44 protein-coding genes, 3 tRNA genes and 1 pseudogene (1 of these 48 cut by a window edge) are annotated in these 57,671 nt (G+C 50.9%); 18 read left to right on the forward strand and 30 right to left on the reverse strand.

Going from position 1 to position 57,671, the window contains the following annotated elements:
* Positions 1-103: 103 nt before the first annotated feature.
* Positions 104-1,993: a signal peptide peptidase SppA gene (gene sppA / locus BZG20_RS02850; protein ID WP_077578063.1), complete on the reverse strand. Its 1,890-nt coding sequence runs from the start codon at positions 1,991-1,993 to the stop codon at positions 104-106.
* Between the two features lie 215 nt (positions 1,994-2,208).
* Between sppA and BZG20_RS02855 the strand changes: the two genes are divergently transcribed.
* The 3 genes from BZG20_RS02855 (at position 2,209) to BZG20_RS02865 (ending at position 6,983) form a co-directional block, all read left to right on the forward strand.
* The gene (locus tag BZG20_RS02855; RefSeq protein ID WP_077578064.1) at positions 2,209-4,221 is read left to right on the forward strand and encodes an NADPH-dependent 2,4-dienoyl-CoA reductase; all 2,013 of its coding nucleotides are present in this window, start codon (positions 2,209-2,211) and stop codon (positions 4,219-4,221) included.
* A gap of 95 nt (positions 4,222-4,316) precedes the next feature.
* Positions 4,317-4,865, forward strand: coding sequence for an NAD(P)H nitroreductase (locus BZG20_RS02860; RefSeq protein WP_046075294.1), 549 nt, complete (start codon positions 4,317-4,319; stop codon positions 4,863-4,865).
* A 114-nt stretch (positions 4,866-4,979) separates the two neighbouring features.
* Positions 4,980-6,983: a DNA topoisomerase III gene (locus BZG20_RS02865; protein WP_077578065.1), complete on the forward strand. Its 2,004-nt coding sequence runs from the start codon at positions 4,980-4,982 to the stop codon at positions 6,981-6,983.
* Positions 6,984-7,063: 80 nt separating this feature from the next.
* Here the strand turns inward: BZG20_RS02865 and BZG20_RS02870 are convergent, their stop codons facing one another.
* Positions 7,064-7,822, reverse strand: a complete 759-nt coding sequence (locus BZG20_RS02870; RefSeq protein WP_077578066.1) for a sulfite exporter TauE/SafE family protein — start codon at positions 7,820-7,822, stop codon at positions 7,064-7,066.
* A gap of 221 nt (positions 7,823-8,043) precedes the next feature.
* On the opposite strand from BZG20_RS02870, the gene BZG20_RS02875 reads away from it, so the two are divergent.
* The gene (locus tag BZG20_RS02875; protein WP_077578067.1) at positions 8,044-10,989 is read left to right on the forward strand and encodes an EAL domain-containing protein; all 2,946 of its coding nucleotides are present in this window, start codon (positions 8,044-8,046) and stop codon (positions 10,987-10,989) included.
* Between the two features lie 157 nt (positions 10,990-11,146).
* Positions 11,147-13,216, forward strand: a complete 2,070-nt coding sequence (locus tag BZG20_RS02880) for an alpha-amylase (protein ID WP_077578068.1) — start codon at positions 11,147-11,149, stop codon at positions 13,214-13,216.
* Between the two features lie 93 nt (positions 13,217-13,309).
* Here BZG20_RS02880 and BZG20_RS02885 read toward each other — a convergent pair.
* The 3 genes from BZG20_RS02885 to BZG20_RS02895 all read right to left on the reverse strand — a co-directional run bounded on the left by BZG20_RS02885 (position 13,310) and on the right by BZG20_RS02895 (position 15,659).
* Positions 13,310-13,386, reverse strand: a tRNA-Pro gene (locus BZG20_RS02885).
* Positions 13,387-13,521: 135 nt separating this feature from the next.
* A complete protein-coding gene (locus BZG20_RS02890; RefSeq protein ID WP_077578069.1) occupies positions 13,522-15,399 on the reverse strand; it encodes a DUF3413 domain-containing protein in 1,878 nt (625 codons plus the stop codon).
* Positions 15,400-15,440: 41 nt separating this feature from the next.
* Positions 15,441-15,659 (reverse strand): YejL family protein, encoded by a 219-nt coding sequence (locus tag BZG20_RS02895; protein WP_046075299.1) that lies wholly within the window; start codon positions 15,657-15,659, stop codon positions 15,441-15,443.
* Positions 15,660-15,736: 77 nt separating this feature from the next.
* Between BZG20_RS02895 and yejK the strand changes: the two genes are divergently transcribed.
* A complete protein-coding gene (gene yejK / locus BZG20_RS02900) occupies positions 15,737-16,756 on the forward strand; it encodes a nucleoid-associated protein YejK (RefSeq protein ID WP_077578070.1) in 1,020 nt (339 codons plus the stop codon).
* A 127-nt stretch (positions 16,757-16,883) separates the two neighbouring features.
* On the opposite strand, the gene nhaC is transcribed toward yejK, so the two are convergent.
* Positions 16,884-18,323: a Na+/H+ antiporter NhaC gene (gene nhaC, locus BZG20_RS02905; protein WP_046075301.1), complete on the reverse strand. Its 1,440-nt coding sequence runs from the start codon at positions 18,321-18,323 to the stop codon at positions 16,884-16,886.
* Positions 18,324-18,858: 535 nt separating this feature from the next.
* On the opposite strand from nhaC, the gene asd reads away from it, so the two are divergent.
* Complete coding sequence (asd, locus tag BZG20_RS02910; protein WP_102505349.1) at positions 18,859-19,980, forward strand: aspartate-semialdehyde dehydrogenase; 1,122 nt, start codon at positions 18,859-18,861, stop codon at positions 19,978-19,980.
* 150 nt (positions 19,981-20,130) lie between these two features.
* Here the strand turns inward: asd and sodB are convergent, their stop codons facing one another.
* On the reverse strand, positions 20,131-20,715 hold the full coding sequence (sodB, locus tag BZG20_RS02915; protein ID WP_046075303.1) for a superoxide dismutase [Fe]: 585 nt from the start codon (positions 20,713-20,715) through the stop codon (positions 20,131-20,133).
* A 283-nt stretch (positions 20,716-20,998) separates the two neighbouring features.
* Here sodB and grxD point away from each other — a divergent pair, with 283 nt between their 5' ends.
* A complete protein-coding gene (gene grxD, locus BZG20_RS02920; protein ID WP_046075304.1) occupies positions 20,999-21,337 on the forward strand; it encodes a Grx4 family monothiol glutaredoxin in 339 nt (112 codons plus the stop codon).
* 105 nt (positions 21,338-21,442) lie between these two features.
* Here grxD and BZG20_RS02925 read toward each other — a convergent pair whose 3' ends face one another.
* The 3 genes from BZG20_RS02925 to rnt form a co-directional block, all read right to left on the reverse strand.
* On the reverse strand, positions 21,443-22,765 hold the full coding sequence (locus BZG20_RS02925) for a Na+/H+ antiporter family protein (RefSeq protein WP_046075305.1): 1,323 nt from the start codon (positions 22,763-22,765) through the stop codon (positions 21,443-21,445).
* Positions 22,766-23,126: 361 nt separating this feature from the next.
* On the reverse strand, positions 23,127-24,416 hold the full coding sequence (locus BZG20_RS02930; RefSeq protein WP_077578071.1) for an outer membrane protein transport protein: 1,290 nt from the start codon (positions 24,414-24,416) through the stop codon (positions 23,127-23,129).
* Positions 24,417-24,916: 500 nt separating this feature from the next.
* Entirely contained in the window at positions 24,917-25,585 is a 669-nt protein-coding gene (gene rnt / locus BZG20_RS02935) for a ribonuclease T (protein ID WP_046075307.1), read from the reverse strand.
* Positions 25,586-25,794: 209 nt separating this feature from the next.
* Between rnt and BZG20_RS02940 the strand changes: the two genes are divergently transcribed.
* Positions 25,795-26,700, forward strand: coding sequence for an OmpA family protein (locus BZG20_RS02940; RefSeq protein WP_241829511.1), 906 nt, complete (start codon positions 25,795-25,797; stop codon positions 26,698-26,700).
* Positions 26,701-26,812: 112 nt separating this feature from the next.
* On the opposite strand, the gene gloA is transcribed toward BZG20_RS02940, so the two are convergent.
* From gloA to BZG20_RS02990, 10 genes are all read right to left on the reverse strand, one after another.
* A complete protein-coding gene (gene gloA / locus BZG20_RS02945) occupies positions 26,813-27,229 on the reverse strand; it encodes a lactoylglutathione lyase (protein WP_046075308.1) in 417 nt (138 codons plus the stop codon).
* Between the two features lie 44 nt (positions 27,230-27,273).
* On the reverse strand, positions 27,274-27,915 hold the full coding sequence (gene nth, locus BZG20_RS02950; RefSeq protein WP_046075309.1) for an endonuclease III: 642 nt from the start codon (positions 27,913-27,915) through the stop codon (positions 27,274-27,276).
* A 17-nt stretch (positions 27,916-27,932) separates the two neighbouring features.
* Positions 27,933-28,631, reverse strand: coding sequence for an electron transport complex subunit E (locus BZG20_RS02955; protein WP_046075310.1), 699 nt, complete (start codon positions 28,629-28,631; stop codon positions 27,933-27,935).
* Positions 28,628-29,266 (reverse strand): electron transport complex subunit RsxG, encoded by a 639-nt coding sequence (rsxG, locus tag BZG20_RS02960; RefSeq protein WP_077578072.1) that lies wholly within the window; start codon positions 29,264-29,266, stop codon positions 28,628-28,630. The genes BZG20_RS02955 and rsxG overlap by 4 nt, the downstream gene beginning before the upstream one ends.
* A complete protein-coding gene (rsxD, locus tag BZG20_RS02965; protein WP_046075312.1) occupies positions 29,263-30,342 on the reverse strand; it encodes an electron transport complex subunit RsxD in 1,080 nt (359 codons plus the stop codon). Before rsxD ends, rsxG begins: the two co-directional genes overlap by 4 nt.
* Before the next feature lie 5 nt (positions 30,343-30,347).
* Positions 30,348-32,798: an electron transport complex subunit RsxC gene (gene rsxC, locus BZG20_RS02970; RefSeq protein ID WP_077578073.1), complete on the reverse strand. Its 2,451-nt coding sequence runs from the start codon at positions 32,796-32,798 to the stop codon at positions 30,348-30,350.
* Positions 32,798-33,373 (reverse strand): electron transport complex subunit RsxB, encoded by a 576-nt coding sequence (gene rsxB, locus BZG20_RS02975; protein ID WP_046075314.1) that lies wholly within the window; start codon positions 33,371-33,373, stop codon positions 32,798-32,800. Before rsxB ends, rsxC begins: the two co-directional genes overlap by 1 nt.
* Positions 33,370-33,954 carry an electron transport complex subunit RsxA gene (rsxA, locus tag BZG20_RS02980; RefSeq protein WP_046075315.1) on the reverse strand — a complete coding sequence of 195 codons (585 nt, stop codon included), beginning with the start codon at positions 33,952-33,954 and terminating at the stop codon, positions 33,370-33,372. The genes rsxB and rsxA overlap by 4 nt, the downstream gene beginning before the upstream one ends.
* A 452-nt stretch (positions 33,955-34,406) precedes the next feature.
* Positions 34,407-34,482, reverse strand: a tRNA-Asn gene (locus BZG20_RS02985).
* 141 nt (positions 34,483-34,623) lie between these two features.
* A tRNA-Asn gene (locus BZG20_RS02990) sits at positions 34,624-34,699 on the reverse strand.
* 778 nt (positions 34,700-35,477) lie between these two features.
* Between BZG20_RS02990 and uvrB the strand changes: the two genes are divergently transcribed.
* The 3 genes from uvrB (at position 35,478) to BZG20_RS03005 (ending at position 39,633) form a co-directional block, all read left to right on the forward strand.
* Positions 35,478-37,505 (forward strand): excinuclease ABC subunit UvrB, encoded by a 2,028-nt coding sequence (gene uvrB / locus BZG20_RS02995; RefSeq protein WP_046075316.1) that lies wholly within the window; start codon positions 35,478-35,480, stop codon positions 37,503-37,505.
* Between the two features lie 306 nt (positions 37,506-37,811).
* Positions 37,812-39,260 carry a quorum-sensing sigma-54 dependent transcriptional regulator LuxO gene (gene luxO / locus BZG20_RS03000; protein WP_241829512.1) on the forward strand — a complete coding sequence of 483 codons (1,449 nt, stop codon included), beginning with the start codon at positions 37,812-37,814 and terminating at the stop codon, positions 39,258-39,260.
* A gap of 13 nt (positions 39,261-39,273) precedes the next feature.
* Positions 39,274-39,633: an Hpt domain-containing protein gene (locus BZG20_RS03005; RefSeq protein ID WP_046075318.1), complete on the forward strand. Its 360-nt coding sequence runs from the start codon at positions 39,274-39,276 to the stop codon at positions 39,631-39,633.
* Here BZG20_RS03005 and yvcK read toward each other — a convergent pair.
* Positions 39,565-40,497 carry a uridine diphosphate-N-acetylglucosamine-binding protein YvcK gene (yvcK, locus tag BZG20_RS03010; protein ID WP_077578075.1) on the reverse strand — a complete coding sequence of 311 codons (933 nt, stop codon included), beginning with the start codon at positions 40,495-40,497 and terminating at the stop codon, positions 39,565-39,567. The two genes, BZG20_RS03005 and yvcK, sit on opposite strands and share 69 nt — an antisense overlap.
* A gap of 206 nt (positions 40,498-40,703) precedes the next feature.
* Positions 40,704-41,276 (reverse strand): LON peptidase substrate-binding domain-containing protein, encoded by a 573-nt coding sequence (locus BZG20_RS03015; protein ID WP_077578076.1) that lies wholly within the window; start codon positions 41,274-41,276, stop codon positions 40,704-40,706.
* Positions 41,277-42,092: 816 nt separating this feature from the next.
* Between BZG20_RS03015 and BZG20_RS15980 the strand changes: the two genes are divergently transcribed.
* From BZG20_RS15980 to BZG20_RS03035, 5 genes are all read left to right on the forward strand, one after another.
* Entirely contained in the window at positions 42,093-42,257 is a 165-nt protein-coding gene (locus BZG20_RS15980) for a hypothetical protein (RefSeq protein ID WP_158010011.1), read from the forward strand.
* Between the two features lie 689 nt (positions 42,258-42,946).
* Positions 42,947-44,623, forward strand: coding sequence for an ABC transporter substrate-binding protein (locus BZG20_RS03020; protein WP_077578077.1), 1,677 nt, complete (start codon positions 42,947-42,949; stop codon positions 44,621-44,623).
* Between the two features lie 117 nt (positions 44,624-44,740).
* On the forward strand, positions 44,741-45,661 hold the full coding sequence (gene oppB, locus BZG20_RS03025; RefSeq protein ID WP_046075322.1) for an oligopeptide ABC transporter permease OppB: 921 nt from the start codon (positions 44,741-44,743) through the stop codon (positions 45,659-45,661).
* Positions 45,662-45,671: 10 nt separating this feature from the next.
* Positions 45,672-46,583, forward strand: a complete 912-nt coding sequence (gene oppC, locus BZG20_RS03030) for an oligopeptide ABC transporter permease OppC (RefSeq protein ID WP_046075323.1) — start codon at positions 45,672-45,674, stop codon at positions 46,581-46,583.
* Positions 46,584-46,729: 146 nt separating this feature from the next.
* The gene (locus BZG20_RS03035; RefSeq protein ID WP_077578079.1) at positions 46,730-48,841 is read left to right on the forward strand and encodes a methyl-accepting chemotaxis protein; all 2,112 of its coding nucleotides are present in this window, start codon (positions 46,730-46,732) and stop codon (positions 48,839-48,841) included.
* A gap of 16 nt (positions 48,842-48,857) precedes the next feature.
* Here the strand turns inward: BZG20_RS03035 and BZG20_RS03040 are convergent, their stop codons facing one another.
* The 5 genes and pseudogenes from BZG20_RS03040 to BZG20_RS03060 all read right to left on the reverse strand — a co-directional run.
* Positions 48,858-50,006: a cupin domain-containing protein gene (locus BZG20_RS03040; RefSeq protein ID WP_077578080.1), complete on the reverse strand. Its 1,149-nt coding sequence runs from the start codon at positions 50,004-50,006 to the stop codon at positions 48,858-48,860.
* 112 nt (positions 50,007-50,118) lie between these two features.
* Positions 50,119-51,486, reverse strand: a complete 1,368-nt coding sequence (gene purB / locus BZG20_RS03045; protein WP_046075326.1) for an adenylosuccinate lyase — start codon at positions 51,484-51,486, stop codon at positions 50,119-50,121.
* Positions 51,487-51,511: 25 nt separating this feature from the next.
* A complete protein-coding gene (gene hflD, locus BZG20_RS03050) occupies positions 51,512-52,156 on the reverse strand; it encodes a high frequency lysogenization protein HflD (RefSeq protein ID WP_077578081.1) in 645 nt (214 codons plus the stop codon).
* Between the two features lie 13 nt (positions 52,157-52,169).
* On the reverse strand, positions 52,170-53,279 hold the full coding sequence (gene mnmA, locus BZG20_RS03055; RefSeq protein ID WP_069361249.1) for a tRNA 2-thiouridine(34) synthase MnmA: 1,110 nt from the start codon (positions 53,277-53,279) through the stop codon (positions 52,170-52,172).
* A 469-nt stretch (positions 53,280-53,748) separates the two neighbouring features.
* Positions 53,749-54,378 (reverse strand): annotated as a pseudogene (locus BZG20_RS03060) (pseudouridine synthase); the annotation flags it as partial.
* A gap of 139 nt (positions 54,379-54,517) precedes the next feature.
* On the opposite strand from BZG20_RS03060, the gene icd reads away from it, so the two are divergent.
* Positions 54,518-55,768, forward strand: a complete 1,251-nt coding sequence (gene icd / locus BZG20_RS03065) for an NADP-dependent isocitrate dehydrogenase (RefSeq protein WP_046075328.1) — start codon at positions 54,518-54,520, stop codon at positions 55,766-55,768.
* Positions 55,769-55,848: 80 nt separating this feature from the next.
* Here the strand turns inward: icd and pseI are convergent, their stop codons facing one another.
* The 3 genes in view from pseI to pseG are tightly spaced (each overlapping or abutting the next) and all read right to left on the reverse strand, a layout consistent with a single transcriptional unit that may run on beyond the window.
* On the reverse strand, positions 55,849-56,898 hold the full coding sequence (gene pseI / locus BZG20_RS03070; RefSeq protein WP_077578083.1) for a pseudaminic acid synthase: 1,050 nt from the start codon (positions 56,896-56,898) through the stop codon (positions 55,849-55,851).
* Positions 56,882-57,460 (reverse strand): UDP-4-amino-4,6-dideoxy-N-acetyl-beta-L-altrosamine N-acetyltransferase, encoded by a 579-nt coding sequence (gene pseH / locus BZG20_RS03075; protein WP_077578084.1) that lies wholly within the window; start codon positions 57,458-57,460, stop codon positions 56,882-56,884. The genes pseI and pseH overlap by 17 nt, the downstream gene beginning before the upstream one ends.
* On the reverse strand, positions 57,451-57,671 hold the 3' end of the coding sequence (gene pseG / locus BZG20_RS03080; protein ID WP_077578085.1) for a UDP-2,4-diacetamido-2,4,6-trideoxy-beta-L-altropyranose hydrolase. The gene runs 874 nt beyond the window's last position; only the last 221 of its 1,095 coding nucleotides appear in the window; its start codon lies beyond the right edge, outside the window; the stop codon is at positions 57,451-57,453. The genes pseH and pseG overlap by 10 nt, the downstream gene beginning before the upstream one ends.

The raw sequence follows: 57,671 nt of genomic DNA on the forward strand, positions 1-57,671 counted from the left end.
GGCACAGTATACATGTAACGATTACATCGATAACACCGAGCGGCACACAGAATAGAAGAAAAACAGGAAAAAGCCCTGACTGTATGGTCAGGGCTAGTCGATTTTATTGATACTGACAGTTCAAGCAGAATAAGTAACGCCCTTGCGGGTCGTTAAATTTTTCCAACAAGGTCAATGACTGCCACTGTGGTGACGACGCCAGTTGTTGCGCTATCGATGGCATGTTCGCCTGGACCGTCTTGCCAAGCACACTCGCACTTTGTCCGAGCATGTCATTAATAAACTGCTCGAAGGGTGTGAGTGGCTGCTGCATCCAATCGAGCTGGTAGCTCTCAATGCCAGCGAGTTCGGCAGCGGTTGATACCGCATCGTCAAAGTCACCTAACTTATCCACTAGGCCGAGGTTCAATGCGTCTTGTCCCGTCCAGACGCGGCCTTGCGCGACCTGATCGGCTTGTTCCATCGACATGTTACGGTGGTTACTGACAACGGAGAGGAAGCGGTGATAGCCGTGCTCGATGCCGAGTTGCATGATTTCTCCTACCTCATCAGGGAGCGCGCGAGTCAGCCCCACTCCGGCAAACGGGGTGGTGCCCACACCATCCGACTGGATACCCAAATCATCTAGCGTGTTCTCAAAGGTGGTGAATAGGCTAAAAATACCAATTGAACCAGTGATCGTCGTCGGTTGGGCAATGATTTGGTCGGCACTGGCCGATAGCCAATATCCACCGGAGGCGGCGACGCTTGACATGGAAACCACCACGGGTTTGCCTGCCTCACGCAATGCATCCACCTCATTACGAATGACTTCAGAGGCGAAAGCGCTGCCTCCCGGGCTATCAACACGTAGCACCACGGCTTTAACACTGTTGTCTAGGCGCGCATCGCGAAGCAAGGCTGCGGTGGTATCCCCCCCCACCGTACCCGGGCGTTGTTGCCCGTCCATGATGGGGCCGCTGGCGACGACGACGGCAATGTTATTGTTGCCTGGCAAGCTAAACCCATTTTGTATCTTCGGCAGGTAATCGTAATAACCTGTGTATTCAAAGCTGTCTTTGCCATCGCTCCCGAACGTCTCGGCGAGATAGCGACGGATTTGCTGGCGTGTCATTAACTTATCAACGATTCCCACGTCTTTAGATAATGCGGCGAAGTCACCTTCGAAACGGCGTAATCGCGTGAGGAGTTGCTCAGCGCTGGGAGACAGCATATCGGCTTGGATACCGCGGTTCTCAGCGACATCGCGCACATAAGCATCCCACAGCTGAGATAGCCAGGCTTGATTCGCCTCGCGGGCGGGATCAGACATGTTGTTGCGCGTGTAAGGCTCAACAAACGATTTATACGTCCCCACACGGAACACATGGGTAGAGACATCCAATTTATCGAGTAAGTCCTTCCAGTAAAGGTTGTAGCTGCCATAGCCTTGCAGCATCACCATGCCATCAGGTGACATCAACACTTCATCGGCATAGCTGGCCAAATAGTACTGGCTTTGGCTATAGGTGCCGCCGATGGCAATCACGGGTTTGCCACTCTCTTTAAACGTATTGATGGCTTTGGCGATATACCTCAGCTTGGTCAAGCTGGTGGACGGCATGTCGCCTAGGCTGAGTACAATCCCATTGATCTGCTCGTCGGTGGCGGCATGACGTATGGTGTCGACAATGTCAAACAACACATTTTCACTTTCAACCGGCTGGCCGAGCGCGTTGCGCGACAGCGTATCAATTGGGCTAAGCCGTTGACGCTGTTCAACAATCGGGCCATCAATATTCAGCAAAAGCGCGCGTGGCTCGGGATCAGACTGTGCCACCTTCACGGACTCTGCCTCTTTTTTGGGCGTTAGGGGTGTTTCTGAGGTGAGCGCAAAGTAGATGGCAACAATCACGCCTATGAAAAGGACGTTTAACAAAAGCTGCCGCGCGAAACTGAGCGCACGCCACAGCCATTTAAAAAGGGATGCAATAAAGCGGAACAGTTTTTTCATACTTGAGTCCATCGGTGCATGTCGCTGATATCCTAGCTGATCAGAGCCAAGAGCGATAGGTGCTAGCGATTGTCGATATACGCTAATACTGGGTGAAAGTCCTACCTAGATCATAAATCGCGACACCATGTTGCTAACTTGTAAACGAATGTTTGAAATCACGTATCTGTCAGCGCTATAGTCTGGTCAGACCACAAACAATAAGTGAGCAAGCAATGGAACAGCACCCTTATCCCCACATGCTAGCCCCACTCGACCTTGGGTTTACCACCCTAAAAAATCGGGTCCTAATGGGCTCTATGCATACTGGGCTTGAAGAAGCAAACGATGGTTTTAAAAAGCTAGCGGCCTTCTACGCCGAGCGTGCGAAAGGCGATGTAGGGTTGATTGTCACAGGTGGCTTCTCGCCCAATTTTCGCGGTCGCTTGACCCCATTTAGCGCGCAATTTAGCTCCGGACGCGCGGCACGTGCACACCGTGCCATCACTGAAGCGGTCCATGCCAATGGCGGGAAAATTGCGCTTCAGCTTCTGCATGCGGGGCGTTATGCCTTTCATCCTTTCGCGCAAAGTGCGTCAGCCATTCGCGCGCCTATCAGTAAATTCACCCCGTTTGAAATGAGTGAGCGGGCGATTTGGCGCACGATTAAAGCCTTTGGTCGCAGTGCCGCGCTCGCCCGAGAAGCGGGCTATGATGGCGTCGAGATCATGGGATCGGAAGGATACCTCATTAACCAATTTTTCTGTCACCGCGCTAATCGTCGGTATGACCAGTGGGGCGGGGCGGTTGAAAATCGAATGCGCTTTGCCGTTGAAGTGATGCGTGCGGTCCGTCAGGCTGCTGGCGACGACTTTATCGTGATATTCCGCCTATCGATGCTGGACTTGGTCGAGCAAGGCAATACCTTCGAGGATGTGGTTGCCTTAGCCAAAGGCCTTGAACAAGCGGGGGTGACCATTATCAATACGGGGATCGGTTGGCATGAAGCGCGCGTGCCCACCATTGCCACCCAGGTACCACGTGGTGCGTTTAGCTGGGTGACCGAAAAACTTAAAGGTGAAGTGTCGGTGCCCCTGGTCACTTGTAACCGCATTAATACACCGGAGGTCGCCGAATCGATTTTGGCGAGCGGGCAGGCGGACATGGTATCGATGGCTCGGCCATTTTTGGCCGATGCGGAGTTTGTTGCCAAAGCTAAGGCGGGACAGCCGGATGACATCAATACGTGTATTGCTTGTAACCAAGCCTGCTTAGATCACGTGTTCAAAGGAAAACGGGCAAGCTGCCTGGTGAACCCGAAAGCCTGTTACGAAACGGAACTGGTGGCGACGCCTGTTCGACAAGTGAAACGAGTAGCGGTGATTGGGGGAGGCATGGCAGGGATTAGCTGTGCCACCGAAGCGGCTGAGCGGGGTCATGACGTGACCTTATTCGAAAAGTCGGATCGTCTAGGCGGGCAATTTAATTTGGCGATGGCCATTCCAGGAAAAGAAGAGTTTAAAGAAACCATTCGCTATTACCTTCGAAGGCTAGAAAAAGCGGGGGTGACGGTGACACTCAATCAGTCTGTGGATGTCGACGCCTTGCGCGAATTCGACGACATTGTTATCGCAACAGGCGTCAAACCGCGTCGCCCCGCGATTGAAGGTATCGACCATCCAAAAGTGATTGATTACCAAACGTTTATTCGCGAGAAGCCAGCCCTTGGCAGCCATGTTGCCATCATTGGTGCGGGAGGCATTGGGGTCGATGTTGCCACCATGATCACCGAGCCCAGCGATCAAAGCTTGGATGATTGGCTTAAAGAGTGGGGCATTGATAAAACCATAAGCCACGAAGGCGGCTTGTATCCTGGCCATGATACCCATAGCGATAAGCAGGTGTGGGTGCTACAGCGCCGCGAGGGACGTGTTGGCAAAGGGCCGGGCAAAACCACTGGCTGGATCCATCGTAAAACTTTGCAAAAACGGGGTGTGAATCTTGTAGGAGGGGTGACCTATCACAAAATTGATGATGAGGGGCTGCACGTCAGTATCAAAGATGAGGCGCACTTGATTCCTGCCACTGAGATCATCTTGTGTGCAGGGCAAGAGTCCGTTAACCAGCTCGCTGAGCAGTTGGATGAGGCGAAGGTGTCTTACCATTTGATTGGCGGCGCAGAGCATGCGGGCGAATTGGACGCGAAACGCGCGATTCGCCAAGGGATTGAAACGGCGTTGGCACTCTAAATCCATACACATTGCACGATTTTATCTGTTCACGGCTGTGTTAATCTATTGTAACCGAGTTATACATGGCCGTTTAACGGCAAAAAGGATGAATCATGGACGCACTTGAAATGCTCTTACAGCGTCGCTCGATACCGCGTCTTGCCGCGCCTGCACCGAGCGGTGACGTGCTTGAAAACATCATTCAAGCAGGACTGCGCGCCCCTGACCACGGCGCGTTGACGCCATGGCAATTTGTGATCTGTGAAGGTGAGGGGCTCACCCGGCTTTCCACCATTCTTGCCGACGCCGCACAAACCAATGGCGCGGATGAGGCGGCGATTGAGAAAGCGCGTAACGCCCCGTTTCGAGCGCCTATGGTGGTCGCAGTGATTGCCCGTACGCGTCCGCACGATAAAGTTCCTACCATTGAGCAACATATCTCGGCGGGATGTGCCACGCAAGCGATGCAAATGGCCGCTGTCGCGCAGGGCTTTCAAGGGTTTTGGCGCACTGGCGCCTTTGCTTATCATCCTGCTGTGCGCGACGCGCTGTCGGTAGAAGGTGACGATCAGATTGTGGGCTTTTTATACTTAGGGACGCCGGATTGCGCCCCAGCCAATGCCCCAAAGCGCGATGCCAGCAAGTATGTCACTTATCTCTGAGTGCATACCCATCGCGCTCAACTCGAAAAACCTGTGCATATGTACAGGTTTTTTATTGCGCCCTGATCGGCCTTTGCATACCATGCGCTCAGCGACGGTTAAAAAGGCTTTGTCATGGCACGATTGTTTATAGCGGAAAAACCCAGTCTCGGACGCGCAATTGCGGCTGGATTACCCAAACCGCACAAAAATCACAAAGGTTACATCGAGACCGCTCAAGGCGACGTGGTGACCTGGTGTATCGGCCATTTACTGGAGCAGGTTGAGCCGGATGCGTATGACAGCCGCTATAAAAAGTGGGATCTGGCTGATCTGCCTATTGTGCCTGAAAAATGGCAGCTCCGTCCTCGTCAAGCCGCCGCGGTGCAACTGGCTATTGTTAAAAAGCTGATCAAGCAGTTTGACCAACTGGTGCACGCGGGTGATCCCGATCGAGAGGGACAGTTGTTGGTTGATGAAGTGATTGACTACGCCAAGGTCAGTGCCAACAAAAAAGCTAACATTAAGCGCCTTTTAATCAGTGACTTAAACCTTTCTGCGGTGAAGAAAGCCCTCGCGCAACTGCAAGATAACAAAGCCTACATGCCACTGTCCGTATCTGCCTTAGCGCGCTCACGGGCCGACTGGTTGTATGGGATGAATTTGTCTCGCGCTTATACCTTGTTAGGGAAACAGGCCGGCTACCAAGGCGTGTTATCAGTCGGACGTGTGCAAACGCCAGTGTTAGGGCTGGTGGTGCGCCGTGATCAGGCGATAGACAGCTTTGTGCCACACCCATTTTTTCAACTGGATGCGATCATTGCTCATCCAGAGGGAGAGATACGGGCACGTTGGCAGCCCAGTGAGGCATGTGCAAAGTGGCAAGATGAACAGGGACGCGTCCTGTCTCGTCCCTTGGCAGAAAATGTCGCACAACGCATCGCAGGACAAACCGCGACCGTCACTGAAGCGGAGCGTCAACAACGCAAACAGGCCGCGCCGTTACCGTACAATTTGTCGGCATTACAAATTGACGCTTCAAAGCGGTTTGGTTTTAGTGCGCAAAAAGCACTGGATGTGTGCCAACAGCTTTACGAACGCCACAAACTGATCACTTATCCTCGCTCAGACTGTCGTTATTTGCCCAAAGGCCACTTCGCCGAGGCAAATAAGATACTCGGTGCCATTAAGCAAGGCTGTGAGGCGCTTAGCCAGGCATGTGATGAGGCTGATGCTCAGCGTAAAGGTAAGGCATGGAACGACAGTAAAGTAGGCGCTCATCATGCGATTATCCCCACGGCGAAAGTCGCGCCGACAAGCTTGTCAGCCGATGAAGCAAAGATTTATCAGCTCATCGCACGCCAATACGTGATGCAGTTTTACCCTGCTGCCGAATACGCGGAAGGCAAGCTCATATTTGATATCGCAGGCGGCTGTTTTATCGCCAAAGGGAAGGTGCTAACGTTAGCAGGCTGGCGTGCTTTGTTGCCGACTCGACAAACGGCTGACAGTGACGCCGCCCCCTTGCCGCTGATGAATAAAGGCGATCAAGAACGCTGTGAACGCGGTGAGATTAAAGATTGCATGACAGAGCCGCCTGCGGCGTTTACGGAATCGACCCTGCTGCAAGCGATGACAGGCATTGGTCGCTATGTACGAAACAAAGCCCTGAAAGAGATATTGCGTGAGACTGACGGCTTAGGCACCGAAGCAACCCGTGCGGGTATCATTGAGTTATTGGTGAAACGTGGGTTATTAACGCGGCAAGGAAAAACGTTACACGCCAGCGCCAGTGGTAAAGGGCTTATCGCCGCACTGCCAGACAGTGCCACATATCCGGATATGACGGCGGATTGGGAGCGGCAACTGCAAGATATGGCGGATCGTCAGTGTGGATATCATCCTTTTATGCAAGGATTAACGGCACAAGTGACAGGCTTAATTGAAACCGTGAAAACATCGCCACCGCCGGCCTCGTTAAGCGACTTGCCTGCCGCCCCCTCTAAATCTTTCACGCGTAAAGGGCGGCGTGCGTCCGGCTACCGAAAGCGAACAACGAAAGCAAAGCCGGCTGCTAATCAAAAGTCAACGGCGACATCAACGCGTGCCACAAAACGCACACGCAAAGCCACGAGATAGCCTCATGCAGCGGCATATTGCGTAGCCGGTGAGCAAGTGTCGCGCCTGGTCATGCGGCCACCTGACACACAGGCCGGGCGTTAGAACGCATAGGCGGCGATGCAGCCGATCAAGGTCATCACAAATAAGAAGATTTTTAGCACCTTGGGGTTGGCGGAAATGGCAAAGCGTACCGCAACCCGTGCCCCTAGCATGGCGCCCAATGCCAATATTAATCCGGGAACCCAGCGTACCAGGTCATCGGCAATAAAAACCACTAAGGATAACGTCGTAAAAGCGAGCGTACAGGCCAGCTTGAGCGCATTGCCACGCACTAAGTCGTAGTGCAGTGTGCCGCACAGCGCTGCCAGTAGTACAAATCCTACCCCGGCTTGCACGAAGCCGCCATAGAAGCCAGCCAGTAAGAGACCCAACCAAGCCATGGGCGTATCTTTCACGCGTTTTGTCGGTGTTCCCTCTGGGGGGCCAAAGGTCGCAGGTTTAATCAGCATCACCAGCGTCATGGTCAGTAAGGTACCAAGCAACAAGGGTTTCACCCAGCTGGTCGGGAGCCAAGCGGCGGCTAATGCACCGCAAAGGCCACCGAGTAAATTGGGGATCAAAACGGGGATAATGTCTTGTGTCTCTAGCTTATTGTGTTGGCGAAAGCCTGACATGCCAGATACACACTGTAACCAAACCGCTACACGATTGGTGGCGTTAGCGACATCAGCCGGCATGCCCATCACCATCAACGCGGGTAAGGTTAAGTTCGAGCCGCCGCCCGCCAGCGTATTAATAATCCCTGCGATCAGTCCTAAGCTGACCAATAGTACGCCGTACTCGATGGTGATTGCCATGCACACTCCTTGTTTGCCATCGGCGTTGGTGTGGTTACGTTAAGTGAGAGGCGTAACCGCTTGATAGAAAAGCCCCATCAAGCATACTGTTTATGCGCAATGTTGTGAAACCTAATAGTAATACTGGCGAAACTATTCACGCCCTTTATAATCACGTGCTACATCTGAAATTTGGTTATTTTTCGCTCCGCTAGCCGCGCGAAATAAGGTTATATCACGTCATGCAGCAAGCTGTTCCCTCAGCGCTTGATAAAGTTGCACGCCGCTCCGCGCGAGTGGGGTTTGTTTATAATGTGCTTATTTCCATTTTGGTCTTTGCTTTCTCAGTGGCCTCAGTGGAGTTTTGGCTCTACCAACAAGCGCATGACCAAGAAGTGAAAGAGGTGCAACGGGCGCTGCTGGCTTATCGCTCGCGTATTGAGCTGAAAGTGACACAGAATTTGGATTTAAGTCACGGACTTGCTACTTACATCAGCCTTAACCCTGATTTGGACCAAAAGGATTTTTCCCGATTTGCGGGCCAGCTCAAAGACAAAACCCCCTATATTCTTAATTTTGGCGCGGCGCGAAACTGGGTGATCAGCCACGTCTACCCTAACACGTTAGAGTCCTCCTTATTGGGCACTCATTATCATGATATTCCCGAGCAATTAGAGAGTGTTCGCGCGGCTTATGGGTCGAGACAGCCTGTCATTTCGGGCCCTGTTGAGCTCATACAAGGTGGGACGGCGTTGATTGCCAGGCAGTCAATAGTCAACCAAAACACCGGTCTGCCTTGGGGGGTGTTATCCACGGTATTAGATATCGATGGTTTGTTCTCCGCCAGTTTTAAGCAAGGAGAAAACTATCCTGTCCGCGCGGTATTACAGGAAAAACGCGAATCTGACCAGGTATTTACCACGGTTTATGGTGACACGTCGGTACTAAGCCAGTCGCCTGAGACGGTCACGGTCAATTTGCCTTCGGGGGATTGGCGTTTACTGGGGGTGCCGCAATCGGGATGGAAAGGGCTGCATCCTCACCCCACGGTATGGGTTGTCGGTACGATTATTTTGCTTTTTTGGCTGGGTGGCCTGTATGGCCGCTACAACGCGGGGCGTAGTTTTGCCCAATCAATAGGGCGTGTGGTGGATGATAGTTACCGCTTCAGAAGCATTTTTAAACGTCACGACGCGGTGATGATGCTCCTCGATGCGAAAACGGGCGACATTCTTGATGCCAATGACAGCGCGCAGCAGTTTTATGGCTATGACCATGCTGCTCTGACGTCGATGCGGATCAGTGATATCAATACTCAAACCGATACTACCCTTAAAGAAAGCCTTTCTCAGGCGCAACAGCGTGCGAAAAATTGTTTTATCTTCTCGCATCGGCTTAAAAGTGGTGAGGTGCGGCAAGTGGAAGTCCATTCTTCACCGATCACCATTGGCCATGCCAAGCTGCTTTTTTCTGTCATTCATGATGTGTCAGAACGTCTTGAAGTAGAGAGAAAGCTCATGCTGAATGCAAAAATATTTGAGCAGTCCAGTGAAGGGGTGCTGATTACCGATGCGGCGGGAAGGATTGTCACGGTAAATGGCGGATTTAGCGCGATTACTGGGTATAAAGAGGAAGAAGTGCTGGGTGCCACGCCAGCCATTTTGAACTCAGGGCGTCATGATCACGCGTTTTTCAGTGAGATGTGGCAACAAATCGCCGACGAAGGGCGTTGGAAAGGCGAAATATGGAATCGACGTAAAGATGGCGTGGTATATCCCCAATTGCTTTCTATTAGCGTAGTGAAAGACGATAGCGGGGAGGTCGTTAACTATATTGGTGTCTTCTCTGACATCACTAAACTTAAGGACTCGGAGAAAAAGTTGATTGATTTGGCCCATTATGACGCGCTGACTGGGTTACCGAATCGTCTGTTGCTAACATCCCGTGTTCGTCAAGCGATGAACATGCAGTCCGTTCAGCGCAATCAGATAGCCTTGATGTTTCTGGATCTCGACCAGTTTAAATTCGTTAATGACAGCCATGGCCATGCGGTGGGCGACGCACTATTGAAGTTGGTCAGTGAGCGCCTGCATGGTTTGCTTGATGAAGGTGATACCTTGGCACGTTTGGGGGGCGATGAGTTTGTCATTCTTCGTTTGATTCACACTGATGACACCGCGTGTATTCGCTTGTCTGAAAACGTGATCCATGCCATGAACCGTTTGTTTGTCCTCGATGGCGGCATTGATGCGCAAATCGGGGTAAGCATTGGTATTGCGCGATACCCAGACGATACGTCGAGTACGGAAGAGCTCCTCACATTCGCCGATTCGGCCATGTATCACGCCAAAAAATCGGGCCGCAACACCTATGCGTTCTATGATGATGCGTTGACCATTGATGCCAACCACAAGCTACGTTTGGCGGTGGAGTTACGCCAATGTGTGCAAAATGAAGAACTGGAGCTCTTTTACCAGCCGCAAGTGGATCTGGTGACGGGGCAGATTGTGGGTGTCGAGGCATTATTGCGCTGGCATCATCCTGAGCGCGGCTTGCTGTCTCCCATTCATTTTATCGAGGTCGCCGAAGAGCGTTCAATCATTCATGATATCACGCGATGGGTGGTGGAAACCGGCTGTCGCCAACTAAAGGCTTGGCATGATGCGGGGGCGCCGATCTCCATGGCCGTGAATATTTCACCGCGTAACCTCGCGGATGTCACTTTCACCCAAGTGGTAGCCGAAGCCATCGCACGCACCGGCGCCGATCCACGCTTTTTAGAGCTGGAAATCACGGAAAACACCTTGATCGAAAACCAAGCCAATGCGCTGCGTGTTCTCGAACAATTGCGTGAGAAAGGTGTCGGGATAGCGATCGATGATTTTGGGACGGGCTACTCGTCCATGGCGTACCTAAAACGTTATCCGATCTCGAAACTAAAAATTGACCGTCACTTTATCAAAGATATTCAAAGCCAGTCCCCCGACGAAGAAGAAGTCGCGATTGTGTCAGCGATGATAGCGATGGCGGATAGTCTCGGGATCGGCGTGGTGGCAGAAGGAATAGAAACGCTACATCAACAAGCCATATTGCATGAGCTAGGCTGCACCTTTGGGCAAGGTTATTTATATCGTCGTCCAGCCCCTGCTGCCGATATTGGCGAGCTTTTGGGGGTGGATAATGATTAATATCTCACTATGCGGTTGCCGATTACGCGCGCAAGGGATAACTGGCTTGGCTCATCCTTTGATGGTCATTGCTCACAGTTTTAGGGCGCAGAAGCAGGAATGATGTCAATCGCTTGTGGTTTTTTTACCCTAAAAGAAAATCGCAAGGAGCACGATCATGACCCCTGTTTTTACTTGGCAGCGGCTCGCTATCGCGATAGCCGCTTCGCTGTCAATGACAGCCGCAGCCTCTCCCCATATCACGGTGACCACCTCAACCACACAAGCCGATAAGCCACTCAACGCAGACGCACCGGCGGTCTTTGCATTGGGAAAAAACACTTACCAAATCACGGTGGACGGTGTGGATGGCGAGTGCCAAGCGAATACACCCTCGAGCGCCAAGTTTAATACGCCGATACCGCTGGGGTGCGGCACGGCCAGCACCTTTGATCTCACCATTCGTTTTGCCGGTGACTATGGGTTTTATTATCAAGCGGATACGCGCACATTAAGCGTAAAACGTGAGCCGAAAAAAACGGCCTCCACCTTTAAACGGCCTTTGCCGGATGTGCAATGCCAGCAGTATCAAGGCGGACCTGTCACTTTGCAGCTTGGCGATAGCTTTGCTGAAGGTACTCAGCTAAAAGAAACACTCAGTGGCCAAGTGGTGCGTGTAAAGGATCACAGTGTCACGCTGACGCCGGCAGCGAACAGCGGTGGCTTGGTGCTGCTGGCCCCCGTTGACGCGCCTTCTTCTGCGTTTAGTTATCGGAATGCCAATATCTATTTTGTGATGGTAGACAGGTTTAACAATGGCGATCCGAGCAACGATCACAGTTATGGGCGTCATCAAGATGATGCACAGAACATCGGCACTTTTCATGGTGGGGATTTGCAAGGCGTGATTGATAAACTGGATTATATCCAGTCGCTCGGCACAGATGTGATCTGGCTATCCCCGATTGTCGAGCAAGTGCATGGCTTTGTCGGCGGTGGTAGCCAGGGCAGTTTTCCTTTTTATGCCTACCACGGTTATTGGTCACGTGATTTTACTCAAGTGGACAACAACTTTGGTGATGATGCCGTGCTCAAAACCCTCGTGGATGAAGCGCATCAGCGCGGCCTAAAAGTGTTCCTAGACGCTGTGGTCAACCATCCAGGTTATGCCACGCTCGCGGACTTACAGCAAGATGGGATTAACGTCGTCAATGACGCTGAGTTGCCAGAAAAATGGCAAGATTGGCAGCCCGATGAGGGGCAAAGTTGGCATGACTTTCATGAGGCCATTGACTACAAGAGCACCCACTGGCACCAATGGTGGGGCAAAGACTGGGTGCGTGCGGGGTTACCGGGTTATGATCAGCCCGGTAGCAGTGATAAAACCCTGACATTGGCCGGGCTACCAGATTTTAAAACGGAATCCGATCAGCCAGTGACGCCACCGCAATGGCTGCTAAACAATCCAGGTACCCGCGTTGAAGCGCGTGATAACTATACCGTGAGTGATTACTTACTTGAATGGCAAACCCAATGGGTAGAGCGTTTCGGTATTGATGGTTTTCGGGTGGATACGGTCAAGCATGTCGATGGAGAAGTTTGGCGAGCATTGAAATCGCAAGCTTCGGCGGCGTTAGAGACTTGGCGACGTCAGCATGGCAAAACGGGAGAGCCGTTCTGGATGATGGGAGAAGTGTGGGGCCACCGTGCTTATCGTAGTCCTTATTTTGACCAAGGCTTTGATGCGTTGATTAATTTCGACTTGCAAAAGCAGATGGACAAGGGAGCGTACTGTCTGAGTGAAATGCAAGACACTTATCAAGCGTATGCAGACACCATGGCAAAAGAGGCGGATTTCATCCCGGTAAGCTATATGTCTTCCCATGATACTGAGCTCTTTTTCAGTCGCTTTAAAGACGCCAGCATGCAGCGTGGTGCCGCCAACGCATTGTTGCTAGCGCCCGGTGCGGTACAAGTGTTCTATGGTGATGAAGTCGGGCGTGACTTGGGCCCTTACGGGGACGATTTCCATCAAGGCACTCGTTCAGACATGATATGGCAGCGCAACGCGATGCAAGCTGACTTGCTGAACCATTGGCGTAAAGTGGGCCAGTTTAGGCAAGATCATCCGGCGATTGGTGCAGGCAAGCATCAAGCCATCCCCCAAGCGGGTGCCTATGTGTTCTCTCGTCAACTAGGCGAAGATACCGTGGTTGCGGCATTTATCGGGCGACAAGCCGATAAATAGCCTGCACAGTATACATACGTGTACAGAAAAGCCGTGTACGAAAAGGCCGCGTACGAAAAAGCCCACCGTTCGATGAACGGTGGGCTTAAATATTGGTCGGTCTGACTGGATTTGAACCAGCGACCCCTGACACCCCATGACAGTGCGCTACCAGGCTGCGCTACAGACCGACTAAGCGCTATATTACGAATCGGCCTAGTGGGTGTCAATTGCCAAGGGGGATTGTTTTTCGGTTTTTCAACCGTTTGGCTATTAAAGCGTCAACATAGCGTGGCGAAGTGACGTTTTCCTCTGCGCCTTGCCAATCACGACGACGGCTCTTCGGGATAATAAAAGCGTTTCAGTTCATGCATCACTTGCATCAGCAGTGACAACTGCGGTTTCCCCTCTGGCAGCGGGGTGTAGTGCTTATCAAACACCTTATAGTTGCCAAACTTATCCACCACAGTGGTTTTTTGCGGTTGTACCACCACGATATCTCGGCTATCGCCAGCAAGCACCCACTTGCGTGGACGGTTTTTAAGCTCGAACAAGTTGGTTCCACTGCTATACGTCTCCGCCGGAGAGCTGACCGATAGCATTGACTCCATCAATGTAGGGGCCACGTCTAGGTGGCTGCTGTAATGCGCAATTTGCTCCGCATCTTGGTTGGGCCAATGCATAATCATAGGGACTTGTAACTGATATCGGCTGTAGTTTGAGTTTGAGCCCCAGCTGTTGAGTCCGGTTTCGTTAAACTCCATTCCGTGATTAGCGGTGATCATCACCACGGTGTTGTCCAGCTGCCCTGACTGGTCTAGGTGCTCAAGCAAGCGGCCAAGCTGCTCGTCAACGTAATGTGCGGCGTTATTATAACTGTTTTTTAGTACCAAGCTTGTCTGGGTATCGACCCCTGCCATGGCACTGTCAAGCGCCGGCTGAAAAGGCTGTGGGTAGTCCCCACCTTGCTCGTATTCATTCACCGTTGCCAGTTCTAGGTAACCAAACCATGGCTTGTCGGTTTCGCGGTGCACCAGCCAGTTGCGCATCGAGGCAACCGCGTTGGCGTCCGCCTGCCAAGCGGGTTGATCCGATTGGCTGTCGCGTTCAAGCGCTTGGCTGAAAATGCTTTGATAATAAATGGGGTTGGCAAAATGATCGCCACTAAACAATCCCCATTGATAGTCTCGCTGTTTGAGTGTTTCTATCAGTACGGGGCGCAGTCCCTCGGTACGGGCACTTTGCGCATAACTGCCAGGCAAGCCGTAGAAAAAGCCAAACAACCCCGCCATGTCATCATTGCTGCTGCTAAAGTGATTTTTAAACCACAGGTTTTGATTGGCAAACTGGTGGAGGTGAGGCATGGTTACCGGGTTTACCATGTCCGCACGCAGCCCCTCTACCATCACCATCAGTAAGTTTTTCTGATACTTGTTGGCATCCGGGGCGAACGCAAGTGGTTTGAGAGGGTAGCGGATCACTTCGCTGGTTTCCTGCCCACGTTGTTCGCGCAAACGTTGATACTCTTGCCTGTCGAGTAAGCCGTACTTTTCCATAAAGGTTTTCGCGGTCATCGGATAGGAGACCGGGAAGGTAGAGCGCTGTGCGGTGACCGGGCTGTATATGAAGGCATCCGCCCAAATATGGATAAGGTGGCTAGAGATAAAGCAAAGCGCAAAGACGGCAGCCACGGGGATACCGATACGTTTACGCGTCAGTTTACGCAGTTTGCGCCACACCCATTCAGCAATAATCAGCTCTAAGATAAAAATAGCAGGCACGGCAATAAACAAATACTGCCAATGCGCATTCATATCGGTTTTTTCGCCACTTAACAGCAGCTCCCACACCAATGGGTTAAGGTGAAGGTGCAGGGTTTGGTAAGCGTAAATATCAAGCAGCAGCACCATCATCCCAATGGTGGCAACCAGTACGGCAAACAGCCGCATTAACCGCTGGGAGGGGATAAGAAAACTGGCCGGGAAAATAATCAGAATATAAAGCGCAAACACCAGAAAGCCAAAGTGCCCAACCCAGTTGAACACCAAGTAGCTTTGCCCTAATAGCGTTTCAGGCCATCCTGATTGGCTGATGTAGCGCGTGCCCAGCAACATAGCGGCAATGATGTTAAAAAAGCTAAACCAATGCCCCCAACTGATTAGCTGGGATACTTTGTCACGATACGATGTTCCGCTATCAACCATACAAATTTATTCTTCTCTTATTAGCGACTGCTGCTTTTGCATTATTGCTTATCGATGGATGCCATTAATGCCTGGGCAAACTTGTCGGCAAATGCCTGGCGTTGGGCGGCAGGAATATTGTGATTAAGGATGTTAGTGGCGACATTCCCGATCACCATCAGCGATAAATCCGTAGAGGCATCGTGTTGTTCTAACACGTTGACAACATCGCTGATAATACGTTCCACTTGCTCGTCGTCATATTTTGAAGTTACAGGCATAAATTCGTCTTTTCTTCTTAAAACCAAAGCAGCGTATAATAACTCACACTTTAGTCTTACTGAAAATCTTTTCAATCATGACCCTCACGCTTTCTAACGTAATATTGCATCAAATCGTTAAGCAAGATGATGATTCGCTTAACGTTCACCTTCGAGACGGCCCGTTGCCGCTCACCGAGCAGACGGAAAACCTGATGGGAGACATTCATCGGGTTTATCATGCAAAAGCAGGCAAAGGGTTTGCTTTGTTTGACACCGAGAGTGACTTCSAGCAGTGGTTAAAGGCCTATCGCGCCGACACGCTCGACTTTCAAACGTTGTCAGAAAAAGCGGTGGAGCGCTTGCGCGCTGAATTAGCGAAATACCCTTTTGCCGACAACGGTACCCTAGTGATGGCGCACTACCGAGCGCTCGCGACGGACTATCTGTTTATCGGCGTGCTCGAGTCGAAGCACAGTTTACGTGTCACTGATGAACTGGAGGTGAATGCCACCGAGTATCTCGATGTGAGCAAGATGGATATCGCTGCGCGCATTGACTTATCGACGTGGGAGACAGATGCCGAATCAAATCGCTATCTTTCCTTTATCAAAGGCCGCGTGGGGCGCAAAGTCGCTGATTTCTTCCTCGACTTTCTGCAAGCGGAAGTGGGAATGGATAGTAAGCAGCAAAATCAGGTGCTGATGCAAGCGGTAGAAGACTACTGCGACGATGCCCGCCTCGACAAGGAAGAAAAGCATAATACCCGTAAGCAAGTGTTTGATTATTGCAATGATCAGCTCAAAGCCGGTGATGAAGTGGTGGTGAAAGAGCTGGCCGGTGAACTGCCAGCGACGCCTGACGGCACTGACTTTTATCAGTACGCTAACCAGCAAGGGTATGAACTTGAAGCGCAGTTCCCGGCTGATAGAACCACGATGCGAAAGCTCACCAAGTTTGTCGGAGCTGGTGGCGGTTTGTCGGTCAACTTTGACGCCATGCTGTTAGGAGAGCGTGTGTTTTATGATCCAGAGACAGATACGCTGACCATTAAAGGCACGCCGCCGAACTTGCGCGACCAGCTTCAGCGTCGTTTATCGAGCCGAGATGATGACTAGCGTCTAGACCATTGACCATGGCTGGGTCAGTGTGATCTATATGATAAAAAGCGGGACACCTGATGGTGTCCCGCTTTTTCTTTACTTCGCTTAGCGACGCATTGACCACAATATGTGATCTGCGTTTTTATGCGCGCTCGGGCGCGGCGTCTAGGGTCGCTGCGTCGTCAGTGTGCGCGTTCTGTGCTGGCTCGACTTTGTCGACAAACCAACCCATGTAGCTAGTCACGATAGTCACAGCGATACAAACAAAGCTTAGCCACATAAACGGCGCATACGACAAGGTCGCGACACCCAAGATGCTTGCCATGTAGATACCATTGTCACTCCAAGGCACCATCCCAGATGTCAGTGTGCCACCGAACTCGGCGTTACGGGATAAGTTCTTGCGCTGATAACCCAAGCGGTCGTAGTTTTTCGCACAGATTTTGGGGGTTAAGATCAGTGATACATACATCGCTGAGCCAAAAATGTTCCCCATAAAGGCCGTACCAATGGTTGAGGTGGCCAAGCTTCCAGCACTATTGACGCGGCGCTCAAAGAGATTAGCGATGGTATGGAGTACGCCCACTTTTTCCAACAAGCCACCGAAACCGAGACCAAACACAATCACGGCCACAGAACCAAGCATGGATGACATACCGCCGCGATTGAGAATGGCATCAATGAAATCCACCCCTGACGCGACAGAGAAGGGGGCCCAGGCGGTATTAATCGCCGCAACAGGAGCCATGTCTTGCAGCATGACTGCCCACACCACGCCCAGTAACGAGCCAAAGCTGATCACCGGGAAGGATGGAAGGCGCATGGCGAGCAGGGCAAGGACAATGAGGACAGGAATAAATGACATCGGGGTGATGACAAACTGATCTTGCATCGCTTGTTTCACCATTTCTACCTGGCTCATATCCACATTGCCGGCATAGTGCCAGCCAACAAGGGTAAACAGAATGCCGGTAATGATGTAGCTGATAAGCGCAATCGGAAGCATGCCTTTAATATGCTCGACAATTTCCACCCCTGACATCGATGATGCGAGGATCACCGAATCAGACAGCGGAGACATTTTGTCGCCGAAATAACACCCTGACAGCACCGCACCCGCAGTCATTGGCGCTGGAATGCCTAGGCCTTGACCAATGCCCATCATTGCAATCCCCGCGGTACCGGCTGCGCCCCAAGAGGTTCCTGTCGCCAAAGCGGTTAATGAGCAAATCAACATGGTCGCTAAAAGGAAGATAGAAGGGTGGATAGCTTTCAGACCATAATAAATGATGGTGGGGACAATGCCGCCTGCAATCCAGGTACCCACGAGAGCGCCCACGGACAGGAGGATTAACACCGCCCCAAGACCGTTGGAAATACCTTTGGTTGCTGCCGATTCAAGGTCTTTGTATTGGTGGCCTAATTTGAGCCCCAAGCCCATGATCACAAACCAGCCAATAAATAATGCCAGTTGGATGGGTAAATCGAGTTTTGCGGTAAACGAAAACGCGAGCGCCAAAAATGCACCAAGCGCCAGAATGACCTGAACGATGGATGGTAATCGAATTTGATGTGTTGTCATAACTGAACCTTCTTCACGTCGCACTCGGTGACAACCGATAGGGCGAACGTATCAATATCATTATCGGAAGGTGGATCGTCTGTGATTGCGCGACTACTCCCTGCGCCATTTAGCGATGCAACTAGCAACAACCAAACTCACATCACTGTCCGTGTGTCAGTATCCTTTGTTCCATTTGTGAGGCGTCATACTCTAGCTAACAGAACAATGAGATGGGAAACATTTTTGTCGCTTATGTGAGTCGAACGCGAGCGAGGTTAATTGCCATTGTTATATGTTTTTTCCTTGTGTTTTTAAGGTTAATTATCTGTTTTATACTAATGATTTTTATGTGTCTGGAGGCGGTGTTTGTCGGCGTATGTACGTTAAATCAAGGTGGGTACCAGTGATGGAACGGTTAAAAAATGGTGGATAATTGAGCAGAAAAAGGGGCTAACCTGACGACTGTGAAAAGACGTGTTAGTATCAAAAACGTTTTTTCACTGACTGTCGAACTTTAAACGACGGTCACACAACATGGAGTGTGAAAATTATGATGCGAGTAGGTTTAGTTGGCTGGCGTGGCATGGTGGGATCTGTGCTGATGCAGCGTATGGTGGAAGAAAAAGATTTCGACCATATCGAACCTGTGTTTTTTAGTACGTCTCAGGTTGGGATTGACGCTCCGAACTACGGTAAGGATGCGGGCACTCTAAAAGACGCTTACGACATTGAGATGCTAAAAACCCTCGATGCTATTATCACCTGCCAAGGCGGAGATTATACCAACGATGTTTACGCAAAGCTGCGTGAATCAGGTTGGAAAGGCTATTGGATTGATGCGGCGTCATCACTACGAATGGCAGATGATAGTATCATCACCTTGGATCCGATTAACTTCAAACAAATCCAAGCGGGAATTCATAAAGGCACGCGCACCTTTGTTGGTGGTAACTGCACCGTGAGTTTGATGCTGATGGGCTTGGGTGGCCTATACCAAAATGGCCTGGTCGAGTGGATGACCGCCCAGACTTATCAAGCTGCGTCAGGCTCAGGTGCCAAGCACATGCGCGAGCTGATCAGCCAAATGGGCGTGATTAATGATGCTGTCAACACTGATTTGGCCAGCCCTGCCACTTCTATCTTGGACATTGACCGCAAAGTTGCGCAAACCATGCGCTCGAGTGACTTCCCAAGTGACAACTTTGGCGTGCCGCTTGCCGGTTCACTGATCCCTTGGATTGACGTGAAGCGCGAAAATGGTCAGAGCAAGGAAGAGTGGAAAGCCTCGGTTGAAACCAATAAAATCTTGGGGTTAGACAATAACCCAATCCCTATCGACGGTACGTGCGTCCGTGTGGGAGCGATGCGCTGTCATAGCCAGGCATTGACCATTAAGCTGAAAAAAGCAGTGCCAATGGATGAAATTGAAGACATGATTGCATCTCATAACGATTGGGTCAGTGTTGTCCCTAATGAGCGCGATGTGACCATGACGGATCTGAGCCCGGCGAAGGTGACAGGCACCATGTCTGTGCCTGTGGGTCGTTTGCGTAAACTGGCGATGGGTGACGATTTTCTTAATGCCTTTACCGTGGGTGACCAGCTGCTGTGGGGCGCGGCAGAACCTCTACGTCGTACGTTGCGCATTATCTTGTCGGAAAAAGAGCAAGGCTAATGGCCGTGTAATAGCCACATTAAGCCGTCAACGGAGTTGGCGGCTTTTTTGTGTCCGATGTTCTGTATCGCTTAGTCCTAGCGTATCAAGCGTGCATAAAAAAGGAGGCGATAGACGCCCCCTTAACTTCACGCTTTTTCGTAAGCTGACTTAGCCTGCGAAGTTTTTCGCAACAAAGTCCCAGTTGACCAACTTCCAGAAAGCAGCCAGATAGTCTGGACGCACGTTGCGATAGTCGATGTAGTAAGCGTGCTCCCACACGTCCACGGTCAGTAGTGGCGTTTCACCGTCGTGAGTCAGTGGGGTTTCAGCGTTTGATGTGTTGACGATCGCCACTGAACCATCTGCTTTTTTCACCAGCCACGTCCAGCCTGAGCCGAAGTTAGTGACCGCGGCGTTGGTGAACTGAGTTTTAAACTCGTCAAAAGAGCCAAAGGCTTTAGTGATTGCCTCTGCAACGTCACCAGTAGGCTCGCCGCCACCGTTAGGGCTTAGGCAGTGCCAGTAGAAGGTGTGGTTCCACACTTGCGCAGCATTGTTAAATACACCGCCTGAAGAGGTTTTGATGATCTCTTCCAGTGATTTACCTTCAAAGTCAGTGCCTTCAATCAGACCATTAAGCTTCACCACATAGGTGTTGTGGTGCTTGTCATAGTGATAGTCCAGCGTCTCTTTTGAGATATGTGGCTCTAGCGCATCTTTTGCGAAAGGGAGTTCAGGTAGTTGGAATGACATTGCTTATATCTCCGTTTTTATCGTGAGAGTGCTTCCTGTAGTCCATCACCGACCGCTCAAGCGTGTCGTTTGTCATCAATGAGCACATCAACAACTCACCACCTAAGCATCGGGTGTGGCTACTATTTTCGTTTTGCTGAGTGTAGTTTAGCAAGTTTTTACTTTATTAAAAGGATCGCAGTAAAATTTTTATGCCTAATCCCACAAAAGATTTAGGCATTTTTTTCCGGCTTGTTAACCAGTAGAATCAAGGCAAGATTCACAGACAGTGTTCGAGGAAGCAATGGAAACAACGGACAAAATCAAGCAGCAAATCGAAGAAAATGCSATTCTGCTTTACATGAAAGGGTCGCCAAAACTGCCAAGCTGTGGTTTTTCTTCTCAAGCCTCTCAAGCGCTTATGTCGTGTGGCGAGAAGTTTGCTTATGTAGATGTCTTACAAAACCCAGATATCCGCGCAGAGCTGCCTGTATACGCGCAGTGGCCGACCTTCCCTCAGCTTTGGATTGAAGGTGAATTGGTCGGCGGTTGTGACATCATTCTGGAAATGTTCCAAAAAGGTGAGCTACAGCCATTGGTCAAAGAAGCGGCTGAGCGCCGTGATGCGAGTGACAACGAATAACGCGGTTATTGATGTGACAAACATTGAAAAGCCACGTCCTGGACGTGGCTTTTTTGTATTCATCTATGTCTGACATTGTGCGTGACGTTTGTTTAGCGTACCCGCTCAGAGCACCATGGCCGCTAGCCAGCCAAACGCAATTAATGGCAAGTTGTAGTGAATAAAGGTGGGTACCACAGTATCCCAAATATGCTCGTGCTGACCGTCGGCATTCAGCCCCGATGTGGGACCCAAGGTGGAGTCAGATGCCGGTGAGCCCGCGTCGCCCAATGCGGCTGCCGTGCCTACCAAGGCAATCGTCGCCATCGGTGAAAAACCAAATGCCAGTGAGAGGGGGACATAAATAGTGGCAATAATGGGAATGGTTGAGAATGACGAGCCGATCCCCATGGTGACCAAAAGCCCCACCACTAACATCAAAAAGGCTGCAAGCGGCTTGTTCTCACCAATTGACCCCGATAGGGACGCGACCAAGGATTCGACGCCCCCCGTGGCTTTCATGACGGCAGCAAAGCCCGCGGCGGTGATCATAATAAAGCCAATCATCGCCATCATGTGCACCCCTTTGGTAAACACATCCTGGGTGTCTTTCCAGCGGATCACGCCACCAAAGGTAAACACCATAAAACCAGCCAACGAGCCCACAATCATTGAGCCTGCCATTAGTTGCACGCTTAATGCGGCGACAATGGCAATCGCGGCGACCCACAAGTTGCGCGATTGAATGCCTTGGTTTTCCGGCTCAGCGCTCAAGACGTCTTTTTCACTGTATTGGCGCGGCTGACGGTAGCTAATAAAGGTGGCGATCAACAGGCCAACCACCATACCCGCTGCAGGCAATAACATGGCTGTAGGAACCTGGCTCGCGACCACATCTAAGCCATTGTCATTGAGGTTTTTGAGCAAAATGTTGTTCAAAAAGATGCCGCCAAAGCCGACCGGTAACACCATATACGGCATGATTAAGCCAAAGGTGAGTACACAGGCGACCAGACGACGGTCGAGCTTTAAGCGTTGGAACACATGCAATAGTGGGGGGATCACAATAGGGATAAAGGCAATGTGGACCGGAATCGCATTTTGCGACGAAATCGCTAACAGCCCTAAAAGGACTAAAACAACATATTTAAAGGTGGCGGTGTTGGCATCGGTTGGACGCGCGTTTAACTTGCGGATCACCGAGTGCGCAAGCACATCCGTGATCCCAGAACGGCTGATAGCGACGGCAAAGGTGCCGAGCATCGCATAGCTCAGGGCAATGGTGGCACCGCCACCCAGTCCGCCCTCAAAGGCACTAATGGTGTCGGAAATACTAAGACCACCGACCAAGCCGCCAAGGACGGCGCTGAACGTGAGCGCGACAACGACATTTACACGCATAAGCGCCAATGCCAGCATGACGCAGACTGAAATGACTACCGGGTTCATTAAACATTCCTGTTACGAGTGTGGTGACTGCAGCTTCACTGCAGGGATTATCTATGGTTTTGTAATTAGGCTACCCAGTTTGCGCAAAATTTTGTCCGTGTCGAGGGGTAATCGGTTTTTTTTTGGTTACTTTCTTTCAAGCTTGTCAGCGTTGCTGAAAGTCGCGACCAGTAAAGTAGGCAAAAAGGGCGCGGCGGCGCCCCCAGGGATGGGTTCACGGCATGTCTGTGTGCGGGGCTTGGTCGCGTTATTCCATCATAGCGGCCAGCCATCGCTTCTAATGTCATTCAGGTCGGAACATAGACCAAAAAAAGCCGGCCTTAATAGGCCGGCTCCTTGGGTTTAGGTTAAGCAGTCGGGATTAGAACAAGTAGTTCAGCTGCAAACCATAGATGTACGCATCGCCACCGGCTGAGAAGTCAGTGTCGGACGAGGTAGTGCTAGTTAGTGCTTCCGTACCATCAACTTGATCACCGTCTAGGTAAGCGAAACCGAGGTCAACCGACAGATTTTCGTTCGCTGTATAGGTCGTCCCTAAGCTCCACCAATGACGGTCTGAATCCGGAATACTTAGCGTGCGCTTTTCCGCAGGCACAGGGCTTTCATCATAGGCATAGCCCGCACGGAATGCCCAGTGCTCATCCATGGTATAAGTAGCACCCAGCGCATAACGCCAGCTGTTGTCCCAGTCTTCTTCTTTTTGGAAACATACATTGTTATTGGCAGAGCAGCCTGAACCTGTTGCTTTAAGCTCTTTTAGGCTATCCCAACCAGTGTACATGGCACTATAATGCACTGCGATTTGTTGGTTTAACTGATGAAAGCCAGAGAACTCGATGATTTCAGGTAAGTTAAGTTCCAACTCACCATCCACTTTAGTGCCAGGGCCTCCTCCGGTTGGACCACCTGCAAGCGCCGCCAAACCATCTGTAAACTTGCCATCAAGGGTGACATCGGTTTGCGAGCGATAGGTCAAACCAAATCGATTATCTTCATTGACCTCCCAAAGCACGCCGAGATTCCAGCCAAATCCCCAACCATCCCCAGCAAGTTTTGCTGCTTGATCTGTTGGACTTCCGCCAATAGTACCAGCTAGTGCACCTTTCTGACGTTTTAGCTCTGCATCAGCGTAAATGGCACTGATACCCGCACCGATACTCCACTGATCATTAAGCTTGTAGGCAATATTAGGGTTGAAGTTCATGGTTACCAGTTCGGTTGACCCCGCAATTGACCCCGCGTAAAAGTCTTTCGGATAGTCGGTTGATAGACCAAAATTTGAGAAGGCAGAGAAGCCCACCGCTAATTTGTCATCAATCGGCTGAATAATATGAATGTTAGGTACATATTCAGTGGGGGCGATATCTTTTGCGTCCGTTTCCATCGTCGAGCTCGTAGCATCGACATCTGCATGCACATCTGGGTCAATGATGCTTAAGCCGCCCGAGAAAGCGGTGGTGTTAAAGCGGGTTAGGGCAGCGGCGTTGCGTGCGCCCACTGCGGCATTATCTGCGATAGCGGCTTCACCGGCAAAAGCACGCCCCAAACCGGATACCGAGGTTTCTGATACTTGGAAGCCGGCACTGTGTGCTTGCACGGCTAACAAAGATAAACTGGTTGCCACTAGCGATTTCTTAAATAGTGATGACATAACGCGCCTCACTCCTTTGTTAATTAGCTTCTTGTTCTTTGGGGCCGCCGCTTCAGTGCCCATCTTACGTGGGCGTGAGAAGTGGTCGGATGTTCTACAGGTTCAATAGTGGCACCAATTTCACGTTTGTTAAAGGTTGGTTTCAAAACGGGTAACACAATATTTCACCTGGTTGGGCTGACAATGTTTCTATCAGTTGTTTTAAGTAAATACTCTATTTGAGTTATACCTATGCTCAGCCCCTATTTAACGTGATTTTCACACTCGGTTTTTGTCGCTCACTCCTTATGTGCCTGTTTAATAGTGGTTAGTCTGATAACGAAATAAAGACCAAAATAAGATCACAAAAATGTGACCGCAAACAAATTGTTAACAACTATAAGCTGAACTTTTTGTGGTTTGTGAACACGTTTGGCGTCAAGCATGCAGGGTCGGTAGCAACGCAAAGGTTGCGTTGTTGCCGACCTGACTGTGCGTATACGGTCTTTACACCAGCGTGATTAGGTAGAGGGGGACGCTGTGCTCTCCGAGGTGGAAGGCAGGGGCCAACCGCCCAAGCGTTTCCAACGATTGACGATTTCACAGAATAGCTCAGCGGTACGCTCGGTATCATAGAGCGCACTGTGCGCCTCTTTATTATCGAACGGGATTTGCGCCGTTTGGCAAGCTTTCGCCAACACGGTTTGCCCGAGCGCCAGTCCGCTCAGGGCGGCGGTATCAAAGGTGGCGAAAGGGTGGAACGGATTACGTTTTAATTGCGCCCGCTCGGCGGCGGCCATCACAAAGCTGTGATCGAAATTAGCGTTGTGGGCGACCATAATGGTGCGTTGGCATTCCGCTGCTTTTTGTTCTTTACGGATAAGCTTAAAGATTTCCCGCAAGGCCTCGCCTTCATCAACCGCGCCGCGTAGTGGGCTATAAGGGTCACGGATACCGGTGAACTCTAGGGCGGCGGGTTCAAGGTTAGCGCCCTCAAACGGGGTGACATGAAAGTGCAGCTTTTTGTCTGGCGATAACCAGCCTTGCTCGTCCATTTTTAAGGTGACAGCACAAATCTCTAGCAGTGCATCGGTTTGGGCATTGAAGCCGGCTGTCTCAACGTCGACAACGACAGGGAAATAACCACGGAATCGGGCTTTGAGACTATTTGGATCACTTGCTTGGCTCATGCTGATGTCACTTTACGAATAATAAGAAAAGGGTGATTATCGCAAATAGTGGCGTTAAGCTAAAGTCGGCGTGTAACGTGTCGATAACTTTATAACCATTTGTTTTTGTCTAAGCCATGTTTTGGTCACTGCAGCAGCGGTGACTCGCGCAACCTTTCAAGCAGTAAACTGTGCGTGAAGACAGAATCACGCGACGTACGGAGTCTGTAATGGCGTTTTGTCCTGTTGATTTAATGAAATGGCACTTTATCCCAGTGGTGGTGTCATGTGTTGCTCTTCTTTTGCCCAACCAGGCGTCTGCCAACAAGCAATACGTGGCATCGTTGGGGGAGTCAAACTGGACCGTGACAATTGATACGCCCATTGAGTGCCGTCTTGAGCATGACGTGCCAGGGTACGGGCAAGCATCGTTCACATCACGAGCCAGTAAGGACATGAATCTCGATTTCTCACTCGATATGCAGCGGCCCATGGGTGAGACCGCGCAGGTGTCACTGCTTTCCATGCCCGCTGACTGGATGCCCGGAGAGCCGGCTCGCTATATGGACCAACTCCAGTTCTTCAAACAATTTGATGGCTATGTGGGCGGTCAAACGGCTTGGGCGATGCTGAGTGAGCTAGAGGCGGGACGATTCCCCACGTTTAGCTTTAAAGACTGGCAGCGTCAGCAGCGACAGGTGGATGTGGCGTTATCGGCGGTGGCATTTGGTTCGCCATATAATGAATTTAGCCGGTGTCTGAATAAGTTATTGCCGTATGCGTTTGAGGACATTTCCTTTACCGTCTTGCGCTATCAAGAAAACAGCGATGAGTTGACCAAAGCAAGCCGCCAACGATTGACGCAGATAGCCGAGTTTGTTCGTTACAGCGATGATATCGATTTGGTGCTAGTGGCGACCTACTCTGATGCGCGTGGCACCCGTGAAGCCAATCAGCAAATGTCAGAGCGACGAGCGAAGAAATTGCGCGACTACTTTACCTCGCTGGGCTTACCTGAAGATCGGATTACCGTTGAGGCTTATGGCGAACGCCGTCCGATTGCTGACAACGACGACCCAATTGGGCGCAGTAAAAACCGCCGTGTGGTGATTTCGTTAGGAAGAACCTTGTTATAGGCGACAGCCACAGAGGTTATCACAGACAGTGTATGCCTCCGATACAACATAGACAGCACGAAAAAGCCCGGCATCGAATGCCGGGCTTATTTTTGTGACGTGTCTTGCTGTGTTAGCCGTTCAGCCCCGCAGAGGCACTTTTGTTTTGGATAAGCTCCAATTTGTAGCCATCAGGGTCAGTCACGAAGGCGATTTCAGTACTACCGCCTTTGACAGGGCCTGGCTCGCGGGTGATATTGCCGCCCGCTTGACGAATTTGATCGCAGGTCGCGTAAACATCATCCACACCGATCGCGATATGGCCAAAGGCGTTACCGTGATCGTACTCGCTTTCGCCCCAGTTGTAGGTCAGCTCAATCACGGCGCCTTCTGATTCATCGCTATAGCCGACAAACGCCAAGCTATATTTGTACTGCTCGTTTTCATTGGTGCGTAACAAACGCATTCCCATTACTTCGGTATAAAACTTGATAGCACGGTCTAGATCACCGACGCGGATCATGGTGTGTAGAATTCTGCCGTTTGACATGACGTTGCTCCTTTTTGGCTTGCCAGTGCTCGCCGTTGACGGCGTTAGCTATCTGGATAAACTTTTTCTTTGTACTCACATAAATCTTCAATGATGCAACTGCCACAGCGAGGTTTTCGTGCGAGGCAGGTGTAGCGTCCATGCAGAATTAGCCAGTGGTGCACATCGACCTTAAATTCTTTAGGCACCACCTTGATCAGTTTTTCTTCCACGTCATTGACGTTTTTACCCATCGCGAACTTGGTACGATTGGACACGCGAAAAATATGGGTATCCACGGCGATGGTGGGCCAACCAAACGCGGTGTTGAGTACCACATTGGCGGTTTTGCGTCCCACGCCGGGCAAGGCTTCTAGCGCCTCTCTACTTTCCGGTACCTCGCCATGGTGTTGCTCAATCAAGGCGCGGCAGGTTTTAATCACGTTTTCCGCTTTGGAATTGAATAAGCCAATATTTTTGATATATGACTTCACCCCATCCACGCCCAATGCCAGTAGCCCTTCGGGCGTATTGGCCACCGGATACAGCTTATCGGTGGCTTTATTGACACTCACATCGGTCGCTTGCGCAGACAGTAACACCGCGATCAATAACTCGAAAGGGGTGGACCAATTGAGCTCCGTTTGCGGATTCGGGTTGTTATCGCGCAGGCGCTCCAGAATTTGTCGTCGTTTTTCTTTATTCATTTACCCTATCCTGTGGATCATTGATTACCCGTCACCCGTGCGCGCTCAATCACCGGCTTGTCGTCTTTTTCTGTTTTACTGGCAAGGTGTGTATCAATGATGTTCTTCAACGCGATGAGAAAGCCGACCGCGAGAAACGCGCCCGGTGGTAATATGGCTAACAGAAACTTGGTGTCGAATTGAAAAATCTCAATCCTAAGCGCGGCAGCCCAGTCGCCGAGCAAAAGGTCGGCACCATCAAACAAGGTGCCATTGCCGATAATTTCGCGAATAGCCCCTAATACCACCAAGGCTACTGTCATACCGGTGCCCATCCAAAAACCATCACTCACCGACAAGCCGACAGGGTTTTTAGAGGCAAAGGCTTCGGCGCGGCCGATGATGATACAGTTGGTGACAATCAATGGGATAAAAATACCGAGCGATTGATAAAGGCCGTAAGCATACGCATTCATGACCAGTTGCACGCAGGTCACCAGTGAAGCAATCACCATCACGAAAATAGGAATGCGCACTTCTTTGGGTACCCAGTCCCTAATCAGTGACACAATCAAATTGGAGCCGACGAGTACGGCCAAGGTCGCGATCCCTAGGCCAAGTGCATTGGTGACGGTAGCGGATACCGCCAACAGTGGGCACAAACCTAGTAGCTGCACAAACGCTGGGTTATTACTCCATAAGCCATTTTTCATTAGCTCTTTGTGGGCGCTGTTCATGACGCTCCTCCGCAATTAACCGGTTGGTTGATCAGCGCGTCTTGGTGTTGACTCACAAACCAAGCCGCTTTTTTGACGGCGCCGACAACCGCGCGCGGGGTAATGGTGGCGCCGGTAAACTGATCAAACTGCCCGCCGTCTTTTTTGACCGCCCAACGCGCATCGTCTTCGCTGGTGACGGTTTTGCCGCTAAAGCTACGGATCCAATCTGACACCCGCAAGCTCACCTTATCTCCCAGTCCTGGGGTTTCGTTATGCTCGAGAACCCGCACACCCAGCACCTGATGGTTGTTCGCATCCATGCCAATTAATACCTTAATGGCACCATTGTAGCCATTAGGGGCAATAGCTTGAATAGCAACGGCGCTGACCTCACCGCCTAGGGTGGCAACATAAAAAGGCTGGGCGTCATCGGTGCCCAGTGCATCCTTATTTTCGATAAGGCGGCAGCTTTGATGCAGCGGATTATCGTGCCTTTCTTCAGGGATCACCTGATTGAGCGCCTTTGATAATTGAATTTGCTGCTGCTCTTTAATGGTGTCTTCGGTTAGCGCGTGAGTGACCGCCACCAGTGCTGTCGACAAGAGGGCTGCGACCGCGAGAATGCCCCCATGTTTTTTTATAGTATCAATCATGACTTTGACTTCTTCTCCGCACGGTTTGTGGCATGCCCATACGTTCTTGGTTTGGTGTAATAATCAATCAATGGAACGCACAAGTTGGCAATGATCACCGCAAACGCGACACCATCTGGGTAGCCGCCCCAAGTACGTATTAAATACACCAACACCCCAATCAGGCCACCAAACCATAACCGACCACGGTCGGTGGTGGAGGCCGACACCGGATCGGTAGCGATAAAAAACGCCCCGAGCATGGTCGCGCCAGACAACAAATGAATCAGGGGCGACGCGAGTTGATCCGGTGCGACCAAGTGGCCGAGTAATGAACAAGCAAACAAGGCGACGAGTACCGCGACAGGAATATGCCAATTGATAATGCCACGTTGGATAAGCACCAAACCACCGAGTAGGTAAAGCGTGTTTACCCAAGCCCAACCTTTACCGCCTAGCGCTGAGAAAATGGGCTGTTGCAAGGCTTCACTGACGGTTTGACCGCCTGCGAGCGCAGTTTTAATGGTATCCAGAGGCGTCGCCATGGTGGCGCCATCCACGGTCATACGCAATTGGTTGACGCTAAAACCATCTAAGGTATAGCCGCCAAAAATCGCCGCGAGGGTATCGGTAATGGTCAAACTATGGGTGGCGAGACTCTCGGGCGGTAACCAGGTGGTCATTTGCACCGGAAAAGCGATGAGGAGTACCACATAGCCAACCATGGCTGGATTGAAGAGGTTCTGTCCTAATCCGCCATAGATATGCTTGGCAACAATAATAGAAAACGCGGTACCTATAACGATCACCCACCAAGGCGCCATCGGTGGGATCGCGACGGCCAATAAAAACGCCGTGAGTAGGGCGCTATTATCGCGAAGGTAAGCCATCACGGGGCGATGACGTAATCGCATGACCAGTGCTTCGGTTGACCATGCCGTGATTACCGCCAAGGTTAATTGAACCAGCACGCCCCAGCCGAAGAAATACCACTGTGCGGCCAAACCGGGTAGGGCACAGAGAAGCACCGTCAGCATGATATGGCTGGTGGAACGTTTGTTGTGGGCGTGTGGTGAACTTGCAATGAAAAACGCCACGTGGGTTATTCCTTATCTTCTTGTGATTGTTGTGCGGCTTTACGCGCCTTAGCACGCGCGACGGCGGCTGCGACAGCGGCTTTTTTGTCGTTAGCTTCGTCGGTTGCAGGCGCGGTGTCTGCAGCGTCGGATGGCGTATCGGCAGCCGTCTCAGGTTGTGCCTTGGTGTCGCCTTGCTGGGCCGCTTTACGTGCTTTGGCACGGGCAACGGCTGCGGCGACAGCGGCTTTTTTGTCGTTCGCTTCGTCGGTTGCAGGCGCGGTGTCTGCAGCGTCGGATGGCGTATCGGCAGCCGTCTCAGGTTGTGCCTTGGCATCGCTTTGCTGAGCGGCTTTACGTGCTTTAGCGCGGGCAACCGCGGCGGCGACGGCCGCTTTTTTGTCGCCAGCGTCATCCGTTTGTGCCGTCGTGTTTTCTGCGGCGGATGATTGCTTGGCCGCCGGTGTTGGCTCTACCTTGGCATCGCTTTGCTGAGCGGCTTTACGTGCTTTGGCACGGGCAACGGCTGCGGCGACAGCGGCTTTTTTGTCGCCAGCATCATCCGTTTGTGCCTTAGTATCTTCTGCGGCGGATGATTGCTCGGCCGCCGGTGTTGGCTCTGCCTTGGCATCGTTTTGCTGAGCCGCTTTGCGTGCTTTGGCACGGGCAACGGCTGCGGCGACTGCGTCTTTCTTGCCGTCTTGATTCTCGGTGCTGTCGGATGTTGCCTGTGAATCAGCAGATGCTGAAGCTTTTTGCGCCTCTTTGGCCGCCTTACGCTCTCGCGCTTGACGCTTACGCTCTTCGCGCAATTTCATCATTTCACTGTTGTCTGGCTCATCACTGCCGGTTTTTGCCGCTTCGGCTTGTTTCGCTTTGGCCCGTGCGATCGCCGCCGCAACAGCAGGTTTGACATCACTCGATGCCGATTGCGCGGCTTTTTTCGCCTTCACGCGCTCTACCGCAGCGTTAAGCGCATCACCCGAGCCAGTGTTTTGTTGCGCCGCTTGCTTGCGACGCTCGGCCGCTTTGCGATGTTTTTCTTCTCGTTCTTGTTTTTCACGTTCCATTCGCGCTTTTTTGGCTTCAAAACGCTGACGTGCGCGCTCCGCGGCTTCTTTTTCCGCTTCAATTTCACGAATTTCTGCTTTGGCCTGGCGGTAGTATTGCACCAGTGGGATCTCACTCGGACACACATAGGCACAGGCGCCGCATTCAATACAATCGAAGAGATCATAGTCTTGGCACTTGTCGTAGTCCTGATCTTTGGCATACCACTGCAATTGTTGGGGCAACAGGTGAGCGGGACAAACATCGGCACAGGCACTGCAACGAATGCAGGCCATCTCTTGCTTGGCAGGCGCAATTTCCTTGCGCGTTGGCACCAGTACACAGTTAGTGGTTTTAGTCACAGGCACTTGTGTGTGTGGGACGGTAAAGCCCATCATCGGGCCACCAATAATCACCCGAGGCCGTTTTTTCTCAGCCTTGTAACCATGATGCGCCAACAATTCGCCAATTGGCGTGCCAAGTAGTGCCCACCGGTTTTGCTGGGTTTTGAGTGTTTTCCCAGTCAAAGTGACCACACGCTTGATCAGCGGCTCGCCATCTAGCACGGCGCGTTTGACCGCATAAGTGGTCCCGATGTTTTGCATAAGCACACCAATACTGGCGGGAAAGGCTTTGGCTGGGACTTCTTTGCCGGTAATGATTTGAATCAGCTGTTTTTCACCGCCAGATGGATACTTGGTAGGTACTACCTGGATGAGTATGTCCTCATCGACGGCTTTCACCGCTGCTTTAAGCGCAGTGATAGCCTCTGGCTTATTATCTTCAATGCCAATCACGGACAGCTTAGGCTTAACAATGTGATTAAGAATTTGTACCCCTGCGACGATTTCATCTGCGCAATCTTGCATCAGCCGATCGTCGGCGGTGATATAGGGCTCACATTCTGCGGCGTTGATGATAAGTACTTCAGTACGCGCCAAGCCACTTTGCAGTTTTCTTGCGGTTGGAAAGCCAGCGCCTCCCATTCCAGCAATGCCCATAGAGCGGATATGATCGATCAATTGCTCTGGCGGATGGGTTTGATAAGCCGGTAGGGCAGGTTTAGGTCCCCACTCATCTTTTCCATCGGGCTGAATCACCACGCAACGGTCGGACAAGCCTGAAGGATGCGCGATGGTTCTATCTTCGATGGCAATCACGGTGCCCGATGTCGGCGCATGTACCGGCACACATTGTTGAATATCCGTCTCAGTGAGGGCTTGCCCCGCGAATACCCGATCGCCCTGGCTCACGCATAATTTTCCCTTGCTGCCAATATGTTGCTTTAGCGGGATAACCAGCTCGGTAGGGAGTATCTTTTCTAAAATGGCGCCGTGATTCGACTGAGTTTTATGCTCAGGCGGGTGAATGCCGCCATGGAAATCCCAGATCTGGCCATGTTTTATTTGTTCTATAAGGCTGTCCATCAGGCGCGTGCTCTCTGACTCTCAGTGACATCTACAACGGGAATTTGTTCAAGCTTCCATTTCCAGGTTTCAGGGGTGTCCTGAACGGGGATCATTTCAATACAGTCGGTCGGACAGGGGGCAACACATAAATCACACCCAGTACAATCTTGCTCGATCACGGTATGCATCGCTTTGGTACTGCCGACAATCGCATCGACCGGACAGGCCTGAATGCACTTGGTGCAGCCGATGCAATCTTCTTCATGAATGAAGGCAACGGTTTTGATACTTTTTTCTTCATCGTGGGCGAGTTCGGTCGCTTCGACGCCCATCAAATCAGCCAAATTTTCAATCGTTTGCTGGCCACCTGGCGGACACTTGTTAATCTCGTCACCATTGGCAATGGCTTCGGCATAGGGGCGACAGCCAGGGTAACCGCATTGGCCACATTGCGTTTGCGGCAGAATGGCATCAATTTGATCGACAATAGGATCCGCCTCCACCTTAAAGCGAATCGAGGCGAAACCTAGGATTGCACCGAATATGGCGGCGAGCGCGGCAAGCACAACCACCGCTATCACTATTCCACTCATGATAAAGTCACCAGTCCTGTAAAGCCCATAAAGGCGAGCGACATTAATCCTGCGGTAATCATTGCCACTGACGCGCCTTTGAAAGGCGCGGGTACGTCAGCGGCTGCAATGCGCTCGCGCATTGCAGCGAATAAAACGAGAACCAGCGAGAAACCACAGGCCGCCCCAAAACCGTAAATAATCGATTCGATAAAGCTGTGCTGTTGTTTCACATTGAGCAAGGCCACCCCGAGTACCGCACAGTTTGAGGTAATCAAAGGTAGGAATACGCCCAATAGTCGGTGCAGTGTTGGACTGGTCTTATGCACCACCATTTCCGTGAACTGCACCACCACGGCAATCACTAAGATAAAGCTCAGTGTGCGCAGGTATCCGAGATCAAGTGGGATAAGAATATAGGTTTCAACCAGATACGAGCTCACTGATGCCAAGGTCAACACGAAGGTTGTGGCAAGCCCCATCCCAATTGCTGTTTCCAGTTTTTTTGATACGCCCATGAATGGACACAAGCCCAAAAACTCCACCAGTACGAAGTTATTGACCAATACTGTGCCCACCAGTAGCAACAAATACTCAGCCATGCTGTTTAATCATTTAATGTTTTTGTGATCTGCCTATTATCGACCTTTGAGGCGGCTATAACAACCGCCATCAAGCAGGGTTTTTGCTTGGTTCGCTGTAAGCTGTTAGTGACGCTTTACTCGCGCACCTTATTCGAGGGTTAGTGGCAGCATGGCGTGTTCGATCACGGTAAGAGTGTGTGATGAGATCACGGAGAAAGTAGGATAGGTCAAGGAGAAGAGAGACATAAATTTGGCTCCCCAACTGGGCTCATCGGGAACGCCTAGTTGGGGGCGCCCAGCCCAGTGACATATTCCGCATTGCGGAACGATTGGTCTGAAGAACTAAATTTGCCATCGGACATAAATTTGGCTCCCCCAACTGGACTCAACGGGGGCGCCCAGCCCAGTGACATATTCCGCATTGCGGAACGATTAGACTGAAGAACTAAATTTGCCATCGGACATAGAATTGGCTCCCCCAACTGGACTCGAACCAGTGACATACGGATTAACAGTCCGCCGTTCTACCAACTGAACTATGGGGGAATCGTGTCGCTATTGTGTTCTGTGAGGTCTCAAGATAGTGGCTCCCCCTGCGGGATTCGACGGGGACGCCTAGTCCTGCGACATATTCTGCGCAGCAGAAAGGGTGCTCACTTTTGCAATGTCTATCTTATCTCAAGATAGTGGCTCCCCCTGCGGGATTCGAACCTGCGACATACGGATTAACAGTCCGCCGTTCTACCAACTGAACTAAGGGGGAATTGCCTTGAGAACGGGGCGAATGTTAGCGAGCACCTCGAAAGGTGTCAACTGATGAAAAGCAATAAAATCTGTCTTTTCAATCGACTGCTGAAAAGCTAGCCAGCGACGCTGATAAAAGCATCATAGTGGCGAGTGATTGAGCATAGAGGCTATTTTTTTCTTGACTTTTTACACGGCCGGTTATGAAAGGGCTCTCAGCGGTTACCCACAGATTCTGTGGATAACCATGTGCGTGGATCTTGATCAACTGACTATGTGACTGATTTTATACAAGCTTGACGCAGCCATAGTCGGCATGGGAATGACTGTAAGGTATTGATTTTTAGTGTTTGTGATTTTTTTAACGCAATCAGTTTGAAAAAAAAACGATCGTGGATTATGCACAGGTCGCTATTTGTTCAACCCTTGAGTATCGGGGATAAAAAAGTGATAAGAGAGGACATTCAGGAGAAATACGCGCGAAAACGCATGATTTAGAGGCTTTATCTTTATTGCACTCTATGCTCTTTGCACTTGATTTGCTTCGTGCTCGTCTTTGCTTAGAGCTATGTTTTCGCTTAGACAAGCTGGCTGCGATGGCTGCATGCCAAAAGAGGAACGATAGGTTACCTAGACACCTTCATGAGATCAAGCGTCCAAGACGAAAAAGATCGCAATTGGCAGTTTGTCAGTAGTTAACCGCAATCGTTGACTCCGCAGGGCGAGTCAGGACAATAGACTTTTAGCGTTAGCGCCCCAAGCTGGACATCGTGGTCAGCCCCAAACAGGATAGGTTCATGAGTAAAACATTTACGCTGCATTCTGCTTTTAAACCATCAGGTGATCAGCCTGAGGCCATCCACCGTCTGTGTGAAGGGTTAGAGGCCGGTCTTGCCCACCAAACGCTGCTGGGGGTAACAGGGTCGGGAAAAACGTTCACCATGGCCAATGTCATTGCTGAGCTCAATCGCCCTACTATGATATTGGCTCCCAATAAAACATTGGCGGCGCAGCTTTATGGGGAGATGCGCGAGTTTTTCCCTGACAATGCGGTGGAGTACTTCGTTTCTTACTACGATTATTATCAACCAGAGGCATATGTGCCTTCGACAGACACCTTCATAGAAAAAGATGCGTCGATTAATGATCACGTTGAGCAGATGCGTTTGTCGGCGACAAAAGCGTTGATGGAACGCCGTGATGTGGTGATTGTGGCGTCGGTCTCTGCTATTTACGGCTTGGGTGACCCTGATTCGTATTTAAAAATGATGCTTCACATTCGCCGCGGTGACTTTTTAGACCAGCGTACCATTTTGCAACGCCTCGCTGAGTTGCAGTACACCCGCAATGATATGGCCTTTGAGCGCGGAACCTTTCGCGTTCGCGGTGAGGTCATCGATATCTTTCCGGCTGAATCAGACAAAGATGCCATACGGGTGGAGCTGTTTGACGACGAAGTGGAAACCATCAGCGTGTTTGATCCCTTAACGGGGCAGGTGAGTGTCAAAGACATGCCTCGTTGCACCATCTACCCTAAGACGCACTATGTCACCCCACGAGAGCGTATTCTCGAAGCAGTGGAGCAGATAAAAACGGAGCTATCGGCACGTAAAAAAACACTGCTTGAGCATAATAAACTGCTGGAAGAGCAGCGCATCACACAGAGAACGCAGTTTGATATTGAGATGATGAATGAGCTGGGCTATTGCTCGGGTATCGAAAACTACTCGCGTTATTTGAGTGGTCGTGCAGAAGGCGAACCACCACCGACCTTGTTTGATTATTTACCCGCCGATGGACTGTTGATCATCGACGAGTCGCACGTCACCGTGTCGCAAATTGGTGCCATGTACAAAGGCGATCGCTCGCGTAAAGAGACCTTGGTGGACTATGGGTTTCGGCTGCCTTCAGCGTTGGATAACCGACCGCTAAAATTTGATGAGTTTGAGGCACTCGCGCCACAAACCGTGTATGTTTCCGCCACGCCGGGTAACTATGAAGCTGAGAAATCGGGCGCGGATATCATTGATCAAGTGGTGCGTCCAACGGGGCTTATTGATCCTGAAATAGAAGTGCGTCCGGTCGCGACTCAAGTGGATGACTTGCTCTCTGAGGTACGTGCTCGTCGTGAGCGAGACGAGCGCGTGCTGGTGACGACCTTGACCAAGCGTATGGCAGAAGACTTAACCGAATACATGCAAGAGCATGATGTGCGAGTGCGTTACCTTCATTCTGATATTGATACGGTGGAGCGCATGGAAATTATTCGGGATCTCCGTCTTGGTGAGTTTGATGTCTTGGTCGGGATTAACTTGCTTCGTGAAGGGTTAGATATGCCTGAGGTGTCTTTGGTCGCGATTTTGGATGCGGATAAAGAAGGCTTTTTGCGCTCTGAACGTTCATTAATTCAAACCATTGGCCGTGCAGCACGTAACCTTCACGGTAAAGCGATTTTATATGGCGATTCGATCACCAAGTCGATGAAACGCGCCATTGATGAAACGGAGCGACGCCGGGCGAAGCAAATTGCACATAATGAGGCGCATGGTATCACGCCACAGAAACTCAATAAGAAAGTGATGGACGTGATGGAGATAGGCACGGGTAAACGGGGTAAAAGCGCGAAACCAGCAGTCAAATCGTTGCGTGCCGTTGCCGAGCCTGATGCGGACTATGCGTTGAAGTCACCACAACAAATTGATGCTGAAATCAAAAAACTGGAAAGTCAGATGTTTGAGGCAGCGCAGAACCTTGAGTTTGAAACCGCGGCACAATTGCGAGATCAGTTACAAGCGCTGCGCGAGCAGTTTATTGTAAACAGCTAATGGGATGAAAAAGCACCGCGTGAAGTAAAAAAAAGCCAACCTAAATGACAGGTTGGCTACAGTGTTTCAGTGAGTGAAAACTCACAAACAACGTCAGTTGGCTAGGTGACCCCTGAGGGTCACTGGAATAGATGCATTTGGCGTGCCAAAAATAAAAGATAGCCATTACATCGACAAAACGTGTGGTTTTAACGGACTCGCCCAGCTACAATGAGGGCACAATTGCATAATGCAACGCATTTCGCATACGCTCGTGCAACTGAGTGAGTTATCGCTACACGCCGCGATGCGATTCTTGGAGGATACATGCCAGCACTATCACCCAGTAAACGAATATTGATGGTGGAAGATACGGCGTCGGTTGCGGCGTTATATAAATCCTACCTTAACCCCTTAGATGTGGATGTCACCATTGTAGGGACGGGTCAGGATGCGATGGCTTTTTTCGAGCAAGAAGGCGATCAGTTAGCACTGATGATCTTAGATCTACGCCTGCCGGATATGTCGGGCATTGATGTGCTTGCCAAAGTGCGAGCAGTCGCGCCCAACTTACCCGTGATTATTATGACCGCTCATGGCTCGATTGATGCCGCTGTCGATGCCATGCGTCATGGTGCCAATGACTTTTTGATCAAGCCTTGTGAAGCCGATCAGTTGCGTGTCACGGTCAATAAGTCGCTCAAACCCAAGCCGAGTCATCCGGGGAAAGCGACCAAACAGGAAAGTGAATACCACGGGTTTATTGGTCGCAGTCTGCCGATGCAGGCGGTGTACCGTGTGATCGAATCGGCTGCGCCCAGTAAAGCCACGGTGTTTATTACCGGTGAAAGCGGGACCGGTAAAGAGGTATGCGCAGAAGCGATTCATGCTGCCAGTACGCGAAGTAACAAGCCAATTATTGCACTGAATTGCGCGGCTATCCCGAAAGATTTGATTGAAAGTGAGTTATTTGGTCATGTGAAAGGAGCCTTTACTGGCGCTGCGTCTGAGCGTGAAGGGGCCGCAGAAATGGCCAATGGTGGCACCTTATTCTTGGATGAAATTTGCGAAATGGATATGGATTTGCAATCCAAACTGCTACGTTTCATTCAAACGGGGAGTTTTCAAAAGGTCGGCTCCTCGCAAGTAAAGTCGGTGGATGTCCGGTTTGTCTGTGCCACTAACCGCGATCCCTGGCTCCAAGTACAGCAGGGGAAATTCCGGGAAGATCTCTACTACCGCTTGCACGTTATTCCACTCGAGTTGCCGCCTTTAAGAGAGCGTGGAGACGATGTGATCGCCATTGCCAACGCCTTACTCGCGCTGTTTTCCGCTGAAGAAGGCAAAGATTTTTGTCGTTTTAGWGACGAAGTGACCACTCAGCTCCTTCGATACGACTGGCCAGGCAATGTTCGGCAGCTGCAAAACGTGATCCGTAACATAGTGGTATTGCATAACGGCGAAGAAGTCAGCAAAGAGATGCTACCATCGCCAGTCGCTCGCGTTTCTGGTGCTGAAATTGCATCTACAGGGGATAACACGCGATCGGAAGCGGCGAACAGCGCATCAGCAACTCACGAGCCCGTCAAGCCAGCATCGCCAGTGGTGATGAAAGCCGATATAGAACCATTATGGAAAACGGAAAAACGTGCTATTGAAGTCGCGATCGACGTGTGTAATGGCAATATCCCGCAAGCGGCGGGGTTACTTGAAGTTAGCCCTTCAACCTTGTACCGAAAACTACAAGCTTGGCAAAAATCTGCGGCGCATGAATGATAGGAATGGATGTATGGCCACCACAGTAAATACTGAAACATTACGTCGACTGAAATCAGAAGTAGGCGAGGATACGGTGACGGTTTTGCTCACTGTATTTAGCGACGAGCTATCCCAATACCATTCTCAATTGTCTGGTTCGCCATCGATCGAGCAAGTTCGCGAGATCAGCCATGCGATCAAAAGCAGTGCTGCCAGTTTTGGTGCGGATGATCTGGCCGAGATGGCGCGTGAGTGTGAATCACGCGTCAAGCAAGGGCAACAGGAGTGGATGACACATCATTTAGATGAGCTGACCGAGATGTTACGAGGAACGGCCTCTACCTACCGAGAAATGGCCGTCGAGCAAAACTTCATCAATAGCTTGACGTAGTTTATCCCTGTCATGACGCCAATGATGATTTGAGGAGGCCAAGCTGGCCTCTTTTTGTTGGTAACGTGTGGCAAGCTGCGACGCGTTTTGTTCTCCGATCACAATGTCGATTTCTTTCCCACCCATTGCACGCTCGCACCAAGCAAGCATAGTGGCTAAAGACATGTCACCCGCCGGCCCGATTTCCTTGCCAAGGTTTCTAATAAACGCCAGTTTGGCCTGTGTATGTTTCAACGCACGGCTGAGTTCGGGGACGAGCAGCGGCGGCATTACACTGGTTAAAAAACTGCCAGGGCCGAGCAAAATCAAGTCAGCCTGCTCGATAGCCTCAATGGCTTCGCGGGTCGCGGGGACGGCTGGGGACAAAAAGAGACGCGTCGGGGGAGCGCTTAGCTCATCAATATGTGTTTCCCCCGACACCGTCTCACCCTCTGGCGTTAACGCGGCAAGCTCAGCAGGGTGCTCGGACATCGGCAGTAAATTAGGGCGGATATCTAGCAGATCGCGAATAAGTTGGATGGCTTCAAGCGGACGGACTGAGAGGTTATCCAGTGCCGTAAGGATCAGGTTGCCCAAATTATGCCCGTTCAGCTCACCTTTCCCTTTAAAGCGATATTCAAACAGCATGGAGCCGACCGAGGGCTCAGTGATTAATTGGTTGAGGCAGTTACGAATGTCGCCCCAGGCTATCCCCCCTTGGCATGCACGGATACGGCCAGTGGATCCCCCGTTATCGGTTGTGGTAACAATGCCTGTTACCTGCTCGCCATATATTCCCAATGCCGATAAGACGCGCCCCAGACCATGCCCGCCACCGATCGCGACGATACGTTGTGAATGCTGATCTGAAACCTGTTGGATCATTGCGTCGTTTCCTGAGAAAAAATCAATGTGCCTAGTTTACCTGAAGCTCAAGCGACTAGGTATTTACCGGAGCAATAAAGTGTGAGCAAGTCAGGAAAGTGGGACAAAAGGGTGAAGGCAAAAAAAAGAGGTAACGCGTCGCGTTACCTCGCCCAATCAAGCAGATGAATAAAAAGGGCAAATAGCAAGGCAGCAATAAAAACGGTTTAATGGGGATCTTGCATCATGCTCAACAGATAATCCCGTGTGGCGACACAGGAGCTGTTCGCCATTAACTGTTGTTTTTCCCCGGTGGGGAGCGGCAGCAGCTCTAACCAGCGCTGGCATAACCACGCCAAATTGGAGAACTCGGTCTCTCGGTGCATTTGTTGTAGTTCAGGGTAGCGCTCAAACATCGACTGTAAACGCTCCACGAGAGGCTCGCTTTGTTTGTCGACGTGGCAATCAGGCCACCGAGGTAATGCGTTGACCGAGGCAAACAAGATGTGGTTGTGCTGCTGGTTAAACGCATGAATCGCAAAGCGTGCGGTTCCCCGTGCCGTGATCACTAAGCAGCCATCTTCTTGGCTTCGGGTATAGTCCTCAATTTCAATAAAGGTGCCAATATCGACGTGAGAGCGCTGGGCTTGTGTTTCCGCCATACACACTCCGATAGGGAGTCCATGCTTTAACGCGAATACGAGTGTGTCTAACGAGTCGCCTGCTGGGATCCGAAGAGGTATCCGGCCCCCGGGCAAGATGTGACGATCATTAAACAAAATTGGTGTGGATTGTCCCATGTGACACCCCCTGACAAGCAATGGCGTTGGTCTAGTAATCTAGATATTGCAAAAGGGGTGCCTACTTTTTGAAACGCCCGTATACCAGCGGTTCGGCATCGTGATGTCGCGATTGCGTAGCGCTTGAGGGCGAGAACTCGCAATTTGCAACGCAAATCCGCTCGCGATAACGCATTGTGCAAACGCTAACTTGCTCGCTTTGCGGTCGCCCGTGAGTAGGATTACACCCTGATTCGTCGTCAGCATCGCGATATAAAGACAAAAAAATAGCCTCCATTTGGAGGCTATTAAAGAGGTGTTTTTAACATCAACACCGCGTTAGCGGTTAACCTGTGGTTTTTTTCCTTTATTTGGGTTGTAACCATGGCGAACGCGTGCGCATAAAGGGCGCGAGGTTGAGCTTTGTGGTCTCATAGTCTTGCTTTTTACTCTCTTGTCGGAAGAAAAATTAGGTTGATGATCGGGAACAGCTCATCAACAACACAATGATGGGGGATAGAGCGCCGAATAACAACATCGTTTGTTTAAAAAAGCGTCAATATTGGTATTTCGTCTAAACAGCCGCTTATTATCAGCAAATGTTATTAAACTAAGGCAAGAGCGGGCCGATATCCGCTATGGCTCTGGGTTGAGACGTGGAGATGTTGTGGAGGCGAAGATGTTTGGCGTGCCTTTTCGGCAATATTTTGCTTTATTGACGATGAGGGTGTAGCTTAAAAATTGCACAAGCGGTTTGTACTGGCGTAACAGCCGAGTGGACTCGGTCGTTGTTCCGCGAGTGACTGTGCCAAATACTGATGAGTTCAGGAGGACACAATGAAACACAAGCGCTATAGCAACAAGAAAATCAAAGAAATGCTTAACGAGGTCATGCCAGAAATGGAAAAAGCACGTGAGGACAACCGTGTTCTGCGCGATCAGGCGAATGATCGTTCATCCGATAGTGGCCCCGTTTTTAGTCCCGACGATGCCAAAAAATAGTGGTTTATAGAACAAAGCCAGCCTGCGAAGCTGGCTTTGTTGCGACATTATCACCACTCAAGCCTACCGAAGCAGCCGTTTCTACGTTCTCCCTCCGTTCGACATCCGTGCCTGATCCTCGCATCTATTCGCGGCTAGCGTTTCCTCTGACAGACACCATTACCGCTTATTCAATTCAGATTTTGTGACCGTGATAGCTGTCTGACATCACGTGCATGTGTTTCTGTTGAGTTTTTTTGACAAATAACGTTTAGTATCGGCTTTACAATTAAGTAACATTTGACGCATATTGGCAGTCAAAGTCACTGAGATTGCGAAGATAGAGAGAGGCTTGTGTGTTTTTTCGACCGCAAGCTAGTTCAGCATTAGTGCCAATGCCCCCAGATTCAGTATAAATAGCAATTTGTTCCGTATTTTGTTTCTTGTGGTGAATAAAGCGCTAACGCGGCCTCGTCTTACCAGCTTAAAATTCCTTTATGCGACTTTTAAGTAGTGAAAGATGAGTTTTTAATCTCATTCTATGGCAAAATACTTCAGATTTATGGCAAAACACAGCGTTGCTTGGTAATGTTTTGCCTCTAATCGCGCAGCGAGGCGTAGTACATCTTTTTAGATTGTGCAAAACGGATTCCCCCGCCACGTGGCGTCGATTGTCATGGATGCAATAGCGATTGTTATGGAGTTACACGATGAAGCTAAACACGATCACCCGAACCCTCTTTATGGGCGCTGGCCTTTCTCTGGCTCTAGCAGGATGCAGCGAACCAGAGCAAAAACAGACCTCTCAATCCAACCCTGAAACCAAACAACAAGCCGAGTCCGCGACAGGCGAGCCGCAACTGGCGGCAGAGCAAGAGCTCGTGCGTGGTAACGGTGCCGAAGTGGCGTCGTTGGATCCGCATAAAACTCAAGGCGTGCCTGAGTCGCATGTTATTCGTGACCTGCTAGAAGGCTTGGTCAACCAGGATGCAGACGGCAATGTTATCCCTGGTGTCGCTTTGCGCTGGGAAAACGAAGACAACAAGGTGTTTACCTTTTATCTCCGTGAAGACGCCAAATGGTCTAACGGTGATCCTGTTACTGCGCAAGATTTTGAGTACAGCTTTAAGCGTGTGGCTGATCCGATGACAGCGTCACCTTACTCTTGGTACCTAGGCTACACCCACATGGAGAATGCCAAAGCCATTATTAAAGGTGACAAAGATAAAGACACATTGGGCGTTGAAGCGCTGGACGATCACACCCTTCAGGTAACGTTAGATACCGCGGTGCCTTATCTTGTGAAGATGATGGGTCACACCACCATGAAGCCGGTACACAAAGAAACGGTGGAAAAACATGGTGACCAATGGACCAAACCTGAGAACTTCGTGGGTAATGGCGCCTATGTCGTGGACAACTGGGTGATTAATGAGCGCATTGAGTTAACCCGTAACGACCAATATTGGGACAATGAAAATACCACGCTCGATAAAGTGACCTATTTGCCGATTGAAAACCAAGTCGCAGAAATGAACCGCTACTTGGCCGGCGAAATTGACATGACGTATGAGATCCCGAACGAGCATTTCCGTCGCCTGAAAAACGAGCACCCAGAAGATTTGTCTATCGTGGGTAACCTGTGTAGCTACTACTACATCTTTAATACCAAGCGTGAACCCTTTAATGATGTTCGTGTGCGTAAAGCCTTGTCTTATGCGATTGACCGTAACGTGATTACCGATGCGCTACTGGGTCAAGGGCAAAAGCCCGCGTATTTCTTGACGCCTGAAATTACCGCTGGATTTGATCCTGAGCTGCCAGCGTACGCCAAGATGACACAAGAAGAGCGTGATGCGGAGGCCAAGCGTCTGCTCAAAGAAGCTGGGTTCGGTGAAGACAACCCGCTCGACTTCTCACTGCTTTATAACACCAGCGAAAACCACAAAAAGCTGGCCGTCGCAATCGGTCAAATGTGGAAAGACAAGCTGGGTGTGGATGTTGCACTTAATAACCAAGAGTGGAAAACCTACCTGAGCACCAAAGATGAAGGTAATTTTGATGTCGCGCGCGCCGGTTGGTGTGGTGACTACAATGAAGCGTCTACCTTCCTCAGCTTGATGCGTAGCTCCAACTCATCAGGTGGTGTGCATTATGATAGCCAAGCTTATGATGCGATCATGGAAAACGCCATGACCACCACAGACGACGACAAGCGCACACAACTGTACTTGGATGCGGAAGCCCAGATGGCAAAAGACATGCCGATTGCGCCGATTTACCAGTATGTAAAAGCGCGTCTGCTTAGTCCACAAGTCGGTGGCTTCCCTGCCAATAACGCCGAAGAGAAGATCTACTCAAAAGATCTTTATATCAAGGCTGAGTAACGCCTGATTCACAGCTGATAAGGGAGCCGCACCACGCGGTTCCCTTGGCTGGTTGTCGTTATGTAGGTATAGCCTAGGTAGCGGACGCTGTGAGGCTCAAAACGAAACGGTACAGTTATGTTGAAATTTATCGCCAAGCGCCTTTTGGAAGCTATTCCAACGTTGTTGGTCTTAATTACTATCTCTTTTTTCTTGATGCGGTTTGCGCCAGGCAACCCTTTTTCAAGCGAACGTCCATTGCCCCCTGCCGTAATGGAAAATATTAATGCCAAATACGGCTTGGATAAGCCTGTGTTTGAGCAATACACCACCTATTTGGGCAATATCCTACAAGGGGATTTTGGTCCATCGTTTAAATACATTGATTTTACGGTGAATGAGCTGATTGCTGACGCATTTCCTGTATCGGCACAAATCGGTGCGTTGGCGTTTATCTTTACGCTGATTTTTGGGGTCACGATTGGCACCATTGCTGCGCTCAAACAAAACACCTGGATTGACTACACCATCATGTCCACGGCGATGTTAGGGGTGGTGATGCCATCCTTTGTGCTCGCGCCAGTGCTGATTTATATCTTCGCCATTAATCTTGGTTGGTTCCCCGCCGGTGGCTGGCAAGGCGGTGGTTGGCAATTCATGGTGTTGCCAATGATCGGTATGTCCTTGCTGTATGTGGCCACATTTGCGCGTGTGACCCGCGGTAGCATGATCGAAACCCTAAACAGTAACTTTATTCGCACCGCGCGTGCCAAAGGGCTCAGTTACCCTAAGATTATTGTTAAACATGCGCTCAAGCCTGCGATGCTACCGGTTGTGTCCTACATGGGACCCGCGTTTGTGGGCATTATTACTGGGTCGGTGGTGATCGAAACCATTTTCGGCTTGCCTGGTATCGGTAAGCTGTTTGTGAACGCCGCGTTTAACCGTGATTATTCATTAGTGCTTGGCTGTACCATTTTGATCGGTACGCTGACCATTCTTTTCAACGCGATCGTCGATATCCTGCTGGCGTATATCGATCCTAAGATTCGTTACTAGGGGTGACATGATGCTGACGAAAAAAGAAAACATTGACGCCCTCGAAAACTTTGCTGAAGAAGTCGATGTCAAGGGGCGTAGCCTTTGGCAGGATGCGGCGATTCGTTTTAAACGTAACCGTGCCGCGATGGCGAGCTTGGTGATTCTGGTATTGATTGGTTTGAGCGTGATCCTTGGGCCGTATATCAGTGCCTACGCGTATGACGCGACCGATTGGTATGCCATTCATGCGGCGCCTTCATTGGGCGTAGACGGACATTGGTTTGGTACCGATGCGTTAGGCCGAGATCTCTTTACTCGCACCATGATGGGCGGGCGTATATCGATCATGGTAGGCGTCATGGGCGCCTTTGTCGCCGTCTTGATTGGTACCTTATATGGTGCCACATCAGGTTTTATTGGCGGCCGCACCGATGCGGTGATGATGCGCTTGGTGGAAATCCTCCAATCGATTCCGTTCATGTTCTTCGTGATTGTATTGGTAACCTTCTTTGGCCGTAATATCGTGCTGATCTTCGTGGCCATTGGCTGTATTGCTTGGCTAGACATGGCACGTATTGTGCGCGGTCAAACACTCAGCTTACGCAGCAAAGAGTTTGTCGAAGCCGCGCACGTTTCAGGGGTGAGCACGCGCCATATCATTACGCGCCACATCGTGCCAAACGTACTTGGGATTGTTGCGGTTTACTCGACCTTACTAGTGCCGAACATGATCTTGTTTGAGTCTTTCTTGAGTTTCTTGGGCTTAGGTGTACAAGAGCCAATGACCAGTTGGGGCGCCTTACTACAAGAAGGCTCGCAAACGATGGAAATTGCGATTTGGCAGCTACTGTTCCCTGCCGCCTTTATGGTCATGACATTGTTCTGTTTTAACTATGTCGGCGATGGGCTTCGTGATGCCTTGGATCCAAAAGACAGATAAGCGACGTCTTTTGTCATCGTAAAAAACGCAATAATATGAAAAGCGCAGGTTTATTTCCTGCGCTTTTTTGTTACTGTTAAATGCGTGTTTCAAGGATGAGAATCGATAGCAGTGGTGGCTGTCGATAGAGTGACAAAGGAGCTGTCATGCGATCCCTCTCAATTCAATGGAAGGTCACCCTCGTGGCCAGTTTGTGCGTTGCTGTGACCGCGGTGACGTTATTAACCTTCTCAACCTACGTCAATAACCAGTTTCAGCAAACGGTCGGTCAGGCGAGTACCCAAACGCTGCGTAGCGCTGCTCAACGTCTTGCGACCAGTCAAGCTCAAGTTCAAGCGACCCATGTTCAGCGTTCTTTAGATGAAGCGGTGTACCGCGCGCAAATGCTGGAGCAAAGTGTGGTGTACCTACAGTATAACGCTGAGCAAAACTTTACCGACAGTGGCGAACTTCGCGGCTCAATCAATGAGCTGGTGCGTCGCTCAGTGGAGAACTTCGATACGGTTCAAGCCGCGTTCGTGGTGTTTAAACCCAATGCGCTTGACCAAGAAGATGACTTTTATCAGCTCGATACAGAACGGGGCGCGAATGCCGCAGGGCGTTTTGCCAGCCGCTGGCAAAAGCGGGATGGCGAGCTGCAAGGTACCGTGCTGAGCGAGAAGCAAATTAACAACGGCAATAAAAATGGCAATGGGCAAGCGGCGAATCATTGGTATCAGTGCCCATTGAACCAAGGCGCAGCTTGCGTATCTGCGCCCAAACAAGCGGGCAGTAGCCTGAGTGTCACCATTTCCTCACCACTGATGCGCGACGGACAAGTGCTGGGGGTACTAGGCATTGATATTGCGCTTGGCGGGTTACAGTCAGTGATCGCACAGGCAGATAATGCCCTGTTTGACGGTGCCGGCAATGTCAGTGTATTGAGCCAAGGTGGCCGTTTAGTGGCGTCTGATAACGCCCAAGTGAGCGGTGGCACTGTCGACGATTTACCCACCAGCCCTGATGCGATGAGCTCCTGGCTGACGCAGGGACAGCCACAGACTGTATGGCAAAAAAGCCAGTTGATGACCTACGTGCCGATTGCCTTGCCAGGCACCACGTGGGGAGCCCTTATCACCTTGCCGGAAGATGTCTTGCTCTCTGAGGCAAACCAATTAAGCCAACAAATTACCGCGCAACGCAGTCAAGCCGCGTGGACAGAACGTAGCTTAGGGGTTGTGGCAACCCTGCTTGCCTTGGTTATCGCCGGATTAGCGGCGCACCAAATCGTTAAACCCCTGAAGCTACTGGCGGAACGATTGGCAGAGATTGCCGACGGCGATGGCGATCTCACGCAGCGTATCCAGCTTAAAAATCGTGATGAAATTGGGGTACTGGCGGGGCGCTTTAACCGCTTCCTCGATAAGCTTCAGCCTATTATGGCGAATGTGATTAATAGCGTTGAAGAAGCGGAACATACAGCCAAAGAAGCCGCACGCGTGGCCGTGCAAACCCGAGATGGTAGCCGTGAACAAGTATCAAGCTTGGATGCAGTGGCGACAGCATCAGAAGAGATGACGCAAACGGCCTCCCAGGTTGCCAGTCATACCGAATCGGCGCTAGCTGCGGCCACCGCGGTGAATACAGCGACGGAGAAGGGTGAAAAAATTGTGACTGATTCGTCGCAAGCGATGACGCGTTTGGTGGAGACGCTGAATGGCGCGACCCACGATGCGCAAGCCTTACAAAAGAGTAGTCAGGATATCACCGAGATCTTGACGGTGATTGACACCATGTCAGAGCAAACCAACTTACTTGCTTTAAATGCGGCGATTGAAGCGGCGCGTGCGGGTGAGCAAGGGCGCGGGTTTGCGGTGGTCGCTGACGAAGTCCGTGAACTGTCACAGCGTACTAACCAGTCAATCACCCAGATCCGTACCGTGATTGATTCGTTGCAGTTAGGGGCAGAGTCAGTGGTAGCGGCGATTCATGAAGGGAATCAGCTAGCGGATGACACCGCTGAAAAGGTGCAAGAGACGGTGGCGAGCTTGGACCAGATTCGTACTGCGATGCAAGACATGATGGGGCTTAACAGTGAAATTAGCGCGGCGGCGGAGCAACAAAGCGCGGTATCAGGCGATGTGACGCAAAACGTGACCCATATTCGTGAACGCAGCGATGAACTCTTGTCGCATGCCGAATCGGCGGCGAGTATTGCCAGCCAATTGGAGGCGCTGGCTGGCCGTCAGCGTGCGCTAACGGCCCAGTTTAAAGTCTAATCTTGGTGATGCGCGGTTACTCTGGCGCTTCCTCGAGGGGATACCAGTAGCCGCGATTGACCCACAGCGTCAGCATCGACCAAAACAGGCTATGGTCGGCGGCATCGCCGAGGATTTCCCAATCAATAAAGCGTTGATTGCATAACGCTGGGGTGAGTGACTCACATCCTGTGGGTAAATCAAAGCTTTCACCCAGCATAAAAATCATTTCAGGCTGGTCTGGGTGATAAAACGCACGCAACCCACTGAGTTTTTCCAGACAAAGCCCGTCTTGCATCGCGGCTTTGAGACTATCCGGTTGCCATTGTGGATCGGGGCTGAGTAAGTCGAGCTCATGCCGGGCTTGAGAGAGAAACTCGCCAATCCAGCGCTTTTTGCGGGTCTCGTCGTGCATGAGTGCGATCATCATCTCGTTCATTTGCGCGAGATGTTGTGGATCCAATGCCGCAGGCGCATCGGCTTGCGCTGGCATGGCTGGCCAATGGAAATGATTGTCTCCGGCTTCGTCGACAATCACTTGGTCGGCATAACTGCTCAGTAGCTCGCGGGCTTTTGGTGAGCGATAGCCAATCGAGTAGCTGAGCGAGGGCTCAAGCGTATCGCCTTCGTGTGGAAAGCCTGGCGGGATATAAAGAATATCGCCTGGTTCTAGCTCCACATCGATAATGGCATCAAACCCGGTGATCTGCTTGAGCCCAGTGTCTAAGTTAGCTTCTTGGTAATCACCTTTTGGCCCAACGCGCCAACGGCGACGCCCTTGGCCTTGCACAATAAACACATCATACTGATCAATATGAGGCCCAACGCCGCCCTGAGGCTGGGAATAACACACCATGACATCATCAAATAGCCACTGTGGTAGCGAGGTAAATGCCTCAGCGAGATCACGCACGCCTGGGTGCCAGTGGTTAGCGGCTTGTACCACCAGTTGCGCATGCGTCGCTGGGAAATCATCGAAGTGCTCGAAAGGACCGTTCGCGACTTGCCACTTGCCGTTGGCTTGGGTCACGAGACGTGAGTCAATGTCTTCTTCCATCGCGAGTCCTGCGACTTCTTCAGGCTCAATGGGGTCGTTAAAATCGACTAACCCCTGGCGGATAACGGTGGGGCTTTGATGCCAATGTGTGGCCATGAATTCGGTGAGCGAGAACTGAAACTGATACATAACGACTTAGTTTACGAAATTTGCGGCAGTATAACGTGACGAGCAGGGTGGTGCGAGTGGGATAAAAAAACGGCCCCCATTATGGAGGCCGCGAGCATTGGATGCGTTTTGCTTACAGTTTATCAGTGAGCTTGACCGCATCGCCAATGTAGTTAGCCGGTGTCATTTGCTTCAAGCGTGCTTTCTCGTGCTCAGGCAAATCAAGACTATCAACAAAGGTACGCATCCCCTCGCCATCAACCCGTTTGCCACGTGTCAGCTCTTTCAGCTTCTCGTAGGGCTTTTCTATCCCATAACGACGCATCACGGTTTGAATTGGCTCGGCAAGGACTTCCCAGTTTTGATCCAGTTCCGCCTCGAGTGCGGCCTGGTTGACTTCTAGCTTGCTGATCCCTTTAAGGGTCGATGCATAAGCAATCAGGGTGTAGCCCACACCCACACCGAGGTTGCGTAATACGGTAGAGTCGGTGAGATCACGCTGCCAACGAGAAATCGGCAACTTTTGCCCTAGGTGAGAGAAAATGGCATTGGCCAGGCCGAGGTTACCTTCCGAGTTTTCAAAATCAATCGGGTTCACTTTATGTGGCATGGTCGATGAACCAATTTCGCCGGCAATGGTTTTTTGCTTAAAGTGACCCAGTGCGATATAGCCCCAGATATCACGATCAAAGTCGATCAAAATGGTGTTAAAACGTGCGACCGCGTCAAATAGCTCGGCAATATAGTCATGTGGCTCGATTTGAGTGGTGTACGGATTCCAGTCAATACCTAATGAGGTCACAAAGGCTTCGCTGTAAGCGTGCCAATCAATGTCGGGGTAAGCGGACAAGTGCGCATTGTAATTACCCACAGCGCCGTTGATCTTACCTAGGATTTCGCTACTTTGAACCTGTTTGATTTGGCGTGCCATGCGGTACGCCACGTTTGCCATCTCTTTACCCATGGTCGATGGAGACGCAGGCTGACCGTGGGTACGTGAAAGCATGGGTACGTCGCGGAATTGTTGCGACAGGTCTTTGACGGCGTCCGCCAGACGTTGCATTTCTGGTAAAATTACCGTATCGCGTGCTTCTTTTAGCATCAGTGCATGCGACAGGTTATTAATGTCTTCAGAGGTGCAGGCAAAGTGAATGAATTCACTGACTGCGTTGAGTTCTGCGTTATCGGCAATCTTTTCTTTTAGAAAATACTCAACGGCTTTGACATCATGATTGGTGGTGCGCTCAATCTCTTTGATACGTGCGGCATCTTGTTCATCAAACTCAGCAGCAATGCGGTCGAGTTGGGCATTGGCGTCATGACTAAAAACAGGCACTTCTGCGATGCTGTCTGTCGCTGCCAGTTTTTGCAGCCAACGGATTTCCACGATGGTGCGGTATTTAAGCAATCCAAATTCACTAAAAATCGATCGCAACGCAATCGTTTTCGTACCGTATCGGCCATCGACCGGTGAAACAGCAGTCAGCGCTGACAGTTCCATTTTTTGTCTCCTGAGTTCAATCTGATTAGCTTCGGGCTAGAATGAGTTTGGCCTGCTCAACCATTTGTTTGCGACCAAAGATAAGGTGCCGGCGCTTACCGCCTACTTGACGCCATAGGACAGCACTGCGGATACCGGAAAGCAAGATGGCACGCACACGGTGTTGCACGCCAGTTTGCTGTAAATGTTGTGGGTCACCAGACACTTGAATGCGCGGTCCGAGAGGACTGATCACGTCGAGATAAATGCTGGCGAGATTGCTGATCATTTGCTCATCAAGCAAATCAAAATGGCTTACTTGACGCTCAATCGTTTCAATGCGATCGCCCAGTTGTGCCATGGCATCACGGCGGCTAGACAGTTTACGCTCCAGCGCCAACAAATTAATCAGGTAGCGCATGGTTTCGCTACCATTGCGGCTATTATCGAGTTGGCCAATGAGGGTTTCTAAACCAACATGAAGGCCTGACTCACCGCCACCGGCGACATTCCCCACTTCTCCACGAAAGACGTCTAGGGTAGAAGAGGGGTTAGTGATGATAATGCTACTCAGGCTCGTATTTAACGCGTCTTGGTCACAATATCCATTTCGAGATACGTCTTGCACCAGTTTTGCTGCCTGACAAATGCTGGCAAAAGCCAGGGTGCGATCATAAATCGTCTCTGCCACTGATCACGGCTCCTTAAATACGTTGCTCGATAATGCCACCGCCTAGGCACACATCGCCATCGTAAAAGACAGCGGATTGCCCCGGCGTTACCGCAATTTGCGGCTCGTCGAAGATAACTTTCACTGTATCATCATCAACGGGCGTGATAGTACACGATATATCGTGTTGACGGTATCGGGTTTTTACCGTGCAACGGCGGGTCTCGGTCACAATCTCACGATCGACCCAGTGCAATTGCGCCGCGATGAGCCCTTCTGAATAGAGTCGAGGATGATCATGGCCTTGACCGACGAGCAATACATTACGCGCGACATCTTTATCGACCACATACCAAGGGGCTTCGCTACCGTTGCCCCCCTTTAAGCCACCAATCCCTAAGCCTTTGCGCTGACCCAAGGTGTGGTACATCAAACCTTGGTGTTCACCAATGACGTCGCCCTCAGTGGTTTCGATAGGGCCGGGCTGCGCGGGTAAGTACTGCGACAAAAAGTCAGTAAACTTACGCTCGCCGATAAAGCAAATGCCGGTTGAATCTTTTTTCTTCGCCGTCACCAAGCCTTGCTCTTCCGCAATTTGGCGTACCTGCGGTTTTTCTAAATCGCCCACAGGGAACAGGCTACGTGCCACCTGATCGTGGCTGAGGGTATAGAGGAAGTAGCTCTGATCTTTGTTATTGTCCAAGCCGCGCAGCATTTGCGCTTTTTCACCGTTTTCGGGGAAGGTGCGACGGACATAATGCCCCATGGCAATATAATCGGCATCCAACACCTCGTCGGCAAACTCGAGAAACGCCTTAAATTTGATTTCTTTGTTGCAAAGAATATCAGGGTTGGGCGTACGACCCGCTTTGTATTCGGTTAGAAAGTGCTCGAAGACGTTGTCCCAGTACTCAGCGGCAAAGTTAATGGTGTGCAGCTCGATGCCAAGCTTGTCACACACATCTTGCGCATCAGCCAAGTCTTCTGCAGCAGAGCAATACTCCTCGTTGTCATCCTCTTCCCAGTTTTTCATAAACAGGCCTTCTACCTGATAACCCTGTTGTTTCAACAAGTAGGCAGAAACGGAGGAATCAACACCGCCGGACATTCCGACAATCACTTTTTTGCTGCTGTTATCTGACATGGTGATCACAAATGCTGCTATCAATAAACGGACGCTGAGTTTAACAGAATCAAATCGCCGGATACAGATGTGATAGGGCTCACATGTTAGCCGTTATCCAAAGTGAGTAGATGAGTGGGTAGATGGTCGCGTGGCCTGCGACCGATGCAGCTTATATTAATACTATTGCTATCAATGGGGGTAAGTATTTGTGATTGGGTGCCGCGCAAAGACTTGTGAACCCCTTAGGTTTATCGACCGACTCCCGCACGCAGACACGCCGTATACCCATCCCTGGGGGCTCCGCCGCGCCATCCTTGGCGCGGAGGGTCTGTGTGCGAAAATTGGACGATGGTATGTTCAGGTATTCCTAGCGCTTATCTCGTTTCTTCGACGGTGCGCGCTTGGACGAGCGAGTGCGCCCACGCGGTGCTTTCCCTTTTGCGCCTTTGGGTTTAGGAGTGAACTGCTCGAAGCCTTTCGGGGGCGCAACCTCACGCCACTGGCCCGGTTGCAAATCATCCAGCTGCCATGGGCCGAGTTGGGCACGAATCAAGCGCAGCGTCGGGTGGCCGATATGCGCGGTCATGCGGCGTACTTGCCGGTTTCGCCCTTCTTGCAGCACCACCTTTAACCAAGTGGTGGGAATGTTAGCGCGATAACGCACCGGAGGGTGGCGTTCCCAAACGGCGGGTGGTGCCATTTTGGTGACATCAGCGGGCAGGGTGAGACCATCTTTCAGTTCGACACCGTTACAGAGCGCCTGAATTGCTTCATCGCTAGGCTCGCCTTCGACTTGTACCCAATAGGTTTTGGACGACTTAGATGAAGGCTGGGTGAGTCTGGCTTGTAAAGCGCCGTTATTGGTGAGCACCAGCAACCCCTCGCTATCTTTATCAAGTCGACCAGCCGGGTACACATCTTTTACCGATACAATGTCGGCCAATGTACTGTCGCCTGGTTCGCCACTAAACTGGGTCAACATGTTATAAGGTTTGTTAACAAGTATCACTTTTGTGGCGAGGGCGGCCGCTCGGGGAGCCTTTCCACCCTTGGCCGATGGAGCTTGGGTGTTTGAAACAGCCTTTGACGCTGGCTGGGGGCGGGCTTTATATGGCATGAGGGCTGTCAAATAGATTAAACGGCAAATGAGACTTCCGTATTATACACGTAATAATCTGTTTGGCGTGTTGTATGAATTCGAGTATCCTCGACTCGCATCTTACACAAAGATAACAAATGGACGCTAGGAGATTAAAATGGAAAGTAAAGTAGTTGTACCGGCGGAAGGTCAGAAGATCACACTCGACGGCACAAAACTGGTAGTCCCTAACCACCCTGTGATCCCTTACATTGAAGGGGATGGCATCGGGATGGATGTTAGCCCTGCAATGATCAAAGTTGTTGATGCAGCTGTTGCTAAAGCCTATAACGGTGAGCGTAAGATTTCATGGATGGAAATCTACACCGGTGAGAAGTCTACCAAGGTATATGGTGACGATCAGTGGCTGCCAGCTGAAACCCTCGACTTTATCCGCGAATACAAAGTGGCAATCAAAGGGCCACTGACGACCCCAGTTGGCGGTGGTATTCGCTCATTGAACGTGGCGCTTCGTCAAGAACTCGACCTCTACATTTGTGCGCGTCCGGTACGTTACTTCACTGGCGTTCCTAGCCCACTGAAAAAGCCAGAAGATACTGACATGGTGATCTTCCGCGAAAACTCAGAAGACATCTACGCGGGTGTTGAGTTTAAAGCCGGCACGGCCGAAGCGGATAAAGTGATTAAGTTCCTGCGTGAAGAAATGGGTGCCAACAAAATCCGTTTCCCTGAGCAGTGCGGTGTAGGCATTAAGCCAATCTCAGAAGAAGGCACCAAACGTCTGGTGCGCGCCGCTATCGAGTACACCATCGATAATGACCGTGACTCACTGACTATCGTCCACAAAGGTAACATCATGAAGTTTACCGAAGGGGCGTTTAAAGATTGGGCGTATGAAGTGGCCAATAAAGAGTTTGGTGCCGAGTTGCTGGATGGCGGTCCGTGGATGACGATGAAAAATCCAAAGACCGGCAAACAAATTACCATCAAAGACTCCATCGCGGATGCCTTCTTGCAGCAAATTCTGCTGCGTCCCGCGGAATATGATGTGATTGCCACCATGAACTTGAACGGTGATTACGTATCTGATGCGCTTGCCGCGCAGGTTGGCGGTATTGGTATTGCCCCGGGTGCCAACATTGGTGACGGTGTGGCGCTGTTTGAAGCGACCCACGGCACGGCGCCGAAATACGCTGGTCAAGATAAGGTGAACCCAGGCTCACTCATTCTGTCTGCAGAAATGATGCTACGTCATATGGGCTGGTTTGAAGCGGCTGACTTGGTGATTAAGTCAATGGAAAAAACCATCGCCAACAAGACAGTGACCTATGACTTTGAACGTTTGATGGAAGGTGCGAGCCTGCGTAAATGTTCTGAGTTTGCTGACGAGATGGTCAAGCAGATGTAATCACTGCCTCTCAGTGAAGACCAAACCCGGCGAGTGAGCCGGGTTTTTTGTTTGTGGTCTCTGGGAGCCCACGCAGACCATCAGTCTATATCTTCCCACGACAATGGGGTGCCTTTGGTTAACACGCGTGTTGCGCGCTTTCCGATCACTGCATCATAGTGTTTCGGTGCCAAACCAAAGCCAGGGCGAATACTGCGCACATTAGCGGCCGTCAGTGGCTCTCCGGGCGCGATATCCTCACAGACATACAAAGAGCGCCTAAATTGCCGGTTGCTCGATTCGGCCGCTCGTGTGGTTAGGGCACTTTCTCCTAACGCTTGCCACGCCGCGTGGGTTTGCTCACAAAGCGCACTGAGTGCAGGTGGCGTAAGCGAGAAAGCAGCATCCGGACCTCCCGAATCTTCAGAGAGCATCACATGTTTTTCAATCACGCACGCGCCGAGTGCGACGGCTGCGATCGCGGCGGTGTTGGTCAGCGAATGATCGGATAAACCTGCCAAGATTTGATAGCGGGTGGCTAAGGTTGGAATGGTTCGCAGATGGCTTTGTTCAATCGGCGCAGGGTAGGCGCTGATACAATGAAGCAACACCAGCTCACGACAGCCGTTGTCACGGGCGGTCGCCACCGCCTCGGCGATCTCTGTCTCGTCAGCCATGCCGGTTGAGATGATCATCGGTTTACCGGTTTGCGCGGCATAGCGAATCAAAGGCAAATCAATCGCCTCGAACGAGGCTATTTTATAGGCGGGTGCGTTAAGATCTTCGAGTAAGTCAATCGCTGAACAATCAAAAGGCGAGGAGAATAAGGTGATGCCTTCTTTTCTGGCGTGATCAAATAACGGCTTGTGCCATTCAAACGGGGTTTGTGCCCAGCGATATAGCTGGTGGAGACTATAACCATCCCACAGTCCGCCTTTGATCTGAAACTCATCGTGGTCGCAATCAAGGGTAATGGTATCGGCGGTATAGCTTTGCATTTTGACGGCATCGGCACCGCAGGCTTTGGCCATGGAAATGGTTTGTTTGGCAAGCTCAAGGCTACCATTATGGTTCGCCGACATTTCGGCAATGATATAGGGAGGATGCTGGGGGCCGATCAAACGGCCTGCAATCTTAATGTCTTTGTTCATAAACCGCGTCGATATTCAGTTTGGTTTGAAGGGCGCTGGCGCCTTGCTGCCACTCATCAGCGGACAAAGACAGGCACACAATCTCGACTGTTTTTCCCTCAGGCAGGGAAAAGGTGCGTTGCCGACTTTGCGGCGTCTCACGAAAGCCAAAGCGTTGATGTAGCCGAACTACCCCCTGATTATGACTAAGCACTTCACAGTTCAATTGGGTCACGCCCAAGGTTTCAAATGCTAAGCTTAATGCGCCAAACTCCATGAGCGCACCGCTGCCACGTGGTGCATCGGGGGCGGCGTAAAAAGCCCAGGTCGCACTTGTCCTATTCCCGCTATCGAGGTCAAGGTTGACCACGCCAAGAGGCTTGTCCGGTTGGCCGTCTACGCGTTTGTAAACGATATAGAAATAACGGTGTGTGTTGGCGAGCATATGGCTGAACCATGCTTTGTGCTCATCATGGCTAATTTCATGCTGGGTGTACATAAACTGGCGGACAGTGGGACGGTTGCGCCAATGCCATAAAGTGTCACTGTCCGCGTGACTCACCGCTTTAAAAATCAGTTGCATAAGTGATGCTCCAAGGCCGCGACCACGCGCCCTGCGCCTTTTCCATCAGTGATCGCTGGTAGGGTAGGAAGCTGATGCCAGTTTGCCGCAAGGTGCTGCAGTGCAGATGCGTAATCTTGCCAGCAGGTGTGCTCACCGCGTCCTAAGTATTGATAGCCCGGCTGTACGGCCAGATACTCGGCCATGGCGTGTTGGTTCTCCGCCACACATA

The organism is Salinivibrio sp. IB868 (assembly GCF_001995655.1).
GTDB classification, from domain to species: Bacteria; Pseudomonadota; Gammaproteobacteria; order Enterobacterales; family Vibrionaceae; genus Salinivibrio; species Salinivibrio siamensis.

Coding starts and splice junctions, on each gene's coding strand:
- sppA (WP_077578063.1), bottom strand. CDS start 1,993: ATGAAAAAACTGTTCCGCTTTATTGCATCCCTTTTTAAATGGCTGTGG.
- BZG20_RS02855 (WP_077578064.1), top strand. CDS start 2,209: ATGGAACAGCACCCTTATCCCCACATGCTAGCCCCACTCGACCTTGGG.
- BZG20_RS02860 (WP_046075294.1), top strand. CDS start 4,317: ATGGACGCACTTGAAATGCTCTTACAGCGTCGCTCGATACCGCGTCTT.
- BZG20_RS02865 (WP_077578065.1), top strand. CDS start 4,980: ATGGCACGATTGTTTATAGCGGAAAAACCCAGTCTCGGACGCGCAATT.
- BZG20_RS02870 (WP_077578066.1), bottom strand. CDS start 7,822: ATGGCAATCACCATCGAGTACGGCGTACTATTGGTCAGCTTAGGACTG.
- BZG20_RS02875 (WP_077578067.1), top strand. CDS start 8,044: ATGCAGCAAGCTGTTCCCTCAGCGCTTGATAAAGTTGCACGCCGCTCC.
- BZG20_RS02880 (WP_077578068.1), top strand. CDS start 11,147: ATGACCCCTGTTTTTACTTGGCAGCGGCTCGCTATCGCGATAGCCGCT.
- BZG20_RS02890 (WP_077578069.1), bottom strand. CDS start 15,399: ATGGTTGATAGCGGAACATCGTATCGTGACAAAGTATCCCAGCTAATC.
- BZG20_RS02895 (WP_046075299.1), bottom strand. CDS start 15,659: ATGCCTGTAACTTCAAAATATGACGACGAGCAAGTGGAACGTATTATC.
- nhaC (WP_046075301.1), bottom strand. CDS start 18,323: ATGACAACACATCAAATTCGATTACCATCCATCGTTCAGGTCATTCTG.
- asd (WP_102505349.1), top strand. CDS start 18,859: ATGCGAGTAGGTTTAGTTGGCTGGCGTGGCATGGTGGGATCTGTGCTG.
- sodB (WP_046075303.1), bottom strand. CDS start 20,715: ATGTCATTCCAACTACCTGAACTCCCTTTCGCAAAAGATGCGCTAGAG.
- BZG20_RS02925 (WP_046075305.1), bottom strand. CDS start 22,765: ATGAACCCGGTAGTCATTTCAGTCTGCGTCATGCTGGCATTGGCGCTT.
- BZG20_RS02930 (WP_077578071.1), bottom strand. CDS start 24,416: ATGTCATCACTATTTAAGAAATCGCTAGTGGCAACCAGTTTATCTTTG.
- rnt (WP_046075307.1), bottom strand. CDS start 25,585: ATGAGCCAAGCAAGTGATCCAAATAGTCTCAAAGCCCGATTCCGTGGT.
- BZG20_RS02940 (WP_241829511.1), top strand. CDS start 25,795: ATGGCGTTTTGTCCTGTTGATTTAATGAAATGGCACTTTATCCCAGTG.
- gloA (WP_046075308.1), bottom strand. CDS start 27,229: ATGTCAAACGGCAGAATTCTACACACCATGATCCGCGTCGGTGATCTA.
- nth (WP_046075309.1), bottom strand. CDS start 27,915: ATGAATAAAGAAAAACGACGACAAATTCTGGAGCGCCTGCGCGATAAC.
- BZG20_RS02955 (WP_046075310.1), bottom strand. CDS start 28,631: ATGAACAGCGCCCACAAAGAGCTAATGAAAAATGGCTTATGGAGTAAT.
- rsxG (WP_077578072.1), bottom strand. CDS start 29,266: ATGATTGATACTATAAAAAAACATGGGGGCATTCTCGCGGTCGCAGCC.
- rsxC (WP_077578073.1), bottom strand. CDS start 32,798: ATGGACAGCCTTATAGAACAAATAAAACATGGCCAGATCTGGGATTTC.
- rsxB (WP_046075314.1), bottom strand. CDS start 33,373: ATGAGTGGAATAGTGATAGCGGTGGTTGTGCTTGCCGCGCTCGCCGCC.
- rsxA (WP_046075315.1), bottom strand. CDS start 33,954: ATGGCTGAGTATTTGTTGCTACTGGTGGGCACAGTATTGGTCAATAAC.
- uvrB (WP_046075316.1), top strand. CDS start 35,478: ATGAGTAAAACATTTACGCTGCATTCTGCTTTTAAACCATCAGGTGAT.
- BZG20_RS03005 (WP_046075318.1), top strand. CDS start 39,274: ATGGCCACCACAGTAAATACTGAAACATTACGTCGACTGAAATCAGAA.
- yvcK (WP_077578075.1), bottom strand. CDS start 40,497: ATGATCCAACAGGTTTCAGATCAGCATTCACAACGTATCGTCGCGATC.
- BZG20_RS03015 (WP_077578076.1), bottom strand. CDS start 41,276: ATGGGACAATCCACACCAATTTTGTTTAATGATCGTCACATCTTGCCC.
- BZG20_RS15980 (WP_158010011.1), top strand. CDS start 42,093: ATGAAACACAAGCGCTATAGCAACAAGAAAATCAAAGAAATGCTTAAC.
- BZG20_RS03020 (WP_077578077.1), top strand. CDS start 42,947: ATGAAGCTAAACACGATCACCCGAACCCTCTTTATGGGCGCTGGCCTT.
- oppB (WP_046075322.1), top strand. CDS start 44,741: ATGTTGAAATTTATCGCCAAGCGCCTTTTGGAAGCTATTCCAACGTTG.
- oppC (WP_046075323.1), top strand. CDS start 45,672: ATGCTGACGAAAAAAGAAAACATTGACGCCCTCGAAAACTTTGCTGAA.
- BZG20_RS03035 (WP_077578079.1), top strand. CDS start 46,730: ATGCGATCCCTCTCAATTCAATGGAAGGTCACCCTCGTGGCCAGTTTG.
- BZG20_RS03040 (WP_077578080.1), bottom strand. CDS start 50,006: ATGTATCAGTTTCAGTTCTCGCTCACCGAATTCATGGCCACACATTGG.
- purB (WP_046075326.1), bottom strand. CDS start 51,486: ATGGAACTGTCAGCGCTGACTGCTGTTTCACCGGTCGATGGCCGATAC.
- mnmA (WP_069361249.1), bottom strand. CDS start 53,279: ATGTCAGATAACAGCAGCAAAAAAGTGATTGTCGGAATGTCCGGCGGT.
- icd (WP_046075328.1), top strand. CDS start 54,518: ATGGAAAGTAAAGTAGTTGTACCGGCGGAAGGTCAGAAGATCACACTC.
- pseI (WP_077578083.1), bottom strand. CDS start 56,898: ATGAACAAAGACATTAAGATTGCAGGCCGTTTGATCGGCCCCCAGCAT.
- pseH (WP_077578084.1), bottom strand. CDS start 57,460: ATGCAACTGATTTTTAAAGCGGTGAGTCACGCGGACAGTGACACTTTA.